We start from the raw sequence: 57,671 nt of genomic DNA on the forward strand, positions 1-57,671 counted from the left end.
GATCTCGAAGAGGAATTCAACGCCATGTCCATTCGCCTGGATCAATCCCTGCGGGAGATGTCCGAAGCGAGGAGCCGCGCCGAGACGGAGAAGCTGAACCTGCTGCAGGCGCAGATCAATCCGCACTTCCTCTATAACACGCTGGCGCTCGTCAAGAGCATGGCCATGGACGTCGGATCGTCCGAGATTAGCGGCACCGTGGATGCGTTGGCCAAATTTTTCAGGCTGGCCTTGAACCGCGGGGGCGATATCCTCCCCTTCAAAGAGGAATTGGAGCATGTCAAGGCGTATCTGGATATACATGAATCGCGGTATCCCGGCAGGCTTATCGTTGCCTTCGATGTGGAGGAAGCGACGTTAAGCTGCGATATCGTCAAAATCACGCTGCAGCCGATTGTCGAAAATGCCCTGCTTCATGCGTTCGTGCATACCGGAGGAAGGGGCCGTCTCTCGATCACCGCATCCATGCGGCAGGATACGCTGTGCATTACGATTGCCGATAACGGCTCCGGCATATCGCAGGAGCAGCTGGGGCACTTGCTTGAGAACGCTTACGGCGCCAGCGAACGCGGGGGGTTCGGGATGTATAACGTGAACGAGCGTTTGAAGCGTCATTATGGAGAATCGTATCAATTGCTCATTCGGAGCGCGCCGGGAGAAGGTACTACGGTTCAATTGTTCATCCCGCAAAAAAATGGGCTGATCGCAACGGCCGGTTGAGATGGGAGGCACCATGGAAATCAACGTATTCGTCGTGGATGACGAGGAGCGTCAGCGTCATTCCATCGTCAGGCATATTGCATGGGAGCGTTACCGCATGCGCGTGACCGGAGAATGGGAGGCTGCCGAGGAAGCGTTGGAAGGCGCCAAGCAAATGCCTCCCGACCTGTTGATCACGGATATTCGTCTGTTGGGAACGGATGGCCTGGAGCTGTCCGCTCGGATGAGAAGGATGAATCCCCGCATGCGCATCATTATGGTAACGGGGTACGAGGAGTTTCAATATGCCAAAACCGCGCTCGATATCGGGGTCGATGCTTTTCTGGTCAAACCGATTATTTTCGAAGAATTGAATGCCATATTGGAGCGGGTATATCAAGAGGAGCAGTCGAACCTGCTCAGAAGCCATGAAACGATGAGGATGCGGGAGCAGATTGACGTCTGCAAGCCGATCGCGCAGGAGCAATTGATGCAGGAGCTCATCCATGGCCTTATCGTCGGCGAAGAGGCCGTTCGGGCGCGTGCGGACGCACTGGACATGCTCAAGGGAACGGGAACGCGGCTTGTGCTGACGATCGTTTTCCAATCGGACCGTTCTCCTTCTCTTCCGACGGCCGAGCAAGCCCGTCTCGAAGGAAGCGGAATCGAAGAAGCGGCGGAAGCCGCGTGCGGCTCGCTGCTAGAAACCAAGATGACGTCTCAGCGCGGAAATATCGTGCTGATTCTCCAAGGCCGAATGGGGGTCGATTTCGAGGCGGAGACCGAACGGTGCGTCCGGCGTCTCTGCGCGGCGCTGGTGAACATGAACGACGGCAACGCGCGGATCGGCGTCGGGCCGCCTGTCGCCAAACTGAGCCAGCTCGGCGATAGCTTTCGCTTGGCGCAAAAGGCGGTCAATCAAGGACTGCTCGGCGGCGGCGAGCGGGTATACAGCTGGAAGATGCTGAGGGAGCAAGGCGTCGGGGCGGAGAAGAGCCTGGAAGAATTGACCGCCGATTTCTTCGCGGTGCTCGGGGCAGGAGACGGGCAGAACAGTTTAAGTCTGCTGGGCGAAATTCTTAACGGTTTCGCTGGAAATCGCCGCAAGCAAGGCGCCGAATTGCGAAGCTTATGCATGCACCTGATAAGCGGCGCCTACCGCTCCGCTTCGGAGATCGGCGACGCGAACCGGCAGTTCGGTTCGGAACAAAAGCTGTGGGAGCAGCTCCTCGAATGCCGGGAAGAGCCGGAGCTGCTGCAGGAGACCGTCCATATGATAAGCAGCCTGAGCCTTTTCATAGCGGAACGCAAAAAGAGTCACGCGCAGATCGTCGTTCAAAAGGCGCTTGCGTATATGGACGGACATTACAAAGACAATTTGTCGCTGCGCTCGGTGGCGGAGTCGGTCTATCTGAGCCCGAATTATTTGGGTGCGCTATTCCGTGCGGAGCTCGGCGTTTCCTTTACCGACCAGTTAATCCGGATCCGCATTCAGAAAGCCAAGGAACTGCTGCAGCATCCGGAGTTGAAGTTGTACGAGGTCGCGGAGAGCGTGGGGTACCAGAACATCGGTTATTTTACCGGGCTGTTCAAACGCGTGACAGGTTTGAGTCCCAAGGAGTTCCGGGACTTTCAAGGCGATTCCGATCGTTGATTTGCGATGAAGGGCGATGCGCATGCGGCATCGCTCTTTTTTGTTTCGAATGAAAGCATGATCATGCGAGAGCAGCATTAATCATGCCATGCGATAATTGTAAACGCTTTAGCCGTCGCTTATAGTCAAGTAAGCGTTGCATTTGGAAGAGAAAGGAGATTCGCGCATGAACCGCTTGCGGATGATCAAACAGAAAGGTTACCTGCAGTTGTACGGGTTTTTGCTGCCGGGCATCGCGTTGGTCGTCCTGTTCAACTACATCCCGATGTTGGGCTTGCAGATCGCTTTCCGGGATTACAATTTCAGCGACGGCATCTGGAAGAGTCCGTGGATCGGCCTGCAAAATTTCAAGGAATTCGCGGCAAGCCACGATTTTTGGAAAGCAACGGGCAATACGCTGCTGTTGACGTTCCTCCGGCTGTTATTCGTTTTTCCGACCACGATCGTCGTCGCCCTGCTCATCAATGAAATTCGAGCCTTCCGCTTCAAGCGTATCGTGCAATCGCTGAGCTACCTTCCGCATTTCGTATCCTGGATCGTGGTCGTCGGCTTCCTCGACGCGTTCTTGTCGATCGATGGAGGCGGCATGAACTCGCTGCTTCACAGTTTCGGCGTGCAGCCGATCGCCTTTATGGGGTCGGAGACGTGGTTTCGTCCGATTTTCGTCCTGAGCAGCATGTGGAAGGAAGTCGGTTGGGGTACCATCTTGTACTTGGCTGCCATCTCCGGCATCAATCCGGTGCTCTACGAGGCCGCGGTTATGGACGGGGCCGGACGTTTCGCGCAAATGCGCTACATCACGTTGCCCAGCATCGTGCCGATTATCTCGATCGTGCTCATTCTTACCGTTCCCGGACTGCTCAGCGTCGGTATCGATCAGATCTATACCATGATCAACCCGGCCAATATCGGCGTCGCCGAGGTCGTCGATACTTATGTGCTGCGGCTCGGCATCGGTCAAGCCCAATACTCGCAAACAACCGCGATCGGGCTTGTGATGAGCGTGATCGCGACGGTGCTGCTCGTGCTCAGCAATATGATTTCCAAGCGTATAGGCGGCGACAGCTTATGGTAAGGAGGAGGTGAGCGCATGGGACGTCTTACGCTCGGAGAACGGACCTTTACGGCAGGCAGCGCGATTCTGCTGACGATCTTTGCTTTTCTATGCTTTTATCCATTCTGGTATATCCTTATCCTCTCGCTCAACGAAGGGAGGGACGCGAGTCTTGGCGGCATCTATTGGTGGCCGCGGATGCTTACCTTCGACAATTATCGCGTCATGCTGTCCGATGATACGATTCTCAATGCCTTCTGGGTCACGGCGAAACGTACCGTCATCGGTACATTCGGCTCTCTGCTGGTTACTTCTCTCGTAGCCTTTGCCTTGTCCCGCAAAGAACTGCCCGGCAGGCAATCGTTTTTGTTCGTCTTTCTGTTCGTCATGCTGTTCAGCGGCGGGCTCATTCCCTTCTACATTCAGTTGATTCATCTGGGACTGATCAATAACTTCTGGGTGTACGTCGTTCCGTCCCTATTCAGCGTCTGGAACATGTTCGTCATGAAAACCTCTTTCCAGAACACCATCCCGGAAAGCGTGGTAGAGTCGGTAAAGCTGGATGGCGGCGGTTACCTGCGAATCTACGTTCATATCGTGCTGCCCTTCTCCATGCCGTTATTCGCGGCGCTTGGCTTGTTCACGGCGGTCGGCCAATGGAACGACTGGTTTACCGGCGCCTTCTTCGTCAACGATATTCATTTGCAGCCGCTGCCCACGTATCTGCAGCGCATGCTCAGCACGATCGAAGCGAGTCAAATGATCAGCTCGAGCCAGATGACGACGATGAATGCGGCCCGTCTCTACAATCCGGACGCGATTACGCCGAAGTCGGTGCGGATGGCGACCATCATGATTACCGTCCTGCCGATCCTGATCGTCTATCCGTTCGTGCAGCGATTCTTCGTGAAGGGCGTGCTAATCGGTTCGGTCAAAGAGTAACGATGCTCGCTTGCGTAGCCATGCGTTAGTTGACAGAGAGGTTAACGAATCACGCAATATATTCCGAATAGGGGGACATTCTTCATGAAACAAGGAATGAAGTTCAGCGCCAAATGGATCCTGGGCGCGACGCTGATCGCCACGATGCTGGCGGGCTGCGCGAACGATGGCGGAGCGAACCAAGGCGAAAACCAAAGCGGACAAGCAAGCCAGGACGGGAATGCGGAGACCTCGGCCGAGCAGACGAATTACAACCTGTACGCGCCGGCGATGACAACCCCGATCAATCTGGACGGCCCGATCACGCAGGAGGTCATGAAGCAATCGGGCATCCATTGGGATAAAGTCGAGATCGGCAATGGAGGGGATCTATCGCAACAGATCAATCTGAAGCTCGCTGCCGGCACATTCCCGGACGCCATTATTCTGCCTTCCGATAGTCTCGTATGGTCGCGCCTGATCAACGAAAAGAAACTGCTTCCTCTGGATGACTATTTTAATGATCCCGAGCATTATCCGAATCTGGCCAAAATCGACAAACGCATCATCGATTATTGGCGAGCAAGCGACGGACATATCTACTTCGTGCCTTCCGCATACGAGCCGGTCATCGAGAATCCGTCCGCATGGCAGGGCAACGCCCAGGGCTTATGGATTCAAAGTACGCTGCTGAAGAAAGCGGGGATGACGAACGAAGACCTGCGGACGATCGAAGGACTCGAGAAATACCTGAACGCCATCAAAGGCTACAAGGACGATCAAGGGCGCAGCATCATTCCGTTGTCGCTCGGCGGGGAGAATTTCGCCGGACTCGAGATCGTCATGTCCATGTTCGGCGTTCGAAGCACGGACAACGGCTTTAACGAGCAGCCGGACGGTACGGTCATACCGGACTACAAGCTTCCCGGCTTCAAGCAGGCGTTCCAATGGCTGAATCATCTCAATCTGGACGGCCTGCTCGACCCGGAGACCGCGTTTCAGAAGAAGGATTTGTTCAAGGAGAAGGTAAACAATTTGCGCTTTGGCGCGATGCTGTTCGGCGGATGGGACAATCCCAACGTAACGACGCTGAAGAATCATGGCATTCCCGAGGCGATCACCTATAACGAGCTCGAGAAGAAAGGGTTCCCCGACGGATGGTTCTACCCGACGGAACTCCCGACCGTGAAGGACGTGAAACCGGCCCAATACGCCAACTATAATCCGTTCGGTACCAATGGCGCCGGAATCAGCGCAAAGATCAAAAATCCAGATCGGATCATGAAAGGCATCGATTGGATGCAGACCGATGAAGCCTTCATCTTGATGGAGTACGGTCCGGAGAGCATGGGGGCTTACAAGATGGAGAACGGCGCCGCCGCCGAAACCTACGACGTTTTTCGGGGACCCAAGTTCTGGGGCGGAGACAACGGAGGCATGGCGAGCGTGACGCAGTACGGATTTTGGTGGTGGAAAAATCTGGCGAGCGTGGGCAGCTCGCATATCAAGACGGTGGAATCGCCTTGGCCGGCGTATAACGCCATGCTGTACGAGGCGGAAGAGATCAACCACAAACAAGGAACGTTCGGGCTGACGCCGAAAGAAGCGCGCATTAAACCGGTGATCGGCGGCACGGTGGAGAAATACGGTCCCGTACAGAGCGATATCCGACTGAAGTATTATGCAAAAATGCTGCTTGCCAAAAACGATAAAGACTTCGATACCGCCTATGATCAATTCTTGAACGAAATGAAAGTTCGCGGTCACGACGAAGAAACCATCGCCGAATTCAACAAAGAATACCAAGCGTACAGCGATACGCCGGCCGGAAAAATCACGGTCGATATCAAGAAGACGCTCCCCCGCAACGTCTATAGCGACAAGCCGGCCATTATCGGGGAATTAACGGATGGAGAGTGACGATATGAATCAAGCAGCAGCGGTCTATCCCAATCGAGTCAATATCATTAATTTCATCCGAGGCTTCGAGCCGCGGGAACCGATCGACTTGGTCGAGCCGGTCAAGGAACAGCTGGCGCTCGTGCGGAAGCACGGATTACCGGCGACGTGGCTGCTGCAGTACGATGCGCTGATCAACCCGGAATTCACGGAGCTGCTCCTTCGCGAAGCGGACGATTCGCAGGAAATCGGCGTTTGGTTGGAAGTCGTGCAGCCGCTGGCGGAAAAAGCCGGCATTCCGTGGCGGGGACGCTATGCCTGGGATTGGCACGCGCATATCGCCTTCACGGTAGGCTATTCGCCGCAGGAGCGGGAACGGCTTGCGGATGTATTGATGGAGGACTTCCGGGATCGGTTCGGCTATTACCCCAAATCGGTCGGATCGTGGTTCCTCGATGCGCATGTGCTGGGTTACCTATCCGACAAGTACGGCATTATCGCCTCCTGCAATTGCAAAGACCAGTGGGGGACCGACGGCTACACGCTGTGGGGCGGTTATTACAATCAAGCCTACTACCCGAGCCGTCTCAACGGCTTTATGCCGGCCCAGACCGAGGCCTGCCAAATCCCGGTTCCGGTGTTCCGCATGCTCGGAAGCGATCCGATCTATCAATACGATGCCAGGCTTGGCGGCAACGGGCAGAGCGTGATCACCTTGGAGCCGGTGTACGCGGGAGAAGAGGGCGGCGGCGGCATTCCGGCGTGGGTCAGATGGTTCTTCGACGTCAACTTTCGCCCGGAACAGGTTTCCTTCGGTTATACGCAGGTCGGACAGGAAAATTCCTTCGGGTGGGCGCTCATGAAGGATGGTTTGACCGATCAGGCGGAACTGCTCGCGGCCGGCCAAGCGGCAGGCCGATTGCGCGTCGAGACGCTGGCGGACTCCGGACGCTGGTTTAGACGGCAATATCCCGTCACGCCTGCTTCCTCGCTATGCGCACTTAGTGATTGGAGGGGGGAAGGCCGTCAGTCCGTCTGGTATTATAACCGGTACTATCGGTTTAACCTGTTGAATAACGATGGCGAGCTCTGGATTCGCGATATTCATCTGTTTGACGAGCGTTACGAGGAACGGTACTTGCGCGAGACGTGTCCGGACAAATACAGCCACTATGATACGCTGCCCGTCGTGGACAGCGCCCGCTGGAGCAAGGAGCACGCATCGGCCGGCCTGCGTCCAGTCGCGTATGACCAAGAAGGACGGCCCGAGCCGCTCGTCGTCTCTTCGCTGGAAGTGGATGAATCCGTGCCGGGCGAGCTTGAGATCCTGATTCGGCTGGAAGCGGGGGATACGCTTCGCATCCGCTGTTCGGAGCGGGAGATCGGCTTTATTGCAAGCCGTTCCGACTGGGGACTTCAGCTGTTATGGAACGAGGCGTCCGAGCTTCCGGAGATGCGGCTTGAATCGAATGCGATCAGCTATGTTTTTCACGGTCATCCGTATCAGGTTCAATGGAGCGACGCGCTGTCGCACACGCCAATCGCGCGCGATTCGTTCGCTTTGCCCTCCAATCGTGTTCGGGAGGGGCAGCCTGCGTTCGCGGGCGGCATCTCGATTCGGGCTGCCGAGCGCGAACTGAGCATGCGTTTCTGATGCAAGGCGTTCTATTTCATCATTCGCAAGCGGCTTAACGGTGCCCGATCGGGCACGTCCCCTTTCGGTATACAGTGCATACGTCCATGTCGGACGGATAAACACTGTAGACCGAGAGGTTTTTTTTGCGGTAAAAGATAGAACCGGGGGCAATAGTTGCGATAAGGTATAGTGGAAATAGGTTATCGTTCGGAGGGTTATATGAAGATAGCGGTTGTATCGCGTTTTTAATGAACGAACGAAGGAGCGCGATGTCCATGGAAATTCCAATTCAATTCGATAACGGAAGATTCAAACCGCTGACAGTCTACATGCAGGACGTGAAGAAGAGCTGCGGCGCATCGGATGTTGAACAAGTATGCGGACGATTACACGGCGGATCAATTCGCGTTCAATGGCTTGCTATTGGATTGTTTATCTCGATGAACGATCTAGAGGGATCCTAGCAATACCGTTCATGAAATCGCCAAAGACGGCAAACACGCGCTGCGGCTGTAATCGGTATAATAATCATGTAAAGCGTTACCTGTCTTCTAACCTGAAGAGGCGGTGAATGCGATGGGGTTTTGGTTCAGAAAGAACAAAGAACGGATCCGTTCGGAGGGCGTGCAAGCTTCGTCCGATCCAAGCGAGGCAATTCCCGGCAAGGTCGCGGAAGAGCAGGCGGCCAGCGACGCTGCCGTACCATCCAGGCAGTATTGGAACTCCGGCATGTCCGTGCAGGACTGGATGAGCGAGATGTTTCGGGAGCAGGAACGGAAAGGGGCTTTCGAGCATTTGGCGGGCAGAGGCAAGCCGCTCGATGTCCCGTCAGGCGACGTGACCGGCAGCATCCTAAAGGAGGCGAACTTCTTGCCGGCTTGGGTTACGCTGCAGCATGAAATCCGGGATCAATTGCAGCGGCTGCTCGAGACCGGTCCTTCCGTTCTCCCGGAGTCAGCGCTCGATGAGATCAACGCGAAGATTACCAAGTACAACGGCATGGTGCCGAGCCCGATGCTGCAGAAATGGAAGCTGACCCGGGAGAACATGCGGCTGCAATACGAGCGTTGGAAATAGGCAAAACGAAAGCGGCCGGTCGGTGGACCCGCCGTTTTTTTTGTTGACGACCCGCTTAATCCCCGTGCCGGAAACGATCGGCTGCACGCAACGCCGATAGGCGTAAGATCCGCGCGGAAGCTTAGAGCCGAGCGCTGGTGAGAATCACTTTAACGGCGAGGTATTCTATTATAAGGAGCGTCTCCGTTATGGTAAGATTAGAAGGAATCGTGATACAAATTTGGCTAAAATCGCTCAAAAAGATTGTGAGAACCGGAGTGTGTACATATGGACCCGCATGAAGCTTATCTAAGGCAGATTCAGCTCAAGAGACACGCGATCCCATCGTACGACGTCTATCCGTTTAATTTGGGGATCATCCAGAACCTCGACAAGCTCGATCTCCACCCGAAAGTCACTTATTTCGTCGGTGAAAACGGAATGGGAAAATCGACGCTGATGGAATCTATTGCGGCAGCGTGGGGATTTAATCCCGAAGGCGGGACGCTGAATTTCACGTTTTCGACGCGATCTACCCATTCCGACCTCTATGAATATATCCACTTGATACGGGGCTCGCTCCGACCCAAGGATGGTTTCTTTTTAGAGCGGAAAGCTTTTATAATCTGGCTACGAATATGGATGAACTGGATCGTTCGGAGCGAGGGCGTCCGATCAGAGACTCGTACGGCGGAAAATCCCTGCATGAACAATCGCATGGAGAGTCGTTCTTCGCGACGTTCGTCCACCGTTTCGGCGGCAAGGGATTATATATGTTGGATGAGCCCGAGGCTGCGTTGTCGCCGCTGCGGCAAATGTCGATGCTTGCAAGAATACACGACTTGGTACAACAAAACGCGCAATTCATTATCGCCACGCATTCTCCGATCCTGATGGCATACCCGGATTCGATCATTTATCATTTGAATCCGGATGGAATCGAGATCCAGGCTTTGGAGGATACGGATCATTACGTGATCATGAAGTCGTTTTTGAATAACAAAGAAAAAATGATGCAACGGTTATTCGATGAAAGCACGGACGACGAGTAAGAAATAGGGATGGGAGGAAACCAGGTTGGCAGATCAAGCTCTCGATTGGCGGCATTGGCGTCCCAAGAAATCGGTCACGAAGTGGTTGCTGGATGCAGATCCTTCGATCCGTTGGCAGGTCATGCGCGATATAACCCGCGAGCCGGAGGAGATCGTCGACGCGGAACGCGCGCGAGTCGGGGAGGAGGGCTGGGGCGCACGCCTCCTCTCCCTGCAGGCGCCGGATGGCCGCTGGGGGGCTGACCTTGATCCATGGCCGTTGAAGCATACGATCTTCTCGCTGGTCCTGCTGAGGGATTTTGGATTGAATCCGACGAGCAGGGAAGCCCGCGGCATGATCGATCTGGTGCGCGACCGCGTGACCTGGCAGCAGCTTGACGGCAGGCCTTTTTTCGACGGCGAAACCGAACCCTGCATCAATGGCAGGATCCTGGAAGTTGGCGCCTATTTCGGCGCACCGAGCGACCGGCTGGCCGATCGCCTGCTCGGCGAGCAGCTCGAGGACGGGGGTTGGAACTGCGAGGCTCCGCCAAGCCGGCGTTCCTCGTTCCACAGCACGATCTGCGTGCTGGAGGGACTGCTGGCATTCGAGAAAGCCAAAGGCGCCGACGCTGCCGTGAGCGAGGCCCGCAGCCGGGCCGAGGCGTATCTGATGGACCGAGGCATGTTCCGATCGCTGTCGACCGGCCAGTTGATCGACCGCAATTGGATGCGGTTCTCGTTCCCGCCTACTTGGCATTACGATATTCTCCGCGGCCTGGACTACTTGCGCAGCGCCGGCGTACATCCCGATGAACGGATCGCAGAAGCCGTTGCATGGGTGGCGAAGAAACGACATCAGAACGGACGGTGGCCGCTGCAGAATCCGCACGCCGATCGAATCGACTTCGACATGGAAGGCCGGGCAGGCACGGCTAGCCGTTGGAATACGCTCCGGGCGTTGCGGGTGCTGGATTGGTATTCGGCGGCAAAAGAAAATGATATCACGCGATCGACTGTTTAGGCATCTCGAGAAAATTATACCAACCAAAAACGGAGCGGCTGCCGAAGGCAGCCGCTCCGTTTTCGCGTGTTGCAAACGACGCGGATCGAGGATGCGACTCGCAACCCGTCGATTATTTCGGATTGGTGATATCGAAGATCTTCCCGATCATCCCGGCCGAGCCCAGCGCATTGACGGCTTCCGTCGGTATAAAGATCGTCGTTGCTTTGCCTTCCGCCATTTGACCGAGCGCTTCGAAGGATTTGTAAGCCAGTATTTGCGCATCCAGCCCGGCTAGCTTGATCGCTTCGATTCGCGCCCGTTCCGCGTTCGCGACATGCTTGATGCCTTCCGCCTTTCCGATCGCCTCCAGCTCCTGCGCTTTTTGCTTCGCTTCGGCATCGAGAATTTGCCGCTGCTTCTCGGCTTCGGCCGCCAGGACGACGGCTGCTTGCTGCGCCTCCGCGCGCAATACCGTCGATTGCTTCTCGCCTTCCGCCTGCAGGATGATGGCGCGCTTCTCGCGTTCGGCCCTCATCTGCTTCTCCATCGAATTCTGGATATCCGCGGGAATGGCCAATTGCAGCACTTCGACGCGGTCGATGCGGACGCCCCAATTCTCCGATGCCTGATCGAGCACCAGTCGGAGATCCGTCTGAATGCGGTCGCGGTTGGAGAGGATTTCGTCCAATTCCATCTTGCCGATCGTCGCCCGCAGCGCGGAGGCCACGATATTATGAATGCCGCCGACATAGTTGGCAATGCCGTACGTGGCGAGCTTGGGATCCACGACGCTGAAAAACGTCGCAAGCTCGATGCCGATCGCGACATTGTCCTTCGTGATGACGGATTGCGAAGGCACCGTCTCCTGATGAATGCGAAGATCGTGACGCAGCCGGATTTTGTCGATGACCGGTATGATCAGATTCACCCCGGCATGAAGCGTTTTATTGTATTTCCCCAGTCTTTCCACGATGGCTACGGTTTGCTGCGGGATGATCCGCACGCCTTTGATGACAATGGCTACGACCATGGCAAGAATAACGACAACGACGATAATGCCAATCACTCGGCCTCTACTCCTTCGTCACGAATAATTTGGTAACCCTTACCTCGGCAACGACGACCTTGGCGCCTTCCGCGATCTTTTCGCTCGCGACGGCCGACCATATCTCGCCATGCAGCTTGACGAGCCCGGCCTCGTCGGGTGAAATGGCCTGCACGACGTACGCTTCTTGTCCCACCAAATAATCCGCGATGCGCGGAATCGGCGTCTTCGAGGTCGAGGGGACGACTTTGCGAAGAAGCGGCAGCAAGAAGATATACAGGGCGGCGGTCGCGATGACAAACGTGAAGCATTGCGCCAATACCGGGAATCCGGCCAGCGCGGCGACGATGGAGATGACGGCTGCAGCGGACAGGAGCAGAAAATAGAACGTTCCCGTGAACAGCTCGATCAGCACGAGCACCGCAGCCAAGACCAGCCAGGCCAAAGCGAACATGAATCTCCCCCCTCATGAAGCGTCCATTTTAATACCTATGTGGCTCCGTCGCAATCAGACCTTCCTTGCGCGGGCGCGAATAAGAAAAAGCGCGCATCCGAACGGCTTGCGCTAGTCGCGACGGGAGATGAAGATCGTGGATAATCTCACAATAATTTCTAGCTTTGCATGGAATTCGCGCCCGCAGTCAGTTATGATATAGGGGTGTCTTAGAAGACTACTAGGCGTAGGTGATGATGATTGTTTCTATTTGATTACATCGTCAATCTCTCCATTTTCTCCCTCTTCGTTAGTACGCCTCTCGTGATCCGTTCGTTCATGAATCTGAAGCCGTTGAAGCAGCAGAACCTGTGGGTCGGTCTCTATGCGGGCAGCGTTTCCGTCATCCTCGTTTTGATGTCCGTGAAGCAACAAGGCTACGCGTACGACATCCGGTATGCGCCCGTCATTTTGATGTTTGCTTATCTAGGGCCTGTCGGCGGGCTGATCACCGGTTTTTTTGCCTTGTCCGTGCGGCTGCTCTCCAGCGGAAACTGGTTGCCGGCTATCGGCGGCTGGGTCTTGATCATGCTTGTGTTCTGCTTCCTGCATGTCGCGTTTTCCCGTCGGCAGCTTACCCCGCTTAGAAGAAGCATCGCGTTTTCCGGAGCTTATATGATCCTTTATTTCGCCACGGTCGTTGGTTTTCGTATTCTCGTGAACAAGCCCTTCTTCCACCTGCAATACCTCTTGTTCGTCATCCTGGGCGTGATCCTGGGAAGCTTGCTGATCGAATCGAACGAACGGCTCCGCAGAATCATTACGGACCGCAATTACATGGAGAAAACATTGGAAGCGCGCGAGTCTCAATACCGGCTCATTGCCGATCATACCTCCGATCTGATCCTGTTGATGGATAAAACGTATGCGATCCGTTATTTTTCCCCGTCCCATGGGTCCGTGCTGGGGTATCAGAGCTTGGCCCTGGACGATTGCACGGCGCTGTTCAAGATCATTTGCACGGACGATGCGGACAAATTCAAAAGGACGATAGCGCGCATCTTCGCAGATAAGCATTCGCACTCCATGGAGATCCGGTTCCGGCACAAGGAAGGACATCTGATCGCATTCGATACGTTGTGCAAGCCGGTCGAAGGAGACGATGGCGCCATCGAATACATCGTGATGATCAGCCGCGATATCTCGGAGCGGAAGAAAGCGGAAGGCATCTTGCTGCAGTCCGAGAAGCTGGCGGTCATCGGGGAATTGGCGGCGGGCGTCGCGCATGAAATCCGCAATCCGCTGACGACGATCAAAGGGTTTCTTCAGTTGTACAAAGCGGAGAACCCTTCGATCAAATACAGCGATTTGCTCATCGATGAGTTGGAACGCATCGAAATGATCACGTGCGAGCTGCTTACGATGGCCAAGCCGCAGGCCGTCATGCAAGTCCGCACGGACGTGAAGGATTTGATCGAACACACGCTAGAGTTTCTGACGCCTCAGACCTTGCTGCACAACATTGAATTTCGGCGCGATTATGCGGGAACCGCCTTTCCGATGACTTGCGTGAAAGATCAAATGAAGCAGGTCTTTCTCAATGTTCTCAAGAACGCGATCGAATCCATGCCGGGCGGAGGGGAAATTCGGATCGGCCTGCATCGGGAATCCGATCACGCGTGCCTAATCTCGATTCGGGATCAAGGCTGCGGGATTCCGGACGAGCTGATCGATCGCTTGGGACAGCCGTTTTACAGCTTGAAGGAAAAGGGAACGGGACTCGGTCTGATGATCAGCCATAAAATCATTAAACAATACCACGGCAGCATCGCGTACGAAAGCAAGCTGAATGAAGGCACCTTGGTCGAGATCAGACTGCCGCTGGCCGATTAATAAGAGCCTTTGCGATTCGTCGCAGCTGGGCAAGGCGGCGACCTCCTGATTTTATGCGCTTTCATAGCAGGGATTCGACATTTTTTTTAGAACCTAATTAGAGATGCCTTTGATTGCGTTCATATTATTTTTTTGAGGGACAGAAGAAGCTGCCGACATCCGGCTCCCTCGGAAGGAGTGCACGAATGAAACGTCCTAATTTGATCGTCATTTATTGCGATGACCTCGGGTACGGCGATCTGGGCTGTTACGGATCCGAGGAGATCCGAACCCCGCATCTGGACCGGTTGGCGAGCGATGGCGTCCGGTTCACGAATTGGTATTCGAACTCGCCGGTGTGTTCGCCTTCGCGGGCTTCGCTGCTCACCGGCAATTACCCGGCCCGCACGGGGGTCGAAAGCATCTTGGGCGGCAAGCGGGGAACGGCCGGATTGTCGAACGAGCAAAAGACGATCGCGACCGTCCTGAAGCCGGAGGGCTACCGCACCGGGCTGTTCGGCAAGTGGCATCTGGGCGTAACGCCGGAGCAAAGTCCCAACGCGCACGGCTTCGACGAGTTTTTCGGCTTTATGGCCGGCTGCGTCGATTATTATTCGCACATCTTCTATTGGCAGCAGTCGGGAGGGGTCGATCCGGTCCATGATTTATGGCATAACGGACGGGAGGTTTGGAGCAACGGCGACTACCTGACCGAGCTGATCACGTCGAAGACCGTCGCGTTCATCGAGGCAGAGCAAGATCAGGAACGGGAGCAGCCCTTCTTCGCGTACGTGGCCTATAACGCGCCGCATTATCCGATGCATGCGCCGCAGAAGTATCTGGATCGCTTCCCCGATCTGCCGCCGGATAAACGGATCATGGCCGCAATGATCTCGGCGGTGGACGACGGCGTCGGCGAGATCGTAGAGTCGCTCAGAAGGACCGGTCAATACGAGAATACGGTCCTTTTCTTCTCCAGCGACAATGGACCTTCGACCGAATCGCGCAATTATTTGGACGGTACGGAGGATCTCTATTACGGCGGCTCGGCGGGAATCTTCCGGGGGCATAAAGGAAGCCTGTTCGAGGGCGGCATTCGCGAGCCCGCGATCCTCGCCTATCCGTCGACGGTGGACGCCGGCCGCGTGGAGCATCGACCGCAGGCGATGATGGACTTGCTCCCGACGTTCCTGGAGTTGGCCGGCATCGCGCAGCCGTCGCACCCGCTCGACGGGCGAAGCGCCGCGCCGCTGCTTCTGCACGGAAGCAGCCGGGAAGAGGGGCGGCACGAGCGGCTGTTCTGGGCTTACGAAGGCCAACTCGCCGTCCGCGAAGGAAACTGGAAGCTCGTCCTGAACGGAAAGCTGGACTTCGGCCGGGCGGTGCCGGATGCCGTGCATTTGTCCGATCTGGAGTCGGACCCGGGCGAACGGATCAACGTGAGCGGACAATTCCCGGATAAAGCGCGCGAGCTTCAAGAAGCGGTCACCCGCTGGTACGCGCAATTTCGGCCGGAGATGCCTGTTCCCGGGGCGGACGGATTAGAAGAGTAATCCGTTATATATAAAAGTTATGGCGATTGATCGTATCCCCTCATGGATGACAGAGCAGAAAAGCCCATTGGTACTTGGACTTGAATGCGGTTATCCGGAGGGGATTTTTGCAGGGGAGGGGAAGGAGTTTTCCTCTAATCGTGTTATATTTACCTGTATCGGAGGTGGCACAATGCGACTGAAGGCGTGCCTATTGATCTTATTACTTCTCGTAATCGGATGTTCGTCGGGAACGCAAGCGACGGCGCCTGGCGGCAAGCCGAGACCTGCCCAGATGAAGCTGACGCCTATTGATCTATTCGAAGGGGACGCGGCGAAGTTTAAGCTCTTTCTCGGACCGATGACCGGCGCTTTTCAATTAGCGTATGAAGGCGATAAACCCAATGTCAGCTTGGATATCGACATCTGGAAGAACGGTCGGAAAGTTAGTGCCGCAGGCGCGATGGGAGATTTATTTTATTATCCGGGAGAACAGAAGGGGAGCCACGAAGTCGAGCTCGTGATCTCCATCGATGCGGTAACCATAGAGGGGAAGAACCGGTTCAGTACGATTAAAGTCGGCATCGTGGGTCAGGCGGGATCCAGTCTCTCTACGTTTACGATCCCATGGGATGAGAAACTGACAGCAAGAGGTTTGCTGCAGGATGCGGAACCGCGTTCCTTTACGGCCGATCGGCCTGTTCATGTGTTTGGCATGCAGGCCACAAGCTCCAATGGCATCCAGACGGCCGACTTTTCGCCGGAATCGTTAGGCCAAACGGAATGGGCGCTCGTGTTCACTTTACGGTTCGAGTAATAGAGCGTTGCTCGGTGATGAAAACTTATCTTTTTGACATGAGTTGGATGCTCCACGTTAATAACAAAACAAGGAGGCAAGGATGAAAAAGCCTTTTCTTCGATCTCTCGTAGTAGGACTTCTATTCGTTTTGGTTTATTATGCTTTTCAGATGATTCACGGGATGATGCTTACCATGAACTATGTTCCGGACATCGCGGAGAGTTATGAGTCCGTAGGTGCTTTACAACCTAAAGTGCACTAGGAGATGAAGCGAATGGCGTGTGGAGTAAGGCGCTAGAAGTAGCTGGTCTGATGCTGCTTGGTATCGTGGTTTATTATTCAAGTAGGTTATTGCGAAGTAGAAAGAATTGAAAACGTAAAAGCAGGCGGATTATCCATGAATCATCCGCAGTACTACAGAACATAGACGGCCTCAGTCCGATGGAATTCAGGACCAAGGCCGCCTAGCTGCGTGTACTATTTATACTTGCCGCTGTTTTATGAATTCAAACGGGCCCGCACGTTCAACGATTTTGCCGCGATAGCGGGTTCTTGCCAATCAATATCTTAAAGTCCACCGTGACTCGCGGCACATGCATGGCTCGAACTTTGTCCAAGCGCTCCCTTGATGTGCCCCAGGATAAAGGCGTCATGCCGAGCAAAGGCTCGATTAACGGTTCGCGCAGGTCTACTTGATAGCGAAGGCTTTCCACGTCCGCGATCTCAAAATGCGCGTTGAAATGGTCCAGCGTGCGCGCATTCGAATACGCCTGCTTGTTCGATCCCTCGTAAAGCACTTCTCTAAGTTCCTTCAGATACTCCCGTCCGGGAATGACCTTGATCACCATGCCGTCATCCGCGATCAGTCGCCGGAATTCCGAATAATTCGCCGGCGATAGAATGTTCAGCACGATTTCGAATTGCCGATCGGCAAACGGGCAGTTCGCAATATCCGCCACGCACCACGTCGCATTCGAATATTCGGCCGCGGCGAAACCGATGCCCTCCTTGGAAATATCGATTCCGACACTGCATGGAAGGGCGATGTTGTGCCGCATCATTTCTTCTTGAATGTTAACGAAGTGCGAGCCTTCTCCGCACCCTGCATCCAGCAAGCTTGCAGGCTCATGCGTTGGAAGGCGATCGATAACCACGCTGCTTATCGCTGCATGCAAGGGATCGAAAAAACCGCTCCTGCCGATCGCTCTTCTGCAGACGAAGATATTCTTATCATAGTTCGTATTATGGGCGCGAGACAATAAGTTTAGATAGCCCTGCCTTGCGATGTCGAAGCTATGCTCGTTGCTGCAGCATAGACGCTGCGAAGTTATCATTTGCATCTGCGCTTTGCAAATCGGGCATCGGAATATATGCTGGATTCGTTCGATAGCAGCCGCGCTCGTCAGCCGCTTACTTTGCTTAACCACAAAAAAGCACCCCGTTCATTCGTAATCGGTGAATGAATAAAGGCGCAGTCAAATAAACCCGGGCAGATGTCGAAAAAAAGCCGGGTTACGTGAGCTACGCCTTACATTACCTGTAACGAATGAATTGGATGATCATCGTAAAGCTCTCCCTCATCGGCAATACATCTAAAGCGATCTCATTATATCATATTCCGCCATCCCAACTTGCTGTTGCGGGACGGTCGCCAAGCGCCTCGACGGCGCGGTGAATCAAGACCGCTCGGAGGGAAGGCGCTGTCCTCGCCGACTGATCGCCTGCAGTTCTGCCGAATAACGCAATCTTGAAAACAAAATGTAAGCAAGCGCCGCAAGCGATTCGCACTACGATCAATAGAAACGTTTCGATTAAGCGCAAACAACCTCTTGAATACGCTTTATTTATCGGATATAATCAGATCGAAACGTTTCTCCAAATGATTACGACTGCTATAATGACCTAAAATGTGGATATTATACGCTAAATCGAAACGTTTCACCGAATTTATCGAGGTTCGGTAAACCGTAATAATGGTAAACATACAGGACATAATGAGGGGAGGAAAACGCTTCTAGGGCTGATTGTCCTCATGAAGTGAAAGCGCAAGCAAGGATCGAGTTCATTATAACTGATATTATCGAGAGGGGTTTTTCGATATGAAAAAAACAATGACATTGATAACGGCCGGCGTGCTGACCGTAGGCATGCTCGCAGGCTGCGGAGCGAAGAACGATACGAACGGTGGCAACGCGAGCGAGGGAGGCGGCGATTCGAACGAGAAAGTCACCTTGACCGTATGGGGCATGGGCGAAGAAGCGAAAACCTTGCCTAAGTTCGCGGACGAATTCACGAAAGAAAACCCGAATATCAAGGTGAACGTGCAGGCGCTGCCCTGGGATCAAGGCCACGACAAGCTGCTGACGGCGGTTGCGTCCAAGAAAGGTCCGGACGTCGTTCAAATGGGCTCGTCCTGGGTGGCGGAATTCGCGGATGCCGGCGTGCTGGCCGACCTGTCGCCATACGTTACGCAATATCCCGAATTGAATCCCGATAATTTCTACCCGGGCGCGGTCGCAGCCGGCAAGTATAACGACAAGTACGTCAGCTCGCCGTGGTATGTCGAGACGCGCGTGCTGTTCTACCGCACGGACATGCTGAAGAGCGTCGGCTTCGACAAGGCTCCCGCAACGTGGGACGAGCTGTCCGACGCCGCGCAGAAGCTCACGAAAGCCGGCGGCAGCGGCAAGTACGGCATGAGCATCGATCCGAAGGAGCAGTCCCTGGGCTTTATGTTCGCCCGTCAGAACGGCGCGAATTGGTTCACGGCGGACAACCAGCCGAATTTCAACGATCCGAAATTCGTCGAAGCGGTCTCGTACGTCAACAGCTTCTACCAGAACGGATCCGCGCCGAAGGATCTCGGCCTCGACATTGTGCCGGCTTTCAAAGAAGGCATCCTGCCGATGTTCATCAGCGGTCCGTGGATGATCAAACTGATCCAGGATCAAGCGCCGGAAATCAACGGCAAATGGGCGCTCGCCGTGCTGCCGAAGAAAGAAAACAACATGTCGGTGCTTGGCGGCTCGAACCTGTCCATATTCGAGTATTCGAAGAATAAGGATGCCGCGGCCAAATTCGTCGCCTACATGAGCAAAGCGGAAACGCAGCTGAAATGGATGGATTCCACGAGCTCGCTGCCGGCCGTCACGTCCGCATGGGACAACGACAAGCTGAAGAACGACCCGAACTATCAAGTGATCGGCGAACAATTGAAGACGGCGCAGCCGATGCCGGTCCTGAAATCCTGGGCGCAGATCGGCGACAGCTACCTGAAGCACTTCGAGGTCATTTACCGCAGCAACGCGGACGTGAAGAAGGAAATGGACAGCTTCAACGCCGACGCGGCCAAATTAATGAAGTAACGCGATAAGCTTTCCAGGTGCGGGAATCGTCTTCCCCTCCCAATGAAGCAGACCGGCCGCATGCGGCCGGCCTGCTCTATATATGCCCCAGGCATGAAAGAAGGAAGTGAGATTGCCGGATGAAAGGTTTCCTGAATAGACAAGCCCCTTATGTGTTCATTGCGCCGACTTTGATCCTGCTTACGTTGTTCTCTCTCGTCCCCATCGTGGTGGCCCTTGTGATCAGTCTCACCGACATGGACCTTGGAGGACTCGCGAATTTCGATTCGATCGGCTTCATCGGGTTTGACAATTATGTCGAGGTCTTGACCGATCCCGTTTTCATGAAGTCCATTCTCAACACGCTATTCTACGTCGTGATCGGCGTGCCGCTGGTCATCCTGTTCTCGCTTGCCGTCGCGCTGTTGATCAACCTGGGCACGTCCCGGATTTTCAAGGCTTTTCGCGTTGTCTATTATCTCCCGTCCGTGACGAACATCGTAGCTGTCGCGGTCGTCTGGAGTTATCTCTATAATCCTTCGCTCGGCCTGTTCAACTACCTGCTGAACGCAATCGGCCTGCCGGACGTACAGTGGCTCACGCAGCCGACGACCGCCAAGCTGTCGCTGATCCTGCTCGCGCTGTGGAAAGCGGTCGGCCTGAACATGATCATCTTCATCGCGGCGCTGCAGGGAATCCCCAAATCTTACTACGAAGCCGCTCAACTGGACGGCGCCAGCCTGTGGCAGCAGGTGACGAAGATCACGATTCCGATGCTGCGATTCGCCATCTTCTTCGTGTCCATCACGACGATGATCGGCTGGCTGCAGTTCTTCGAGGAACCGTTCGTCATGACGAACGGCGGGCCGCTGGACGGTACGCTGTCCGTGTCGCTGTTCATTTACCAGAACGGCTTCAAGTTCAACAACTTCGGGTATGCGGCGGCCGGTTCGTTCGTGCTGTTCGTCTTTATCATTGCCATTACGCTCATTCAGCTCAGGCTGCAAAAAAACGAGTCCGACATGACTTAAAGATGCGGGGAGATCATTATGAGTAAATCAGTTGCCATGAAGAAAGGGAGCCCGGACGCGCAGCAGGGCGGCCGGCTCTTCCAATGGATTTCCGTCGTCGTGCTTAGCATCGGCGGCCTCTTCTTCCTGCTGCCTTTCTTTTGGATGATCATGTCGTCGTTCAAGCCGGAGAGCGAGATCGTGCAGATTCCGCCTACGCTGTGGCCGTCCCACTTTACGATGAAGAGCTTCAAGGATTTGTTCGAAAACATGAATTTCGGAGTGTACCTGAAAAACACGCTGATCATCGTCCTGTTCTCGTTCGTCGGCCTGCTGCTGAACGCCGTGGCGGGCTTCGGCTTCGCCAAGTACGACTTCAAGGGCCGGAACGGACTGTTCCTCCTGGTGCTCGCGACGATGATGATCCCGAGCCAGGTCACGATGATTCCGGTCTACCTCATCCTGAATTCGATGGGATTGACGAATACGATGACGGGGATCGTGCTGCCGGGCTTCGTCGGCGCGTTCGCGATCTTCTTGTTCCGCCAGTTCATGTCGACGATTCCCACGGAGCTGCTGGAAGCGACGCGCCTGGACGGCGCGAGCGAATATCGGATCTTCCTGCAAATCGCGCTGCCGATCTCGAAGCCGATTCTCGCGGTTCAGGCGATCCTGACCTTCATCGCCGGCTGGAACAGCTTCCTCTGGCCGCTGATCATCGCGAACGACGAGAGCCTGTACACGCTGTCCGTCGGCTTGTCGCTGCTCAAGGGGCAGTACGCCTCGAACTTCGGCCTGCAGATGGCCGGCGCCACGTTCATGGTCGCTCCGGTCATCGTGCTGTTCACGTATTTCCAGAAGCATATTATCGAGAATTTCAGCATTTCCGGCATGAAATAAATACGAATCCGCAAAGGAAGCAGGTGCGAATGCGATGTCCTCGACAGTCCATAAGCGACCGAACATCCTGTTCATCATGTCGGACGACCATGCTTCGCATGCGATCGGAGCCTACGGCAGCCGTATCAACAAGACGCCTCATTTGGACCGGCTGGCGGACGAAGGAATGCGCTTCGACAATTGCTTTTGCACGAATTCGATCTGCGCGCCGAGCCGCGCGACGATTTTGACCGGGACGTATAATCACGTCAACGGGGTCAAGACGCTCGGCGACGACCTGGACGGCCGCCAAACGACGTTTCCGAAGCTGCTGCAGGCGAGCGGTTACCAGACGGCGATCGTCGGCAAATGGCATCTGGGCCACGGCGGGCATCACGACCCGACGGGCTTCGATTATTGGAGCGTGCTGCCGGATCAAGGCGAATACCGCGATCCCGATTTTATCGAGATGGGCAAGGCGAAGAAGTTCGAAGGCTATGTCACCGACATCATTACGGACAAGTCGCTGGACTGGATCGATCATCGCGATCCGGAGCGCCCGTTCATGCTGATGTGCCATCACAAAGCGCCGCATCGCCACTGGGAACCGGACGAGAAGCATAAGCATCTCTACGAGGATACGGAGATTCCGGAGCCGGAGACGTTCAACGACGATTATGCGACGCGCTCCCAGGCGACCGTGCGGGCGAAGATGCGCATCGACGATCTGAACGAGCTGGATACGAAAGGTCCGCCGCCGGAAGGGCTGACGCCGCAAGAAGTCCGCAAGTGGAAATACCAGCGGTACATCAAGGACTATCTTCGCTGCATCGCCTCCATCGACGATAACGTGGGCCGCATGCTCGATTACCTCGACGAGAAGGGGCTGGCGGAGGACACGATCGTCATCTACACGTCCGATCAGGGCTTCTTCCTCGGCGACCACGGCTGGTTCGACAAGCGGTTCATGTACGAAGAATCGCTGCGGATGCCGTTCCTGATCCGGTACCCGCGGGAGATCGAGGCCGGCAGCGCGAGCGATGCGATGATTTTGAACACGGACTTCGCGCCGACCTTCCTCGAGTACGCGGGTCTGCCGGTCCACGAACGGATGCAGGGCTACAGTATCCGGCCGCTCCTGCACGGCGTCGTGCCGGATGGCTGGCGGACGTCGATGGTCTACCGCTATTGGATGCACCTGGACGGCAGCCATGAAGTGTACGCGCATTACGGCATCCGGACGCATCGCTACAAGCTGATCTATTATTACGCCCAGGCGCTCGGCACCACGGATTCGCGGGACGAATCCAGGCCGCCGGAATGGGAATGCTTCGATCTGGAACAGGATCCGTGCGAGCTGAACAACGTCTACGGCCAGCCGGATTATGCCGATAGGATCGCGGCGCTGAAGCGGGAGCTGGAGAAGCTGATGGACGACGTGCAGGACGAATACTTGCACGATTAAGCGCGAAGACGCCGGCGTTCAACGCGGCGATCGTGGCATAGAGAAGAATAACGGATAGGAATCAAGAACATGGGAGGGAGCCCGGAGATGAATACTGAGCAGCGAACGACAACGTTTCCCGTGCAAACGGATGGGCTGGTTTTCACGTTCCTGGAGAGCGGCGACCTGCGGGACATGCAATACGAAGGAATCATGATTAACCAACTCATGTCGAACCCGCTGGACGGTTCGATGAACAATCTATATTTGCGCGTGCGCGAAGCGGGGCGGATCGTGTTTGCGCCGCTGCTTGGCGTGCGCTCGGACAGCCGGGTCAGCGCGTCGGACCGGCGCGTCGTATGGAGCGGGGAAGCGCTCGGCGTCGGGTATCGCGTGACGTTGACGCTCATGCCCGGCTTGATCTGGTTCTGGGACGTACGGCTGAACGGCGACGGCGCCCTGGCGGACGTCGTCTACGGCCAAGATCTCGGATTGGCCGACATCGGCGCGGTCCGCACGAACGAAGCCTACATGTCCCAGTATATCGGCCATGCGGTATTTCATGCGGAGGATACGGGGTACGCGGTGTGCTCGCGGCAAAACCAGCCGATGTCGTCCGGCTTTCCGTACATCCAGCAAGGATCGTTGACTCGTACCGCGGGATACTCGACCGACGGCTTCCAATTCTTCGGCCTCTCCTACAAGGAGACGAACGTACCGGAAGCGCTTGGCCGCGACAGCTTGGACAATGCGGTCTACCAATACGAATTCGCGTATACCGCGCTGCAGTCGGAGACGGTACGGCTCAGCGGCGAAGCCGCGTTCGTGTTCTACGGCTTGCTGCGGCCGAACCACGCGGAAGCGGTCGGAGCGCTTGAGTACCGGGACGAGGTGAGGGCCGCGTGGGTGCTGGCGCAAGCCGAATTCGGCGCGGACGCGGCGAAGGAACTTCGTCCGATCGGCCCCCGCGTGGCGTGGAGCGAAGCGATCGGCGAGCCGCTGCGAAGCGAGACGCTCTCGATGGAGGAGATCGACGCGCTCTTCCCGGTCCGTCTGCAGGAAGAGCGCGACGGGGAAGAGCTGCTCTCCTTCTTCACGGGGACGTACGAGCATATCGTGCTGAAGTCGAAAGAGCTGCGCATGGAGCGTCCGCACGGCCATATCCTGATGAGCGGCGACAATGCGCGGGTGAACGAGCAAGTCTTGTCCTCGACGAACTACATGTACGGCATTTTTCATTCGCAGGTGACGGTAGGCAACACGTCGTTCAATAAATTGATGACGAACGCGCGCAACGCGCTCAACGTGCCGAAGACGTCGGGACAGCGGATCTACGCGGAGACGGACGGCAAATACCGTTTGCTCGCGATGCCGTCCTTGTACGAGATCGGCTTTAACTACGCGCGCTGGCACTATAAGCTGGCCGACGATACGCTGATCGTGACGGCATGGACGAAGGCCGATTCGCCGGAGCTCGCGCTCGAAGCCGTCTCGAAGACAGGCAAGGCGTATCGCTTCCTCGTGACGAGCCAGATGACGATGAACGACAAGGAGTACGAGCTGCCCTGCCTGCTCGAGCGCGACGGAGACGAGCTCGTCTTCCGCGCCCATCCTGATTCGCTGAGCGCAAGCGCGTATCCGGAGCTGAATTTCCGTCTTCGCGTGACGGGATCGGACATGCGGGTTCTGGACGAACGCGCGCTCGCGCCGGAAGCGGCGGCAGGCTCCGCTTCGCTGACGGTGCTGGCGCTCGAGGCGACCCGGGGCTGGAGACTGACGATCGCGGGCAATCTGGAAGCGGCGTCTTCCAAGGCGGGAGCCGCGGACAATCGGCAGCCGGCGGAGACGGATATCGAGCAGTACCGTTCGTTCTTGTCGTCGGTCATGAACGAGTTCCGCTTGTCGCATGCATCGGAAGCGCAATCGCGGGAGCTGGAGAAGTTCAACGTGCTGGCGTGGTGGTACACGCATAACATGCTCGTCCATTACTCCGTCCCGCACGGCCTTGAACAATACAGCGGCGCCGCATGGGGCACGCGCGACGTCTGCCAAGGGCCGACGGAATATTTTATGGCGACGGGCAAGCACGAACAGGTCAAGGAAATCCTTAAGACGGTCTATGCGCACCAGTACAAGGAAGACGGCAATTGGCCGCAATGGTTCATGTTCGACCGGTATTACCGGATCCAGCAGGAAGAAAGCCACGGCGACATTATCGTCTGGCCGCTGAAGGTGCTGGGCGATTATTTGCGGGTTACGGGCGATTTCTCGATCTTGGAGGAGCGCGTGCCGTATTCCGCCCATACGGGCGAGCTGACGGAAGAGACCTTCACCGTTCTCGACCATGCGCGCAAGGAACTGCAGTATATCAAGGATCGCTTCCTGCACGGCACGCGCCTGTCCGCTTACGGGGACGGCGATTGGGACGATACGCTGCAGCCGGCGAACGCTAAGCTGAAGCAATACATGATCAGCAGCTGGACCGTGTCGCTGACGTTCCAGACGTTATCCCAGCTTTCCGGCGCGTTGTCGGGCCAAGGCGGAGCGCTTGCCGAGCTGGCGGCCGAGCTGGAGGAGCTGGCCGAAGGCATCAGGGCGGACTTTCACCGCTACTTGGTGAAGGACGGCATCATCTCCGGCTTCGCCTATATGGAAGAGCCGGGCCGCATCGAGCTGATGCTGCATCCGAGCGACGACAAGACCGGCATCGCGTACCGTCTGCTGCCGATGACGCGCAGCATGATCGGCGAGCTGCTGGACGCCGACGAGGCGGAATCGCATTACCGGCTCATCAAGCAAGAGCTGTACTGCCCGGACGGCGTGCGTCTGATGAACCGCCCCGCGGACTATGCGGGCGGCGTCAGCACGCGGTTCAAGCGCGCCGAGCAGGCCGCGAACTTCGGCCGCGAGATCGGCCTGCAATACGTGCACGCCCACATTCGCTTCGTCGAAGCGATGGCCAAGCTCGGCAAGCGCGACGAAGTGTGGAAGGGCCTCGCGATGATCAATCCGGTCGGATTGCGCGACGTCGTGCCGAATGCCGACTGGCGCCAGAGCAACGCTTACTTCAGCAGCTCGGACGGCAAGTTCCCGGACCGCTATGCGGCGCAGGAAGGCTTCGGCAAGCTGCGCACGGGCGAGGTGCAAGTGAAGGGCGGTTGGCGCATCTACTCGAGCGGCCCCGGCATCTACATGAACCAGCTGATCTCGAACGGCCTCGGCATCCGTCAAGAAGGCGGGGATTTGGTTCTGGATCCCGTGCTGCCGGCGGATATGGACGGGCTTCGCTTCCGTTTCCGGTGGAACGGCAGGCCGATCGCGTTCCGCTACGACATCGGCGGCGAGACGGTGACCGCCGTGACCGTGAACGGCAAGCCCGTGCACGCGGCCGAACGCGCGAACCGGTACCGTCACGGCGGCGTGCGGATCGGGCGCGAGGCGCTTGAAGCATTGCTTGTCGACGGCATGAACGAGGTCGTCATCCGGCTGTCATAAAATTATTCGGCGGCGATGGGGGGAGTTCGTTCCTCATCGCCGAATTTATTCCATGAAGCGATCGAGACATGAGAGCGAGCAGTGAAGATAGGAGCGATAGCTGTGGTCAGCATTAAGGACATTGCCAAGCAATTGGGGGTATCAATCTCGACCGTATCTTACGCGCTGAACGGAAATCCGAAGGTCACGGAAGAAACGAGGGAGAAGATCCTGACCGTGGCCAAGGAGCTGAATTACGTGCCGAACGCGGCCGCGAGGTCGTTGAAGAAGCGGGAGACGCGCATCATCGGCGCGTTCCTGACGACGTTCGAGGGGGCTTTCTACGGCCAGCTTCTTCAGGGCATGAAGGAAGAGATGAACAAGCGGGGGTACGACCTCGTCATCTGCAGCGGCGTGCAGTCGCACCGGATGCTGTCGGAAGGCACGGTGGACGGCGCGATCGTCCTGGACAGCCTGTTCACGGATCAGGAGCTGCTGCTTCACGCGGGGAGGAACCATAAGCTGGTCGTGCTGGACCGGGAGCTGAGCCATCCGAACATCGTGCAGGTGCTCCTGGACAACAAAGCGGGCGCCACGTTCGCGACGGAGTATCTGATTCGCAAGGGGCATAAGAAGCTGTATGCCGTGACCGGTCCCGAAGGCTCGTTCGACTCCGAGCAGCGGCTGGCGGCCGTCCGGCAAACGGTGGAGCGCAACGCCCCGCTGCAATATGCCGAGATTCCCGGCAACTTCGACAAGGAGAGCGGAGCGGCCGCGGCGGCGCGCATCCTCGGCGAATACGACGGACCGGCCGCCGTGTTCTGCCTGAACGACGAGATGGCGATCGGCGTATACCAAGCGCTGAAGGATTCGCCGTATCGCATCGGGGAGCATCTCCACGTGGTCGGCTTCGACCACATCGACATCTCCGACTACGTGCAGCCGCGGCTCGCGACCGTCGATTATTCGGAGCGCCGCTGGGGCGCTGTGGCCGCCGAGCAGCTCATCAAGCTGATCGCGGGGGAAGGCGCGGAGCATGAGCGCATCTACGTCTCGCTGATCGAAGGCGAGTCGGTGCGGCAGGTATAAGTTCGATAAGCGGGAAGCGCTCAGGACCATGGGTCTTGCGCGCTTTTTTGGTTCAATGATCTGGGTCTGCGCCCCTTGGCTGGTTGCCTTGCCGTGCCGAAGCGAAGGGCGCTGGGCTGGGTGTCTTAAGTAGACTGCGATGAAAAGTTATTTGACTCACGCCAGTAGCGTAGAACTAAGCCGAGGGACGGGCAGTTTAATACATCATATCACCGCGTCTGATATACTTTTTAATAAAGCGATTAAGGTGGTCGGATGATGTTCAATAATGATTTGGATAAAACATTAGAAGAACTTGAAGGAGAGATTTGGGGCCAGCCACAGTTTTGCTCAAACCTTGTTATTCGCTGTCATGAATTACGAAGGAAACCATTAATGAGCTTCTCTATTGAAGATTTAAGAATAATGATTGGGCAAGGGTTCAGTTTGAAATATCTTGTTCCAGTTGCTCTTAGGTAATTGGCAGACAACCCGTTTGTCGGAAGGGATGTTTATAAAGGAGACCTGTTGGTATGTGTAATGAACGTTGAACAGACTTTTTGGGATGTAAACCCTGAAGTGCAAGTCGAGTTGGAATTAATATTAACCGATGTTAAATGCACAATTGAAAAATTGCTTCCTTTGGTGGCCACTCATAAGTCTCCAAATCGCTGAACTAGCGGGTTTAGAAGTACGGGATCTCCCTTATACCCTTTAGTGTACTTGTTGTTGATAGAACAATAGTTTATTTATATAGGACTAAAGTTTTACTTCATAACAGTCGATACTATTGTTTATATTTGTAAATTCGAAGAAGCAAACAGTAGTTGAGGGGGAAATTGTCATGTCACGAAAGAAAAAGAAACAGCAGCGGGAAAGGGAACGACTTATTGAAGACTTATTAAAATTCCTTGTGGTAGGGGCATTCCTTGGTATCTATTATCTGACGAAATCGCTCCCAGCCTCCGCGATCGCCGCGGGAACAGTGCTGGGGCTATTCATTGTCACTCGAGTATATGGGAACCAGAAACGAGTAGAGCGCCTAAAGCGTTCCGGCATAAACGAAATTGACGAGATGGATGGTCGACAGTTCGAACATTATCTGGGTCATCTACTAAGGTTTCAAGGATATTCGGTGGAAGTCACCCGTTCTGCAGGGGACTACGGCGCCGATCTAGTCATTAAACGTAATAACAAGAAAATCGTAGTTCAAGCAAAGCGGTATAGCAGAAATGTGGGGCTTAAAGCCGTGCAAGAAGTGCAGGCCGCCATCGCGCATTATGGTGCATCTGAAGGCTGGGTTATTGCAAATCGCGAGTATACAGATGAAGCATACTCGTTAGCCAGGTCTAATGGGATCAGGCTTGTCAATCGCGGGCAGTTAATAGAAATGACGCTGAAGATGAATCCCCAGCAGGGCGCATCACAGGTGGTCAAAGCCATAAAGGAGCAGTTGCCTGAGGAGCAACGAATGTGCAGCCGCTGCGGAGAGAAAATGGTCCGTCGGAAAGGGCCGAAGGGCGAATTTTTTGGATGTAATGCATATCCAAAATGTAGAAATATAACATCCGTATAGGTTCAGAAGATTAATGGATGAAAAAGCGTTTTGACGAATGAATTTTCCGAAATATATCTATTTGGCACCAGGCGCAGCGAGGCGCCTGGTTTTATTATGTTCAGAGAAAAAAGTGCTAGGCAGGATGACCATACACATTTAGCTCGCGGCACTAATGGAGCGTTAAGCCATAACTAGCTGTTCCACTTGCGATAGCGGGTCGGATTCGTCCCGATCATCCGCTTGAACGTCCGGTTGAAATGCGCGAATTGCTCGAAGCCGACCTTCTCGGAAATATCCGCGACCTTCAGGCTCGACTTGGCGAGCAAGGCCTGCGCCTCGCGAATGCGGGCCAGATTCAGGTAGCCGATGACGGTGAAGCCCGTCACGCTCCGGAACATCCGGCTGAAGTACGAGGGACTCATCCCGAATCGGTCGGCGAGCGAAGGCAGCGACAGCTTCTCCCGGTAATGGGCGTTCATGAACTTCACGACCTCGGCCATCAGCCGATGCGACGGGCTCAGCGGATCGTCGGTCGCCGGCACCTCGGCATCCTTCAGGCGCGAGGCGAATAACAATAATTGAGACAAGAGAAGGCGGAGCGATAATTCGAATCCGTCTTCTTGCTGTTTGATCTCGTCCGTCATCTTGCGGAAGAGCTCTTCCGCATGCCACTGCTCCTGCGGCTTCAACCGGTACTGATGCCGATCCCGCTCGAACAGCCGCAGCAGCTCGGGACGAAACATCGGATGACCGTCGCCGAGAAAGGCATCGCTGAAGTTGATGACGATCCGCTCGTGCTGCGGGGAACCGAGCACCGAGGTTTTATGGACGTCATGCTTGTTAATGAAGATCAGATCGCCCGCGGCCACGGAATACATGCTGTCCTTGATGAAATATTGGCGTCGTCCGGACAGCAGATAGTAGACCTCGTACGTGCTGTGATAATGGTTGTAGGCTTCGAAGGGCGACGTGCGGTTGACCTGCTGCAGAAAAAAATCCCCTTCTTCCTCGCCGAAATGGACGGTAACCGTTTCTTTGGGCTGCATGGCGTCACCTCGTGGCAAAAAAGATCATATTACCTGCGATTATAACAAAAAAGGACAATACATAAAACTTATATTGTCCTATCATAAAGGTGTAGGTTGAACAAGCGAGGGAGGAATTGCGTTGAAAGCCTTTATGGACGAACGGTTTCTGCTCGGCAGCGAAACGGCGTGCCGGCTTTATTACGATTATGCGGCCGAGATGCCGATCATCGACTATCATTGCCACCTGGATCCCCGCGAGATCGCCGAGAACAGACGGTTCGGCAACCTGACGGAAGCGTGGCTGCACGGCGATCACTACAAATGGCGGGCCATGCGGGCGAACGGCGTGACGGAGCCTTACGTGACCGGCGGCGAGGGAATATCCGATTATGACCGATTCCTGGCTTACGCGCGCACGGTTCCGCAGGCGATCGGCAACCCGCTCTACCATTGGTCGCATCTGGAGCTTCGCCGGACGTTCGGCGTCGACGACATCATCCACGAGGGCAATGCGGCAGCGATCTGGAACAAGGCGCAGGCCGTCTTCGACGGAAAGGGCGTCACCGTCCGCGATTTGATCCAAGCGAGCGACGTGCGGGTTATCTGCACGACGGACGATCCGGCGGATTCGTTCGAGCATCATGCCTTCATCCGCCAAGACCCGACGATCGATACGCAGGTGCTGCCTTCGTTCCGCCCGGATAAAGCGTTGAATATCCGCGCCGCCGCCTTCCTGCCTTGGATCGGACGGTTGGAAGCGGCATGCGGAACGCGGGTCGCCGATTACGCCGCTTTCTTGGAAGCGCTTAAGTCGAGAATCGACTATTTCGACCGGATGGGCTGCCGGTTGTCGGATCATGCCCTCGACGAGGTGCCGTTCGCGCCGTGCTCGGAAGCGGAAGCAAGCGCGATATTCGCCAAAGCGATCCGGGGCGAAGCGGTCGGCGAGCAAGAGGAGCAGCGCTACAAAACCTTCACGCTGCTGCAGCTTGGCAGATGGTATGCCGAGAAAAACTGGGCGATGCAGCTGCATCTTCATGCCCACCGCAACAACAACGGCCGCATGCTCTCCCGGCTCGGCCCGGATACCGGCTACGATTCGATCGGCGACGGCCGGCTGGCCGGCGCGCTCGTCGGACTGCTCGACGCGTGGGAAAACGAAGGCGCGCTGCCGCGCACGATCTTGTATTCCTTGAATCCGAAGGACAACGACGTGCTCGCTTCGATCATCGGCTCTTTCCAAGGAGGGGGCATCCCCGGCAAGATCCAGTTCGGCTCCGCGTGGTGGTTCAACGATACGAAGGACGGCATGCTCGCGCAGCTGTCGGCGCTCTCGAACATGGGGCTGCTCGGCCGGTTCGTCGGCATGCTGACCGATTCGCGCAGTTTCCTGTCCTTTACGCGGCACGAGTATTTCCGCCGGATCGTATGCGATATGATCGGCAAATGGGTAGAACGGGGCGAAGCCCCGCATGACATGGCCTGGCTAGGCGGCATCGTGCAGGATATCAGCTTCCGCAACGCGGAGCGCTATTTCCGGTTCGGATCGCCGGCGGGGGCGGAAAGCGAGGGGTTGAACCATGTCCAGGCTTGATCCGGCAAGCTCCGGTCCGCGGCGGATCGGGCAGGCCGCGCTGGCTGCGGCCGAGCGGGAAGAGTGGCAGCGCCAGCGGGAACTGCCGATTAAAGTGCTGCAGATCGGGGAAGGCAATTTTCTGCGCGGGTTCGCCGATTGGATGCTGCAGGCGTGCAATCGCCGCGGGCTGTTGAACGGAAGCGTCGCGGTTACGCAGCCGCGTCCGACGGGCAAGCCGCATCTGGATAAGCTGAAGGAGCAGCAAGGCGCCTATACGCTGCTCGTGCGGGGGCTGCGCGACGGCAGGCCTGTCGAGGAGAAGGAGACGATCACGGTCTTCTCCCGCATGATCGACCCGTACGAGGAGTGGGAAGCCTTCCTGGAGCTGGCCGAGCTTCCGGAGCTGGAATTCGTCATCTCCAATACGACGGAAGCGGGACTGACCTATCAGCCGTCCGAGTGGTCCGGCAGCGAACCCGTGCTTTCGTTTCCCGGGAAGCTGACCGCGTTCCTGTACCGGCGGTTTACCCGGTTCGGCGGCGATCCGGCGCGCGGGCTGATCCATCTGCCGTGCGAGCTGTTGGACCGCAACGGCGAACGGTTGTCGGCCGCCGTGCTGCGCCATGCCGAGGACTGGGGCTTGCCCGAAGCGTTCCGGGCTTGGGTCCGGGATGCCAACCGGTTCCTGAACACGCTGGTCGACCGCATCGTCACCGGTTATCCGGAGGACGCGGAGGCGTTATTCGGCCGATGGGGGTACGCGGATCCGCTGCTAACGACCGCCGAGCCTTATTATTTCTGGGCGATTCAAGGGGAACGCGAACTGGAAGCGAGGCTGCCGCTCGCGCAAGCCGGCTTGAACGTGAAGTGGGTCGAGGACTTGACGCCCTATCAGCTGCGCAAAGTGCGCCTGCTGAACGGAGCGCATACGATCTTGGCCACGATCGGACTCGTGAAAGGGCTTCATGAGGTCCGCGAAGCGCTGGAGCATGCGGAGCTGGGACCGCGATTGACGCAGGGTTTGTTCGAGGAGATCGTGCCGGCGGTGCCGATCGATGGCGGCGAATTGACGGCCTACGCAAACGAGACGCTGGACCGGTTCCGCAATCCGTATATGAAACACCGGCTGGCCGATATCGCCTTGAACAGCCTGTCGAAGTGGAAGACAAGACTGCTGCCTACTTTGAAAGCGCATTGGCAGCGAACGGGGGGAATCCCGGACGTGATCGCGGAGTCGCTTGCCGCCCTGCTTCGGCTATATCGTCCCGCGAACGCGGAAGGTCCGTATAGCTCGCTGCTGCCGGACGGGTCCAGCTTTACGGTCCGCGACGATCAAGCCTTGCTCGAATTGATCCGCGCGGCATGGGAGCCTTATCGTGCCGGCGGGGGATCTGCCGGCGGCTTGGCGGACAGCGTCCATGAACTGCTCGCGTTGACTGCCCTGTGGGACGAGGATTTGAATCGTTATCCCGGTCTTGCGGACGAGGTTGCGCGGCATCTGGCAAGCTGGGAGGCGGATGCCCGATGAGCGCCGCCGTAAGCCTGCATCCGGATGACGACGTCGTCGTCGCGCTCCGGGATTTGAAGGACGGGGAGACGATCGGGCAGCCGGACGCGGACGGCGGCTGGACCGTGAAGGTCGTCGGCGAGGTGCCGAGAGGGCATAAGCTGGCGATTCGTCCGATTCCGGCCGGACGGCATGTCCGCAAATTCGGGTATTCGATCGGGCTTGCCCAATCGGATATTCCGGCCGGCGGCTGGGTGCATACGCATAACGTCCGCACTGGGCTGGGCGCGCTGCTCGATTACCGTTACGAGCCCATCGCGCAGGACGATCCCGCAAGCGCGCGCGGGGCTTCGTTTCTCGGCTACGAGCGGGAGAACGGCGACGTGGGCATCCGCAACGAGCTATGGATTATCAATACGGTCGGCTGCATCAACAAAACATGCGAGCTGCTGGCGAGTACGGGAACGCAGCGCTTCGCGGGGCGGGGCATCGACGGGGTGTTTCATTTCGCGCATCCGTTCGGCTGCTCGCAGCTGGGCGATGACCTCACCTACACCCGCCGGCTGCTCGCGGCGCTTGCCGATCACGGCAATGCGGCGGGCGTGCTGATCGTCGGCCTCGGCTGCGAGAACAATCAGATCGACGGGATGAAGGAGCTGCTCGGCGAGCAAGGGGGGCGCATCCGGTATCTCCGCGCGCAGGATGAGGAAGACGAGCTGGCGGCCGGCATGCGGCTGCTGGAGGAGCTGGTCGAGTTCGCGGAGCGGTTCGAACGCAAGCCCGTTCCGCTCGCCAAGCTGAAGCTGGGTCTGAAATGCGGCGGCTCGGACGGCTTCTCCGGCCTGACGGCCAATCCGCTTGTCGGCCGTCTCGCGGATATCGTGACCGCGGAGGGCGGGACGGCTCTGCTGACGGAAGTGCCCGAGATGTTCGGGGCGGAGACGATCCTGATGAACCGCGCGGCCGACGAAGCGGTATTCGACAAGATCGTGGACCTGGTCAACGATTTCAAGCACTATTTTATCCGGCACGACCAAGAGATTTACGAGAACCCGTCTCCCGGCAACAAAGCCGGCGGCATCACGACGCTCGAGGAGAAATCGCTCGGCTGCACGCAGAAGGGCGGCACGGCCCGCGTGACGGACGTGCTGCCGTACGGCGTCCGCGCGGCAAAGCAAGGGCTGAATCTGATTCAAGGCCCCGGCAACGATCTGGTGTCCGTGACGGCGCTGGCGGCGGCGGGCGCGCATATCGTCCTGTTCACGACGGGGCGTGGCACGCCGTTCGGCGGTCCGGTGCCGACGGTGAAACTCTCCACCAACAGCGAGCTCGCGATGAAGAAGCGGAACTGGATCGACTTCGACGCGGGGCGCCTCCTCGGCGGATCGACCATGCAGGCGCTGACGGAAGAGCTGTTCGAGTACGTGCTCGGGCTCGCTTCGGGCGAGATCCGCACGAACGGGGAGCGGAACGGCTACAAGGAGATCGCGATTTTCAAAGACGGCGTCATTTTATAATCAGGGAGGAAGTTCGACATGGACAAAAAAAGATACGTGCTCGTCGGCACGGGAGGCAGGGCCGAGTTTTTCTACGGCGCGATCGCCTCGCAATACAAGGAGACCTCCGAGCTTGCCGCTTTCTGCGACACCAACCAGACGCGGATGAATTACGCGAATAAATTGCTGCAGGAAAGCTACGCTTATCCGCCGGTGGCGACGTACAAGACGCAGGATTTCGACCGCATGATCGAGGAACAGAAGCCGGACGCCGTGATCGTGACCAGCGTCGACCGCACGCACCATACGTATATCATCCGCGCCATGGAGCTCGGCTGCGACGTCATCACCGAGAAGCCGATGACGGTGGACGAGCGCAAATGTCAGGAGATACTGGACGCCGTCGAGCGTACGGGCCGCAACGTGCGCGTCACGTTCAATTACCGGTATGCCCCGCATCATACCAAAGCCAGGGAATTGATCATGGACGGCGCGATCGGCCAAGTCACGTCGGTTCATTTCGAGTGGCTGCTGAACACGATGCACGGAGCGGATTATTTCCGCAGATGGCATCGGGACAAGCGCAACAGCGGCGGCCTGCTCGTGCATAAGTCGACCCATCATTTCGATCTGGTCAACTTCTGGATCGGCTCGCAGCCGGAGGAAGTGTTCGCTTACGGCGACCTGCTCTATTACGGCAAGGAAAATGCCGAACGGCGCGGCGTCACGGATTTCTATGAGCGAGCGACGGGCAATCCGAACGCGAAGGGGGATCCGTTCGCCCTCCATCTCGACGAGAACGCGCATCTGAAGGGGATGTACCTGGACGCCGAGCACGAGGACGGTTACCGCCGCGATCAGAGCGTCTTCGGCGACGGCATCAGCATCGAGGATACGATGGGCGTCATGGTCCGCTACAAGAATAACGCGATTCTCACCTATTCGCTGAATGCCTACATGCCTTGGGAAGGTTACCGGATCGCGTTCAACGGCACGAAGGGCCGCCTGGAGATGACGATCGTCGAGCAATCGTACGTCAATTCCGGCGGCGACAAATCGCTCGAGGGCGCTTTGAAAGACAAGCGCATCATTCTGTTCCCGATGTGGGAACCTCCCGTCGAGATCGAATTGGAGGAAGAAAGCGAAGGCGGACACGGCGGCGGCGATCCGGTGCTGCTCAACGACATCTTCGGCACGCCGGCGGAAGACCGGTTCCATCGCGCGGCCAACCATGTCGACGGCGCGCGCTCGATCTTGACCGGCATCGCGGCGAATAAATCGATCCGGACCGGTCAGCCGGTGAAGGTGTCCGAGCTCGTGAAATTCCGCGGCTAGCCTCGGCGGGAGCGGAGCGGATCGCATGGATGTCATTTAGATGGTCGAAGAGACGCGCAGTTATTCCGTATAGGCGGAGTAGCTGCGTGTCTTTGAATTTATCGCGGGAAGGGGGGACATTCGCGGAAGGAATCGTTATGATAACGGTATGGCGCGGCAGGCTGGGCAAACGAAGTGAAGGGCTGCATTTTAAGCGGGGCAAGAGGAGAAGCCATGAGAATCAACCTAGCATAGGAGGCAAATCAGGTGTCCGAAGCACGGAGCGATACGGTCGAGTACCCGATGGCGAACATTCCCGCCGGCGTAATTCAATTGCGGGACGATCGCATCCATAAGAGCTGGACGGTCGAAGTGGATGCTTTCCTGCTTGCTCCCGTTCCGGTCACGCAGGCGTCATACGCCTCGCTCGCGCACGGCACGAACAGGCGGGGAGAGCAGCCGCAAGCGCCGGTCGCGGACGTCTCGTGGCGGGACGCGGTCATATATTGCAACATGCTCTCCCGGCAATCCGGCCTGGAAGACTATTACTCGATTGACGATGGCGGCGAGCATGTCGTACGCAATATGGGAGCGAACGGGTACCGCCTGCCTACGGAAGCCGAATGGCAGTACGCGTGCAAAGCCGGAACGGCGGGGTACCGGTACGGGGGGCTGGACGAGGTCGCGTGGTACCGCGGGAACGCCGAAGGCAGGGTACGGGACGTGGGCGGCAAGGCCCCGAACGCGTGGGGCTTATACGATATGCTGGGAAATGTATGGGAGTGGTGCTGGGATCAATACGACGCGGACGTTTACGGACCCTACCGGGTCTTCCGCGGCGGAAGCTGGGCGGAAGAAGCGAGGGGCTGCGGCGCGACTTGCCGTCGGCGCAGCCACCCGGCGTTTCGCATCGACGATCTCGGCTTCCGGCTGGCGAGGTCGCTGCGATAGACGAACCGAATACGCAACCGCGCGGGGCGGCCGGCGTCATGAACGGGCTGCCTCTTTCGCCTATACCGAAACGCTAAATCGGGACGTTTGCAAGACATTAAATCATTCGCGCCCGCGAATTGTGTTAAAATCCATAATACAGTTCGGGCGGCGAGGCGCCGACGCGGCATTAGGACGCGGCAGGCGTCGACTCCGCTCTATAATCCGACGAGTCAAGCATCAAATGAGAGCGCTTACTAAGGCGCTTCCGACTCGGTAACGAGGCGTAGCGGCAGCGGCCGGCGATCATCCTAAGCGCCTTAACCGGTACATCGCCCCGCTGCTTTCATATACGAACGGCAACGGCTGGCCAAGGCCCATTTGCGGACCGGCTGCCTTGCGGAAAGGAGAGCGTCCATGTTCTATTCCTTGCGAAATCGCCTGATCGTGGCTTTCGTGCTGCTGTTCGTGCTGGCGTTCGGCGCGCTGTCGATTCTGCTGTTCAATCAATCCCGCTCCATAATCCGCTCCTATATCGAATCGTCGGCGCTGGAGAAAATGGACGAATACGGGTCCTATATCGACATGGTCCAGACGCAAACCTACGACCTGGCCTCGTTGGTGTTCAACAGCTCCACGACGGACGAATGGGACGATGCCGTGTCCGATCCGGCGCTCACGGACGGCGAGAAGATGCTGGCCCATCTGAAAATGAGCAAGTTCCTGACGCAGACGACGACCAGCTACTCCAGCGTCTCCTCCGTCTCGCTGTACCGGCGGGAGGGCATGTGGGTCAGCATGAACAACCAGGTCGTCAAGGACGGAGCCTTCCTCGGGCAGGAATGGTACAAGAACTTCACGACGCAGAGCGTTCGCTGGCTCGCCGCCCATACCGACGACGTCGAGATCCGGGTCAACAACAACACTCACCCGGTGGTCAGCATGCTGATGCCGATCGGGACGTTCGAGCCCGCGCAGGCCAAAGTTTCGCTGAAGGTCAACGTAAGCGCGGATTATTTCCTCGAGCCGCTGAACCGGATTCATCTCGGGGGCAGCGGAACGATCTATCTGCTGGACCAGAACGGCAGCCCGTTATTATCCCAGGCCGATTACGATACCCGCATGGAGACGCAGAGCGAGGTGAAGGCCGTCCAGGACGGCTGGCGCAAGCAGGGCGTCATTTATTTCACCAACGCCAAAGGGCAGGATCAGATCATGGTCTACAAAAAGCTGTCGTTGAACGGCTGGATGCTGGTCGGCTTCGTCTCCGAGCGCGATCTGTACGCGCAGCTCTTCAATTTGCGAGACAGCATCGTCCTGTTGGCGGCGCTGCTGCTGCTGCTGTCCTTGTTCATCGCCTTCTGGCTGTCCCACGGCATCACGAAGCCGCTCTCGCGGCTCGTCTCTTCCATGCGCCACGTCCAGCGCGGCGACTTCGACAGCGCCGAGAGCCGGCTGCCTCCCGCGGGGGACGTGCGCAACGAAGTCGGGTTCGCGACCGCGACGTTCCGCAACATGGTCGGGCGGCTCCGGCATCACATCCGCAACGAATTCGAGCTGAAGCTGCTGCGGCAGCAGGCCGAGTACAAGGCTTTGCTCATGCAGATCAATCCGCATTTCATGTTCAACACGCTGGAGCTGCTCAGCAGCCTCGCGATGCAGAAGCGCACCGACGACACGGTCGCGGTCATCGAATCGCTGGGCAAGATGCTCCGGTTCTCGCTCAAGATCAACGACGACTTGATCGGCTTGCGCGAAGAGCTCAAGTACGTGCGCGATTACGCGATGATTCTGCAAATCCGCTTCGGCGACCGGCTGCGGCTGACGATCGAGGAGGACGGGAATCTGGAACACGTGACGGTCGTCAAGTTCATCCTGCAGCCGCTGATCGAGAATGCCGTCAAATTCGCCTATGCGCATCAGGCGGAAGCGCGCGTGGCCGTAGAGGCTCGGCGCGCGGACGGGCGCATCGCGCTCATCGTGGCCGACAACGGACCGGGGATGGACGAGCTGCAGCGGCGGAGACTGCTGGAGCTGGCCGACGCCGCGCGTCCCGAGCAGGCGTTGAACGGCGGCGACCGCCAGATCGGCCTCGGCAACGTGCTTGCCCGCTGCCGGTTGTATTACGGCTCGCTGTTCGAGGTCCGTATCGCTTCCTCCGAAGGCGAAGGGACCCGGATCGAGCTGATTTTGCCCGTACAGGAGGCGTTAAGGCATGTACCGATTGCTGATCGTGGATGACGAGCCGGAAATTCGACTGGGCTTGAAATTGAAAATCGATGCGGACCGGCTCGGTCTCGAGCTGGCCGGCGAGGCGGCGAACGGGCTCGAAGCGCTCGAGCTGCTGGAGAACGAAGAGGTCGACATCGTGCTGACCGACATGAATATGCCCCTCATGGACGGCGTGTCGTTCCTCGAGGCCTGCCGGGAGCGGCATCCGGACGCGCGGCTTGTCGTCATTACCGGCTACGAGGATTTCAACTACGCGCGGGCGGCCCATCGGCACCATGCGAGCGATTATCTGCTCAAGCCGGTCGCCCGGGACGAGCTGGACGCGGTGCTGGCGAAGATCACGGCGGAGCTCGACGGGGAGCGGGACGAGCTGAAGCGGGAGGAGCTTGCGCGCTGGGAGTTGTCCCAATACTACAAGGAAATGAGAGAGCATTTCATCGTGCGGCTGGTCAAAGGCGAATCGGACCGCGAGAGCGCCGTGCTGGACCGGGCTGCCAGATTCGGCCTCGAATCGTGGGCGCGGCGGGAAGCCCGTTTCCTGACCGTGGGCCTTCGCCATCGGGATACGGCGGCGGCCGAGCCTGCCCTCGAACGAACGCCGGACCGATTCCTGCTGCCGCTCGAGTTGATCTGCCGGGAGAAGGAGGAGACCTCGGGCGCTTCGTGCGCGGCTTTCCGGGATGCCAACTATCCGGGGCTGGTTCATTTCGTCACGGTGGAAAGCGAAGACTGGCTGCGGGCGTTCGCCGCGGAGCTGGACGCGCTGGTGCGCGAGCTGCTCGGCTTCGAGCTGGCGGCCGGGATCGGACAGAACGCCGCCGGCTTCGGCCAGTGGAAGGAAGGCTATCTCTCCGCGCTGCTGGCCTGGAATCTGTCGGACGGCGGAACGGATAACGGCGGGGACGTCTCCGGGGAACAAGCGGCGCTGTCCGGGGAAGAAATCAACGTGATCGAACGCTACCTGGAGCGAGGCGAGCTCGCGGCGCTGGAGCGGGCGGTGAGCCAATCGCTCCGCAAGGCGATGGCGTCCTCCCGGTCGCGCTTCGTCAAGGCGATCTTCCAGCTCTACCTCGTGCTGGAACCGCATGCGCACGAGGCGCGCGTGCGGCTGGACAGCTCGGAGCAGCTGTGGATTCGGCCCGAGCTGGCGCTCGCGCTCGATACGGTCGACCGCGCCGTCCGCTTCCTCGCCGGGATCGCGGAGAAAATCGACCGACGGCGCCGAAGCGAGGCGGGCGAAGGGGAAGCTTCGCTCATGGATGCCGTGCTCCGGTACATCGGCGAGAATTACATGTCGGAGCTGAACCTGACCCAGATCGCCGAACGATTCAATTACAACCCGTCCTACTTCTCGGAGATGTTCAAGAACAAGATCGGCAAGACGTTCATCCAATACCTGACCGATGCGCGCATGGCCCAGGCGGTCCGGCTGCTCGAGGGAACGGAGCTCGGCTTATGGGACATCGCCGAGCTGACGGGGTTCTCCAACGCCAGTTATTTCAGCTCCAAATTCAAGCGGATGTTCGGCATGTCTCCCTCGGATTACCGGCAGCAGGCGTCCGGGAAGAAGGGGCGGGGCGGCTCGTAACGCGCCTGAAGGTCGGCGCCTCCTCGCCGGAAGGTCGGCGCCTCCTCGCCGGAAGGTCGCCGCCTCCTCGCCGGAAGGTCGCCGCCTCCTCGCCGGAAGGTCGCCGCCTCCTCGCCGGAAGGTCGGCGCCGCCCCGGGCCGCAACTGAAAAAATCGCAAGCCAACTGCCGAAGAAATAGAATTCAGCGGATGCGGCGGTCCGCTTATCATGGGAGTATATCCACACATGATAAGAGGAGGACTCCCCATGCGAACCGTCCGCAAGCCGCTTGCCCGCACCCATAACCGCACGGCTTATCTGTTTCTGCTGCCGTGGCTTGTCGGTTTTTTTTGCCTTACGCTGGGCCCGATGATCGGCTCGCTGTATCTGTCGTTCACGAAGTACAACCTGTTGGATTCCCCCCGTTGGACCGGGTGGACCAATTATAAGGAGATCTTCTCGAACGATCCCACGTTCTCCAATTCGCTCGTGCTGACCTTCAAGTACGTCCTGCTCTCCGTGCCGCTGCGCCTCGTCTTCGCGCTGCTCGTCGCCATGGCGCTGAACAAAGGCATTCGGGCGCTCGGCATCTATCGGACCGTCTATTACGTTCCTTCGCTGCTCGGAGGCAGCGTCGCCATCTCGATCGTGTGGCGGCAGATCTTCGACAGCGAGGGCGTCGTCAATACGTTTCTCGGCTGGTTCGGCATATCGGGGCCATCCTGGATCGCCCATCCCGATTACCTGATCTACCCGATCGTCGCGCTGTCCGTGTGGCAGTTCGGCTCGGCGATGGTCATCTTCCTGGCGGGACTCAAGCAGATCCCCGCCGACCTGTACGAGGCGTCCCAGGTGGACGGCGCGGGCAAGGCCCGCCAGTTCTTCAGCATATCGCTGCCGATGCTGACGCCGGTGCTCTTCTTCAACTTGATCATGAGCATCATCAATTCCTTCCAGGCGTTCACGCCCGCTTACGTCATCGGCGACGGGCGAGGCGGTCCGCTCGACGCGTCGATGTTTTACACGCTGTATCTCTACCTGAAGGGCTTCGCGTATTTCGACATGGGCTATGCTTCGGCGCTCGCTTGGATCATGCTGCTCATCATCGCCGCGTTCACCGGGATCGTCTTCGCGACGTCGAGATACTGGGTCTTCTACGGCGACGGCAAGGAGGGGAGATAAACGAATATGGCAACTACGAAATCAACGTCTTCGGCGTTCGTCCGCCACGGGCTCATCATCCTGCTGGGGCTGGCGATGCTGTACCCGGTGCTGTGGCTGCTCGCGAGCTCCTTCAAGCCGAACGCGGACATTTTCTCGGGCAGCGGCGGCTTATGGCCCCATAAGTTCACGCTCGACAACTATCGTCACGGCTGGAAAGGCTTCCAAGGGATCACCTTCGCGCGTTTCTTCGGCAACTCCGCGCTGATCTCGGTGCTCAGCGTGCTCGGCAACGTCCTGACCTGTTCGCTTGCCGCCTTCGCCTTCGCCCGCCTGGAGTTCAAGATGAAGAAGCTCTGGTTCGCGCTGATGCTCGTCACGATCATGCTACCGTACCACGTGACGCTCGTGCCGCAATACATCATCTACAGCCAGCTCCACTGGATCAATACGTACCTGCCGCTGTTCCTGCCGAAATGGCTCGCGCATGATTCGTTCTTCATCCTGCTGATGGTGCAGTTCATCCGCGGCATTCCGCGGGAGCTCGACGAAAGCGCGACGATCGACGGCTGCAGCCAGCCGATGCTGTACGCCCGCATCATCTGGCCGCTCCTGCTTCCGGCGCTCATCACGACGGCGATCTTCACGTTCATCTGGTCATGGGACGATTTCTTCAGCCAAATGATCTACATCAGCGACATCAAACTGTTCACGGTCCAGCTCGGCATCCGCGCGCTGTTCGATCCGTCGGGTTCGTCGGACTGGGGGGCGCTGCTCGCGATCTCGGTGCTGTCGCTGCTGCCGATCACCTTGATATTCTTGATTTTCCAGCGCTATTTCCTGGATGGCATCGCCACGACGGGCTTGAAATAATCGCGTTCTTCGGCTAGGGTTCCGAAAAAAGTGATGACGAACAGCCGAAGGAATCACATTCAAGCCGGAGGCGATTCCAAGTAGGATGGGACTTGTAAGCGCTCTGCAAATTAACGGTTAAGGGGAGAAAGCAACATGAAGAAAAAAATGCTCATGCTCGGATTGGCGGCATTGACGGCCGTATCGCTAACCGCTTGCGGCAACTCGGGCGGCAATAGCGCGAACGGCGGGAACGGCGCGAATAGCGGAACGGGCAACGCGCCTGCCGCAACGAACGCGAATAACGGCGGGGAGCAGCAGCAAGTCGAGCTGCGGATGATGTGGTGGGGCGACCAGAGCCGGGCGGACCTGACGAACAAGGCGATCGACCTGTTCGAACAGAAGAACCCGAACATCAAGATTACCGGGGAATTCGGCCCGTCGGACGGCTACTTCGACAAGCTGAACACGCAGCTCGCGTCGGGCACGGCGCCGGATATCTTCTTCCTCGGCGGCAACGTCGTCGACTACGCGAACAAGGGCGTGCTGCTCGACCTCGGACCGTACGTCGGCAAGGAACTGAAGCTCGACGACATGGATCCGTCGATGAAGGAATACGGCACGCTGGACGGCAAGCTCGTCCATATCTCGGCCGGGGCGAACGCCCGCGGCATCGTCGTGAACAAGACGATGTTTGACAAAGCCGGCATCCCGGTGCCGCAGGACGGCTGGAACTGGGACGATTACGCCCGCATCAGCAAGGAAATCTCCGACAAGCTGGGCAAGGGCTACTACGGCACGTACAATTTCACGACGGACGGCCACGACATCTACCTGAAGCAGAACGGCAAGCAGCTGTACGACATGGCGAACGGCAAGCTGGGCTTCGAGGAAGCGGACATCCTGCCGTGGTTCCAATATTGGGATAAGACGGCCAAGGCAGGAGGCGTCGTAACGCCTGAGCTGCAGGTCTCCAACCCGCCGGCGGACGCGAGCAAATCGCTGATCGTCACGGGCAAGGCGGCGATGACGCTGCTGCCGTCCAATCTGCTCGGCTCGTTCCAAAGCGCGACGCAGGACGAACTGATCATGCTGCAGGTGCCGCGCGGCTCCAAGGGCACGGGCGTCGTGTTCGAATCGAGCCAAGGTCTCTCCGGCTACGCGAAGACCAAGTACCCGAACGAAGTCGCCAAGCTGATGGACTTCTGGATCAACGATCCGGACGCGGCGCAGATACTCGGCAACAACCGCGGCGTGCCCGTAACGTCGGCCAACCGCGAAGTGCTCGAAGCCAGCGCCAGCCCGACGGACAAGATCGTCTACGACTTCACGAGCCGCGTCTCCGAAGCGACGACGAAGGAGCCGTTCGCGGTCAGCTACAACCCTCCGGGCAACGCGGAATTCATCAAGCTCTCGGACAATACGGTTCAGCAGATCGGATTCGGCAAGGAAAGCGTGGATAAAGCGGCCGCCGATTTCTATGCCGGCACGGTGAAGATATTCGAGAGCAACAATCAATAATCGCAGATCGATAATCGAGATCAAGCCGTGGAAACGAACAAATCGACATGGCTGGAAAGCGGGGCGTCGCAGGTGAAGGAACACGGATTGCTGAACAGGCTCAGAGAGCTTCGGACCGAGGAGCGAGTCGGGGAGCTCGGGAAAAGCTCCGACCGGGCCGTGCTGGACGAGTGGCTCGGCTTCGGCGTCCGGTTCGCGGCTTCCGAAGGCAGGCTCGAAGCGGTTTACTATCAGGCGCTGCGCCGGCTGCTGGATTGCATCGTGCCGACTCGCGGGGAAGAGCCGATCCTGCAGGAGGGCGGCGTCTACCACGGCTGCTGGCTGGAAAGCACGGGCACGATCAACGCGGAGCTGCTGTCGCGCTTCCTGCCCGGCGTCTCGGAGGCGACCTACCGTTCGTTCGCGGCTCATCAGCGCGAGGACGGCATGCTCCCGTACAAGATCACCGCGCAGGGCGCGGCGTTCCGGCAAATCCAGCTGGTGACGCCGCTTGCCCGCAGCGTGTGGCGGCATTACGCGCTGCACGGGCGCAACCGCGCGTTCCTTGAACCGATGTACCGGGCGATGGCGCGGTACGATCAATGGCTCGCCGACAACCGCGATACGCGCGGCACCGGCTGCGTCGAAGCGTTCGGCGCCTTCGACACCGGGCACGACCTGTCGCCCCGCTTCTGGCATGTGCCCGACGCGCCGTATCTGGGCGATGCGTCCCGGTTCGATCCGGACTCGCCGGTGCTGCCGTTCCTGGCTCCCGACCTGACGGCCAACGTCTACTGCCAGCGTCTCTATCTGGCCAAGATGGCGGACGAATTGGGCGAGAACGGCGACGTCTGGCGCGGCAGGGCGAGGCAATCTCTGGACAGCCTGATGCGCCACTGCTTCGACGAAACGGATCAATTCTTCTACGACCGCGATCGGCACGACAGGTTCGTGCGCATTCAGTCCGACGTCCTGCTGCGCGTGATGGCGTGCGAGGTCGGCGACGGCGAACTATTCGATACGGCGCTGTGCAAGTACCTGCTTCACACGCGGAAGTTTTTCGCGAAGTATCCGTTCACGTCGATCGCCATGGACGATCCCAGGTATGATCCGCATTCCACTTACAACAGCTGGGCGGGACCGTCGAATTTTCTCAGCTTGATCCGCGCGCCGCACGCGTTCGAGCATCATCACCGCCATGTCGAGCTGACGTGGGCGATGCAGCCGATCCTCGCGTCGTTCGCCAAGGCGGAGCGCTTCGCGCAGACGGTCAGCCCGTGGACCGGGGACGAAGGCTACACGGAGGCGTATTCGCCATCGATCCTATGCCTGCTCGACTTCGTGGAGCGGCTCTGCGGCATCCTGCCGACGGCGGACGGCGAGCTATGGTTCACCGGACTCGTTCCGGACGCGCGGGATCACGGCGAAGAGGTTGCGGGAGAGACGGCCTACGGCCGAACGGTGGACGGCGTTCATTTCGAATTGCTCAACCGGCGCGGCGTCTCCGAGCTGTATCGCGCTGGCAAGCTTCATATGACGTTCCCGTCCGGCATCCGTATTATTGCCGACCGGCAAGGAGAGCTGCGCGGGTTGCTCGGCATGAGCGCCCGGACGGTGGAAGGGTCGCTGAGCTGGGAAGGGCGAGAGCTGCCGTTCGCAGTGAAGGGCAATCAACTGCTGCGCTATGCGGGCGGCCAGTGGGAGAGCGAACGCGATATCGGGTTGATCTATCCGACTTACGAGTAAAGGAGCGTATCCGTCTTGAAGAGCGAGGACATTCAAATCCGGGATCCGTTCGTGCTGCCGATCCCGGAAGAAGGAAAGTATTACCTGTTCGGCAGCACGGACCGCAACATCTGGGGACCGGGCACGGGGTTCGACGCTTACGTCAGCGCGGATCTCGCCGAGTGGGCAGGGCCGTTCCCCGTATTCCGGCCGCCGGCGGATTTCTTCGCGGACACCAACTTCTGGGCGCCGGAAGTCTACGCCAGGGGCGGACGGTATTATATGTTTGCGACGTTCCGGCGCAAGGACAACGACCTGCTCGGCACGGCGGTGCTGGCCGCGGATCAACCGCTCGGCCCGTTCCTGCCGCACAGCGGCGGGCCGGTCACGCCGGAGAGCTGGAGCTCGCTCGACGGCAGCCTGTTCGAGGACGAGGCGGGCGAGCCGTGGATGGCATTCTGCCACGAGTGGCAGCAGATCGGGGACGGCGAAGTATGCGCGGTTCGGCTCGGCGCCGACCTGCGGGAGGCAACGGGCGAGCCCGTCACGCTGTTCCGAGCGTCGGAAGCGCCGTGGGCGACGCCTTACGTCTCCCCGCGTTATCCGGACACGGCGAACTATGTCACGGACGGCCCGTATTTGTTCCGGGGCGATTCCGGCGCCTTGTACATGCTGTGGGCAAGCTTCATCGACAATACGTACGCGCTGGGCGTCGCCCGGTCGGCTTCGGGCGGCATCGCCGGTCCCTGGCATCATCAGCCGGAGGCGCTGTACCGCAACGACGGCGGGCACGGCATGGTGTTCCGCGCGTTCGACGGACGGCTGCTGCTGACCATTCACGCGCCGAACCGGACGCCGGACGAGCGCCCGCTGTTTCTGGAGATCGAAGAACGCGACGGACGAATCGCGCTCGCCGGGCGGACGTCGGAGTAAATAGCCGCAGCTTACTGCAAGTCGGTGTCTGCATGGTTTCATTATTAGGTTGACCGGAACGGTTTGCCCTGTCATGCACCACGAACGGGATTGTTCCCGAGCATCCGTCATCGGATCGCTCGGGGACAATCCCGTTTTTTGCATGCGGGCTCGAATTGATTGCATGGCCGCTTCGAAGTCGGCTGCGTCAATCAGCGGAGCTCGTCCTCGCCGCCCGAGGCAGGAAGGAGATCACTTTTCCTTTGCCGAAAACGTACAATGGAATCCATAAGGCGGGAACGGGACGCAGGCCATAGATGAAGGAAGGGGATAGTGAATGACCACGAGCAGCTTGAATCCGCAGGTCGATGCCTTCGTAAGCAAATCGAAAAAGTGGAAAAACGAATACGAGAGGCTGAGAGCGATCGTGCTCGATTGCGGCCTGATTGAAGAATTCAAGTGGATGCACCCTTGTTATACGTATCAGGACAAGAACGTCGTGCTGATCCATGGGTTCAAAGAATACGTCGCGCTGCTGTTCCACAAAGGCGCCTTGCTGAAGGACGCGCACGGCATCCTCGTCCAACAAACGGAGAACGTGCAGTCGGCGCGGCAGATCCGGTTCACGGACGTTCAGGAAATCGTCGACATGGAGGCGACCTTGCGCGCCTATATTTACGAAGCCATCGACGTGGAGAAGGCCGGGTTGGAAGTGGTGATGAAAACGAGCGCCGAATACGCCGTTCCCGATGAATTTCGGACGAAGCTCGATGAGCTGCCTGCCTTGAAAGCGGCCTTCGAAGCTTTGACGCCCGGTCGGCAACGTGCCTATCTGCTGCATTTCTCCGAAGCCAAGCAATCCAAAACCCGGGCAGCGCGGGTAGAAAAATGGCTGCCGCATATTCTTGACGGAAAGGGCATTAACGATTAATCCATACGGCGCCATGCGAATAAGGCAACCGGGCATCCGGTTGCCTTTATTGCTTCTGCCTCGTCCGTTCCTCGCGCTCACGGAACCCGGGGGGAGATGCGCGGCGACAAGGAAGCCGTGGAGCTTCGCTCGACCAACGTAACCGGAACGACGACGCGGCCGGCGGGCTTCGTCCCCTTTTCCAGCCATTCCAAGATCAGCTCGGCCGCCTTCCGGCCGATTTCGTAAAAATTCTGGTCGATCGTGGAGATCGGCGTGCCCAGATGCTGCGTGATGGGATTATTGTCGAATCCAAAGATCGAAAGGTCTTCCGGAACGCGAATCCCAAGCTCCAGTGCGTACTTGAGCATGGAGGCGGCGATCAAGTCGTTCTCGACCTGGACGGCCGTGACTTCGGAAGCCCGGTAGAATGCGAGCAAGTTATGGAAAAACGGCTCGGAGCCGATCGCCAGCGAATCCGTCCTCGCTCCAAGCTTCACCAGACCGTCCTGAAGCGGCCTGCCGTGATCCTTCAAGGCCCGGCAGTACCCGAAGTACCGCTCCCGTACCGTAGAAGCGGATTCGATGCTGACCCCGGACAAAAAGGCGATATTCCGATGCCCCGATTCAATCAGCCTGGAGACCGAACGGTAAACGCCTCCGAAATTATCCGAGACGACGCCGCAGATCGGCATGCCCTCGATGTATTTGTCGATCGTGACGATCGGGTATTCGCTCAAGCAAAACTGGTTCAGGATCTCGAAGTTGGAGCGGTCGTCGAAGGGATAGAGGATGATCGCCGAGCTTCCCCGGTCTCTGATCGATTCCATCAGCGTCCGTTCGTGATGAACGTCATACCCGCTATGGTGAATGCTCAGATAATAACCGTGATCGTTAAGCAGATCGGACGCTCCGCGGATATAACGAATCATGCCGCTTTCTTCGTCGTGGGGCAGAATCATCGAAACCACCTTGCCGGATTCCACCGTACGGGCTTCGTTCGAATCCCGGTGATAACCTCTGACGAAGGTGCCTCTGCCTTGAATGCGGTAGATGTCCCCGGCGCGTTCCAATTCTTCCAGCGCTCTTCGCGTCGTAATGCGGCTTACGCCGTGCAAGGTCGAGAGCTCGTATTCGGTCGGTATCTGATCGTCGGGCTTATAATCGCCGCGTTCGATTTTCTTTTTCAGCTCGTCCATGATGACGGAATAGAGCGGTTTTTGCTGCTTGGACAATCCACATCACATCCCATTTCAGTAAACCTGGCCGGGGTCGCAGGCCGTATTTTCCATGCCGCGTTCATTATACGTTGTTTATAGTTTACCTCAAATCGGTTTAACGCACAGCATAAATACGTTCGCGCGCGGCATAAACGCGTTCAGGACAAGCGCGAGGACTTGTCCTGAACGAACGTGCGTTTAGTTTGCGTTGCTATAGCGGTCGTATTGCTTCCTCTTGATCTCCAGGTACTTCTGCGCGCCCATCTTGTCGAGCGTCTTCACGTACGTCTCCCAGTCGCCGTCGAAATTCGCTTGACCGGTCACGAACTTCACGCGCATTTCTTTGATGTATTTATTAATGTCCGTGAGGATGGCGGCCTGGTCCTTGCTTTCCTCCGTCGTCGGAATAAAGTCCGGCCAAATGTCCTGCGGCAGAAACGCGGCCAATTCCTTGGTATCCGTTTTGAAATCGTCCTCCACGGTTTTGCCCTTCACTTCGGAACGGAGCTCGGCCGACGGTTCCACGTACGGATAACCGCCCCCGTACACGTTGTCGACGTATTGGAACGCGCCCAGCTGAATGCCGCCCTTGTAGTCGAGGATCTCGTCGATATACTGCGGCTTGCCGTTCACGGTCTTGTACGTCTCGCCTTCGAGCCCCAGATAACCGAATTTCGAGCCTTCTTCCCCGTAGAAGTAATCGACCCATTCCAGCGTTTCCTCCGGATGCTTGTTGGATTTCGTGATGGTGAACGAAGAAGTGCCGCGCGTCATCGGGTCCATCCAGTTAACGACCTTATCCCCGCCCGGCCCTTCCAATACGTTGATGCCGATAAAGTTCTTCGGGCCTTCCGAGCCGATGTAAGCCGGATCCGCCCAAGAGAAGGCGCCCACCTTATCCTTCGCCGCGTCGGCCGCCCATTGCGCGTATTCGTAGCCGGAATAATTGAGCTTCGGCAGTATTCCTTCATTATATAGCTTATTCATGTATTTCCAGACTTCCTTGTATTTCGGATCGTTGAACACGAGCTTCAATTGATCGTCTTTGTCCTTGTAGATCCAGCTTTGCGCGGCCTTCAAGCCCCCGTTGCCCAGACCGAAGCTGCCGAGAAGCTGGCGTTCGAACATGGAATTGACGAAGTTGGACGGCATGACCCAGCCCATTTCGTCGGTTGCGTCTCCGTTGCCGTTCGCGTCCTGGTCGATGAACGCCTTCAGCACGTCGTTCAGTTCGTCCGTCGTCTTCGGTACTTGAAGACCGAGGCGGTCGAGCCAGGTTTGATTGATATAGAGCCGAATCGACCGATAGGGGAGCGCTTCGTCGATGTACGGGAGCGAATAGATGTGCCCGTCGGGCATGGTCAGCGTTTTTTTGATGTCGGGGTGCTCGTCGAACAGCTTCTTCAGGTTCGGCGCATGGGTCTCGATCATATCCTCGAGCGGAACGAACAGGCCTTGCCCGCCGTACTTGATCAATTCGTCGTTGCTGAAGCCGGTTTGATAGAAAGCGTCCGGCAGCTTGCCCGAACCGAGGATAATATTTTTGCGCTCGGCCGCGCTTTCGCCGGGAAGCTCCTCCCATTCGACGTGAATGCCCGTCTTTTCCTCGTACTTCTTCCACATCCATAAATCCTTGGAGGCCGGGTGGACATCGGTAAAGCTGTCGCGCACCATGGCAAGCGTAATCTTGCCCGATGCCTCGGCGTTCTCCCCGGTATTGGCGGGCGCCTCGTTCTTGCTGCACGCGGATAGGCAGGTCGCTGCAATTAGGCAGCCGGCAGTCGCGATCTTCAGACGGTTGTTCATGGGTGGAACCATCCTCTCATATCGATTGGTAAGATCTATGTGGACCAGGGGCCGAAGGAATCAGCCTTTAATGGCGCCGACCATAATGCCTTTCTCGAAAAACTTGGACAGCATCGGATAGAATACGAGCAGCGGAAGCGAGGAGACCACGACAATGGCGTATTTGATGCCTTCCCGGGCGATCATGCGATCTCCGTATTGGTCGTCGACCGCGACCGTCAGCATCTCCTTGAGGCTGTTTTGGATCAGAATCTCCCGCAAAATCAGCTGCAGCGGATACTTCTCGCGATCGGATATGTAAATGAGGGCATCGAAATAGGAGTTCCAATGCCCGACCCCGTAAAACAGGATCATCACGGCGATGATCGGCGTGGACAGCGGCAGCACGATCTTATAGAGGAGACGCAGGTCGCCGCAGCCGTCCGCATAAGCGCTCTCTTCCAGCTCGTGCGGAATCTGCGTCTGGAAGTAGGTCCGCATGATGATCAGGTTGAACGCGCTGATCGCCCCGGGCAGGACCAAGGCCCAGATGGTATTCACGATACCGAGCGACTGGTTGACCAGATAGCCGGGAATAAGCCCACCGCTGAAAAACATGGTGAACGTGAACAGGAAGGTGAACGCGTGCTTGCCGAAAAATCGGCGGCGGGACAGCGGATAAGCGCCGAGTATGGTCATGATCACGTTGATGCTCGTCCCCACGCAGGTGTACAGGATCGTGTTCCTGTAGCCGACCCAGATATCGCGGTTCTCGAAGATCGCGGAATAGCTTTGCAGCGTAAACCCTTTCGGCCACAGCAGGAGCGGGTTGTCGAACATTTGCCTCGGGTCCGACATGGACGCGAACAGCACGAACAAGAGCGGATACAGGATAAGGACGGATATGCCCAGCACGAGAAGCAGATTGACGGCATCGAACAGCTTCTCGCCCGGCGTTCGTTTAATGTTGCTCAGCATGGGCTTGCGCCTCCTTTACCATAGACTTGTCTGACCGGCCCGCTTGGCGATGGCGTTAAACGTCAGAAGCAGGATGAAATTGATGACATTGTTGAACAGCCCGACGGCCGCGGAGAAGCTGTACTGGGCATCGAGAATACCGCTCTTGTACATGTAGGTCGAGATCACCTCCGACGTGCTCAAGTTCAAATCGGTTTGCATCAGCAGCACCTTCTCGAAGCCGACGTTCATGATCCCGCCGATGCTGAGTATCGAGAGAATGACGATGGTCGGAAGAATGCCGGGCAGCGTCACATGCCAGATGCGCCGGAATTTATTCGCCCCGTCGATGTAAGCCGCTTCGTATTGATCGGGCGAGATGCCGGACATGGCTGCCGTATAGAGCAAGGACGACCAGCCGATGCCCTGCCACAGGCCGGACCAGACGAACAAGGGCCAGAAGTAACCGGGCTCGGCCAGAAAATCGATCTTGCTGCCGTTGATCGATCCGAGCAAGGCATTGATGACGCCGTTGGTGGGAGAGATGAAGAAGAACAGGATGCCTACCGCAACGATGACCGAGATGAAGTGCGGCGCATAGGAAATGGTTTGTACGAGGGTTTGAAAACGTTTATTGCGGAATTCGTTGAACATAAGGGCGAGAACGATCGGCGCGGGGATGCCGACGAGCAGACCGTACAAGCTGATGCCGAGCGTGTTTTTGAGGATGGTCCAGAAATAGTAAGCGTTGAAGAAGCGATTGAAATGCTCGAGCCCGACCCAGGGGCTGCCCCCGATTCCGAGCGCCGGCATATAATCCTTGAACGCAATCTGAATACCGTACAACGGCCAATAATGCCAAATCACGAAATAAAAGAAGGCGGGCGAAATGATGAGATAGAGTCCGAGATTGCGTTTCAATCGTTTGGATACATCATTCAGCTTGGCCTTGCGCGCCAGCGGTCGTCGCACGGACAGTTCATGATTCGCTTCCATATGTCAGGTTATCTCCCATCTTTTAAATGTTATGACAATAATAGCATCGGAATATTCAGTTGTATATAACAAATTAGTCACGGTCGAACGCTACTAAAGTGCCATATCGGATCGCGAAAACCCGGCATGTCGGTTTGCGATCGACCGGATCCGCCTGGCGCGGCGACCCGTTCACGCAGCAAACGCAAGGGCCGCGCTTGCGCGAATCCTATATCCGGCCGTATTTCTATCGGCTGCAAGAACAGGATGAACGACCGGAAGCGGCGAGCGATTTCTAGTTTGGAAGAACCGATTTGCGATCTCCTGGCAAGACAAATTTCCTGATTTTATGATTTGATAGGTCAAACATCCTGTATGGATTTGTTGAAAAAACTTGTTTTTTGTCTTATTTGTTAATACTTGACAGTATTTTAATCTAGCATTAAGATATGGCATATGATTAGGGGAATGGCAACGGAAGTTTAATGTTCTATTATCTATTGAGTGAATGTTAGGTTTGCGTCATTGCAATCGTGTCGTTATCACGCTATGCCGTCAGGGGGATTCCAGTGAACGAGGAATTAGTGCGCATTGAACATCTGACAACGTCCTTCCGCATCGGGGACGATTACTATGCGGCAGTGGACGACGTATCGCTGACGGTAAGAAAAAACGAAATTCTGGCGATCGTAGGCGAGTCCGGTTCGGGCAAGAGCGCGCTGGCCTTTTCGATCATGGGCCTGCATACGAGGGCGAGGATCGAGGGGAGCATTTTTTACGGCGGACAAGATATCGCCCATCTTCCGCCGTCCAAGCTGAACCGGCTGCGCGGCAATGAACTGGGCATGATCTTCCAGGATCCCTTGTCGGCCTTGAATCCGCTTATGGTCGTCGGCTCCCAGATCGACGAGGTCATATTGCTCCATCATCCGAAGCGATCGGCGAAGGAAAGGAAACGGAGCGTCATCGACCTGCTGGAGAAAGTCGGCATTCCTCGCCCGGAGCATACCTACGGGCTGTTTCCCCACGAGCTGTCCGGCGGGATGCGGCAGCGGATCGTCATCGCCATCGCCATCGCGAACGAACCGAAGCTGCTGATCGCCGACGAGCCGACGACGGCGCTCGACGTCACCATCCAATTGCAAATCCTTGAGCTCATCAAACGGTTAAAGGAGGACAGCGGGGCGGGCGTGGTTCTGATTACCCATGATTTGGGCGTGGTCGCCGAGATGGCGGACCGCGTCGCGGTCATGTATGCCGGACAAATCGTCGAAATCGCCGACATCTACACCTTGCTCTCCGATGCCCGGCATCCGTATACCAGATCGCTGCTGCAGTCCATACCGTCCGCGGGAGCAGCGAAATCGAAGCTCCACGTGATTCAAGGGATCGTTCCGTCCCTGCAGCATCTTCCCCGTCAAGGCTGCCGCTTTCGCGGGCGCATACCCTGGATCGACGAGGCCGCGCACGAGGAGCAGCCGACCATGCACGAGATCGCGCCCGGCCACTTCGTCAGATGCACCTGCCATAAGAACTTCCGCTTCCCCAATCGCAAAGAGGAGGGTGCTCGTCTTGCCATTACTTGAGGTCCAGGATTTAAAGGTCCATTTTCCGGTACGCGGGGGGATATTCAATCGGAAGCTCCGCTCGATCAAGGCGGTGGACGGCATCCGGCTGGCCATCGAGCAGGGCAGAACCTACGGCCTCGTGGGCGAGTCCGGCTCCGGGAAAACAACGACCGGCCGCGCGATTATCGGGTTGCATCCCATCACCTCGGGCACGGTCCTTTTCGAAGGGCAGCCGATCTTCGGCGACGGGCTGCGCGGCCATGCCGGCTTCCGCAAAGACATTCAAATGATTTTCCAAGATCCGTACTCTTCGCTGAACCCCAAGAAGCGCGTCCTCGACATCGTGGCCGAGCCGCTGCGCAATTTCGAGAAGCTGTCCGCGCGGGAAGAGAAGCGCCGGGTGGAGCAGTTGCTGGAGCAGGTCGGCCTGAGCCCGGAAACGATTCATAAATATCCGCATCAATTTTCGGGCGGCCAGCGGCAGCGGATCGGCATCGCGCGGGCGATCGCGCTGAAGCCGAAGCTTATCATCGCCGATGAGCCTGTCTCGGCGCTGGACGTATCCGTACAAGCCCAAGTATTGAACTTCCTGCAAGAGATTCAGGAACGGCTGCAGCTTACCTATCTCTTCATCAGCCATGACCTCGGGATCATCCGGCATATGTGCGATCATATCGGCATCATGTACAAGGGCCGTTACGTCGAGCAGGGCACCACGGCGGATATTTTCGAGAATCCGCAGCACATCTATACGAAGCGGCTTATCACGGCCATACCGGACATGGATCCCTCGAAGCGGGAGCGGCTGCGGCAGTTCCGCCTGGCCGTGAAGACGGAGTATGAACAGGCGTATGACCGGTATTTCGATGCTGACGGCTTGGCGTACCCGCTGCGCCCCGTGTCAGCAACGCATCTTGCGGCTTTGCCCGAGGAGAGGGGGTGACGGCGATGTGGAAGACTACGGCGCGAAGAATGACCATCATGGTACCTCAAATCGTATTGTTGAGCATCCTCGTCTTCCTGCTTGCCAAGGCGATGCCGGGAGACGCCTTGACCGGTCTGCTCGATCCGAGCATCGATCCGGCGGCGCTGGATGAGCAGCGGGAGCGGCTTGGCCTCAACAACCCCTGGTACGTGCAGTATTGGGACTGGGCGGTGAAGGCGCTGCATGGCGATTTCGGCCAGTCCTTCCGCTTTAAAATGCCGGTCTCCGATTTGATCGGGCAGCGGATGACGAACACGGTTTGGTTATCGCTCCTCACCCTTGCGCTTACCTATCTGATCGCGATTCCGCTTGGCATTATCAGCGGGCGGTATCATGATACCTGGGCCGACCGCGCGATTACGGGCTACACCTATTTGGGCTTCGCGGCGCCGCTGTTTATATTTGCGCTGATCCTGCTGTGGGTGTTCGGTTTCCATCTCGGCTGGTTCCCGACCGAAGGAAGCGTCGCCCCGGGCACGGCTTCGGGCTCCTTGGCTTACGTCATGAGCAAAATCTATCATATCCTGCTGCCCGCCTTATCCATGGCGCTCATCACGACGGTGACGACCGTGCAGTATTTGCGAAGCGAAATCATCGATACGAAACAGAAGGATTTCATTATTACGGCGAGAGCGAAAGGGGCTTCGGAGTCCCGCGTCTACAACCGGCATATTTTACGCAACTCGTTATTGCCGATCGCCGCTTTTTTCGGCTACGAAATAACCGGCCTGATCGGAGGGACGGTGTTCATCGAGAGCATTTTCAGCTATCCGGGCATGGGGCAGCTGTTCCTAAGCTCGATTTCCCTGCGGGATTTCAGCGTCGTCACGGCGCTGGTGCTCTTATACGGCGCGGCATCCATTCTCGGCGCCTTGCTTTCGGACACGATCTTGAGTTTCGTCGATCCGCGGATTCGAATCAAATAAGAACTCGGGACCATGAGGTGAAATGGAATGGAACAGGCATATGCGAACAACCCGGCGCCGCCCGCGGCGCCCGTGACGCCGCCGCAGGACGCGGAGAAAAGCCCGTCCGGCTGGAAAATTCTTTGGCGGGAGATCGTTCGGGATAAGCTCGCGCTGGCTTCGTTGATTTTTCTGGGCGCCGTCATCTTGAGCGTCTATGGGGTATCGCTCGTATTGGATCAAGAGCAAATCGTGACCGTGGACCTATTCGCGCTGAATAAACCGCCTTCCGCGAAATTCTGGTTGGGCACCGATTACGGCGGACGGGACGTCTTCGGCCAACTCATTATCGGGACTCGCAATTCCTTGTCGATCGGCATCCTCGTCACGCTGCTTACCGGATTGATCGGCATTCTGATCGGCTTGGTATCCGGCTATTTCGGAGGGCTGATCGATAACGTGTTCATGCGCTTCGTCGATTTCTTCATGATCCTGCCCACCTTGATGGTGGTCATTGCCTTCGTGACGGCGGTTCCGAATTACGGCATCGTCTCGTTCTCCCTGATCATGACCGCTTTCCTCTGGATGGGGATCGCGAGGTTAATCCGTTCCAAAGCGCTTCAGGAAAGGGAGCTGGAGTACGTGCAGGCTTCGCGAACGGTGGGTTCCTCGCATCTGAAGATCATGTTCGCGCAGGTGCTGCCGAACCTGAGCTCGATCATCATCGTGACGATGACCTTGAATTTGGCGGCGAATATCGGCTTGGAGTCCGGCTTGTCCTTCCTCGGGTTCGGCTTCCCCGAAAGCACGCCGAGCCTGGGCACGTTGGTCAGCTATGCCACGAACCCGCAAACGCTGGAATTCAGATGGTGGATATGGTTACCCGCATCGATATTGATTCTGATATTGATGTTGTGCATAAATAACGTCGGTCAAGCGTTAAAACGCGCGACGGACGCCAGACAGCGAAAAGGGTAAAGAGGCAACCAATCGGTTAGGAGGAGTTTTGATTGATGATGAAACCAGGATGGACAAGGTCGTTTTTCATGCCGCTGCTGCTTGTATTTACGCTCATGCTCGCGGCGTGCTCCAACGACGGGAACACGAACGTGACGAATGCTCCGGCGGAGACGGAGGAGGAGGCCGGCACG

Annotated in this window: 45 protein-coding genes and 2 pseudogenes (2 of these 47 cut by a window edge); 39 read left to right on the forward strand and 8 right to left on the reverse strand. The window is 57.5% G+C overall.

All coding sequences use genetic code 11. The features are described 5' to 3' along the window. The 10 genes and pseudogenes from GT019_RS26245 to GT019_RS26290 all read left to right on the forward strand — a co-directional run. Nucleotides 1–720: the end of a sensor histidine kinase gene (locus GT019_RS26245; protein ID WP_161746411.1), read on the forward strand. It extends 1,056 nt beyond the left edge of the window; only the last 720 of its 1,776 coding nucleotides appear in the window; its start codon lies beyond the left edge, outside the window; the stop codon is at nucleotides 718–720. A 13-nt stretch (nucleotides 721–733) separates the two neighbouring features. Further along, nucleotides 734–2,353, forward strand: a complete 1,620-nt coding sequence (locus GT019_RS26250) for a response regulator (protein ID WP_161746412.1) — start codon at nucleotides 734–736, stop codon at nucleotides 2,351–2,353. Between the two features lie 166 nt (nucleotides 2,354–2,519). Then, nucleotides 2,520–3,428, forward strand: a complete 909-nt coding sequence (locus GT019_RS26255; protein ID WP_161746413.1) for an ABC transporter permease — start codon at nucleotides 2,520–2,522, stop codon at nucleotides 3,426–3,428. 15 nt (nucleotides 3,429–3,443) lie between these two features. Then, entirely contained in the window at nucleotides 3,444–4,349 is a 906-nt protein-coding gene (locus GT019_RS26260; protein WP_161746414.1) for a carbohydrate ABC transporter permease, read from the forward strand. Between the two features lie 84 nt (nucleotides 4,350–4,433). Next, nucleotides 4,434–6,248 carry a type 2 periplasmic-binding domain-containing protein gene (locus GT019_RS26265; protein WP_161746415.1) on the forward strand — a complete coding sequence of 605 codons (1,815 nt, stop codon included), beginning with the start codon at nucleotides 4,434–4,436 and terminating at the stop codon, nucleotides 6,246–6,248. Between the two features lie 4 nt (nucleotides 6,249–6,252). Then, nucleotides 6,253–7,881: a hypothetical protein gene (locus GT019_RS26270; protein ID WP_235949420.1), complete on the forward strand. Its 1,629-nt coding sequence runs from the start codon at nucleotides 6,253–6,255 to the stop codon at nucleotides 7,879–7,881. A gap of 257 nt (nucleotides 7,882–8,138) precedes the next feature. Further along, nucleotides 8,139–8,327: a hypothetical protein gene (locus GT019_RS26275; protein ID WP_161746417.1), complete on the forward strand. Its 189-nt coding sequence runs from the start codon at nucleotides 8,139–8,141 to the stop codon at nucleotides 8,325–8,327. A 112-nt stretch (nucleotides 8,328–8,439) separates the two neighbouring features. After that, nucleotides 8,440–8,940, forward strand: a complete 501-nt coding sequence (locus tag GT019_RS26280) for a DnaJ family domain-containing protein (RefSeq protein WP_161746418.1) — start codon at nucleotides 8,440–8,442, stop codon at nucleotides 8,938–8,940. A 267-nt stretch (nucleotides 8,941–9,207) separates the two neighbouring features. Beyond that, nucleotides 9,208–9,971: pseudogene (locus GT019_RS26285) on the forward strand (AAA family ATPase). 25 nt (nucleotides 9,972–9,996) lie between these two features. Beyond that, the gene (locus GT019_RS26290) at nucleotides 9,997–10,974 is read left to right on the forward strand and encodes a prenyltransferase/squalene oxidase repeat-containing protein (protein WP_161746419.1); all 978 of its coding nucleotides are present in this window, start codon (nucleotides 9,997–9,999) and stop codon (nucleotides 10,972–10,974) included. 112 nt (nucleotides 10,975–11,086) lie between these two features. Here GT019_RS26290 and GT019_RS26295 read toward each other — a convergent pair whose 3' ends face one another. Further along, nucleotides 11,087–12,022 (reverse strand): SPFH domain-containing protein, encoded by a 936-nt coding sequence (locus GT019_RS26295; protein ID WP_161746420.1) that lies wholly within the window; start codon nucleotides 12,020–12,022, stop codon nucleotides 11,087–11,089. 7 nt (nucleotides 12,023–12,029) lie between these two features. After that, nucleotides 12,030–12,455, reverse strand: a complete 426-nt coding sequence (locus tag GT019_RS26300) for an NfeD family protein (RefSeq protein ID WP_161746421.1) — start codon at nucleotides 12,453–12,455, stop codon at nucleotides 12,030–12,032. Between the two features lie 240 nt (nucleotides 12,456–12,695). On the opposite strand from GT019_RS26300, the gene GT019_RS26305 reads away from it, so the two are divergent. From GT019_RS26305 to GT019_RS26315, 3 genes are all read left to right on the forward strand, one after another. Continuing rightward, complete coding sequence (locus GT019_RS26305) at nucleotides 12,696–14,327, forward strand: ATP-binding protein (RefSeq protein WP_161746422.1); 1,632 nt, start codon at nucleotides 12,696–12,698, stop codon at nucleotides 14,325–14,327. Nucleotides 14,328–14,512: 185 nt separating this feature from the next. Beyond that, nucleotides 14,513–15,859, forward strand: a complete 1,347-nt coding sequence (locus GT019_RS26310; protein WP_161746423.1) for a sulfatase-like hydrolase/transferase — start codon at nucleotides 14,513–14,515, stop codon at nucleotides 15,857–15,859. A gap of 172 nt (nucleotides 15,860–16,031) precedes the next feature. Continuing rightward, nucleotides 16,032–16,655, forward strand: a complete 624-nt coding sequence (locus tag GT019_RS26315) for a hypothetical protein (protein ID WP_161746424.1) — start codon at nucleotides 16,032–16,034, stop codon at nucleotides 16,653–16,655. Between the two features lie 506 nt (nucleotides 16,656–17,161). Here GT019_RS26315 and GT019_RS26320 read toward each other — a convergent pair. Further along, nucleotides 17,162–18,064: a putative RNA methyltransferase gene (locus GT019_RS26320; RefSeq protein ID WP_161746425.1), complete on the reverse strand. Its 903-nt coding sequence runs from the start codon at nucleotides 18,062–18,064 to the stop codon at nucleotides 17,162–17,164. A 672-nt stretch (nucleotides 18,065–18,736) separates the two neighbouring features. On the opposite strand from GT019_RS26320, the gene GT019_RS26325 reads away from it, so the two are divergent. The 8 genes and pseudogenes from GT019_RS26325 (at nucleotide 18,737) to GT019_RS26360 (ending at nucleotide 29,432) form a co-directional block, all read left to right on the forward strand. Then, nucleotides 18,737–20,002, forward strand: a complete 1,266-nt coding sequence (locus GT019_RS26325; protein WP_161746426.1) for a sugar ABC transporter substrate-binding protein — start codon at nucleotides 18,737–18,739, stop codon at nucleotides 20,000–20,002. 119 nt (nucleotides 20,003–20,121) lie between these two features. After that, complete coding sequence (locus tag GT019_RS26330) at nucleotides 20,122–21,012, forward strand: carbohydrate ABC transporter permease (protein ID WP_161746427.1); 891 nt, start codon at nucleotides 20,122–20,124, stop codon at nucleotides 21,010–21,012. Between the two features lie 18 nt (nucleotides 21,013–21,030). Next, on the forward strand, nucleotides 21,031–21,891 hold the full coding sequence (locus GT019_RS26335; protein ID WP_161746428.1) for a carbohydrate ABC transporter permease: 861 nt from the start codon (nucleotides 21,031–21,033) through the stop codon (nucleotides 21,889–21,891). A gap of 34 nt (nucleotides 21,892–21,925) precedes the next feature. Then, entirely contained in the window at nucleotides 21,926–23,335 is a 1,410-nt protein-coding gene (locus tag GT019_RS26340) for a sulfatase family protein (RefSeq protein WP_161746429.1), read from the forward strand. 87 nt (nucleotides 23,336–23,422) lie between these two features. Then, a complete protein-coding gene (locus tag GT019_RS26345; protein ID WP_161746430.1) occupies nucleotides 23,423–26,809 on the forward strand; it encodes a GH36-type glycosyl hydrolase domain-containing protein in 3,387 nt (1,128 codons plus the stop codon). A gap of 102 nt (nucleotides 26,810–26,911) precedes the next feature. Then, nucleotides 26,912–27,877: a LacI family DNA-binding transcriptional regulator gene (locus tag GT019_RS26350; RefSeq protein WP_161746431.1), complete on the forward strand. Its 966-nt coding sequence runs from the start codon at nucleotides 26,912–26,914 to the stop codon at nucleotides 27,875–27,877. Nucleotides 27,878–28,135: 258 nt separating this feature from the next. After that, nucleotides 28,136–28,531 (forward strand): annotated as a pseudogene (locus GT019_RS32560) (contact-dependent growth inhibition system immunity protein). Between the two features lie 169 nt (nucleotides 28,532–28,700). Then, nucleotides 28,701–29,432 carry a restriction endonuclease gene (locus GT019_RS26360; RefSeq protein ID WP_161746433.1) on the forward strand — a complete coding sequence of 244 codons (732 nt, stop codon included), beginning with the start codon at nucleotides 28,701–28,703 and terminating at the stop codon, nucleotides 29,430–29,432. A 173-nt stretch (nucleotides 29,433–29,605) separates the two neighbouring features. Here GT019_RS26360 and GT019_RS26365 read toward each other — a convergent pair whose 3' ends face one another. After that, on the reverse strand, nucleotides 29,606–30,460 hold the full coding sequence (locus GT019_RS26365; protein WP_161746434.1) for an AraC family transcriptional regulator: 855 nt from the start codon (nucleotides 30,458–30,460) through the stop codon (nucleotides 29,606–29,608). Nucleotides 30,461–30,581: 121 nt separating this feature from the next. Here GT019_RS26365 and uxaC point away from each other — a divergent pair, with 121 nt between their 5' ends. The 13 genes from uxaC (at nucleotide 30,582) to GT019_RS26430 (ending at nucleotide 48,146) form a co-directional block, all read left to right on the forward strand. Further along, nucleotides 30,582–32,036 carry a glucuronate isomerase gene (gene uxaC, locus GT019_RS26370; protein WP_161746435.1) on the forward strand — a complete coding sequence of 485 codons (1,455 nt, stop codon included), beginning with the start codon at nucleotides 30,582–30,584 and terminating at the stop codon, nucleotides 32,034–32,036. Then, nucleotides 32,023–33,546 (forward strand): tagaturonate reductase, encoded by a 1,524-nt coding sequence (locus tag GT019_RS26375; RefSeq protein WP_161746436.1) that lies wholly within the window; start codon nucleotides 32,023–32,025, stop codon nucleotides 33,544–33,546. Before uxaC ends, GT019_RS26375 begins: the two co-directional genes overlap by 14 nt. Continuing rightward, complete coding sequence (locus GT019_RS26380; RefSeq protein ID WP_161746437.1) at nucleotides 33,543–35,042, forward strand: UxaA family hydrolase; 1,500 nt, start codon at nucleotides 33,543–33,545, stop codon at nucleotides 35,040–35,042. Before GT019_RS26375 ends, GT019_RS26380 begins: the two co-directional genes overlap by 4 nt. Before the next feature lie 18 nt (nucleotides 35,043–35,060). Then, nucleotides 35,061–36,356: a Gfo/Idh/MocA family protein gene (locus GT019_RS26385; RefSeq protein WP_161746438.1), complete on the forward strand. Its 1,296-nt coding sequence runs from the start codon at nucleotides 35,061–35,063 to the stop codon at nucleotides 36,354–36,356. Nucleotides 36,357–36,638: 282 nt separating this feature from the next. Continuing rightward, nucleotides 36,639–37,286: a formylglycine-generating enzyme family protein gene (locus GT019_RS26390; protein ID WP_161746503.1), complete on the forward strand. Its 648-nt coding sequence runs from the start codon at nucleotides 36,639–36,641 to the stop codon at nucleotides 37,284–37,286. A gap of 396 nt (nucleotides 37,287–37,682) precedes the next feature. Continuing rightward, nucleotides 37,683–39,506: a cache domain-containing sensor histidine kinase gene (locus tag GT019_RS26395; protein ID WP_161746439.1), complete on the forward strand. Its 1,824-nt coding sequence runs from the start codon at nucleotides 37,683–37,685 to the stop codon at nucleotides 39,504–39,506. Next, nucleotides 39,481–41,085, forward strand: a complete 1,605-nt coding sequence (locus GT019_RS26400) for a response regulator (RefSeq protein WP_161746440.1) — start codon at nucleotides 39,481–39,483, stop codon at nucleotides 41,083–41,085. Before GT019_RS26395 ends, GT019_RS26400 begins: the two co-directional genes overlap by 26 nt. 247 nt (nucleotides 41,086–41,332) lie before the next feature. Then, nucleotides 41,333–42,247, forward strand: coding sequence for a carbohydrate ABC transporter permease (locus GT019_RS26405; protein WP_161746441.1), 915 nt, complete (start codon nucleotides 41,333–41,335; stop codon nucleotides 42,245–42,247). Between the two features lie 6 nt (nucleotides 42,248–42,253). Continuing rightward, the gene (locus GT019_RS26410) at nucleotides 42,254–43,099 is read left to right on the forward strand and encodes a carbohydrate ABC transporter permease (RefSeq protein ID WP_161746442.1); all 846 of its coding nucleotides are present in this window, start codon (nucleotides 42,254–42,256) and stop codon (nucleotides 43,097–43,099) included. A 135-nt stretch (nucleotides 43,100–43,234) separates the two neighbouring features. Then, nucleotides 43,235–44,599 (forward strand): ABC transporter substrate-binding protein, encoded by a 1,365-nt coding sequence (locus GT019_RS26415; protein WP_161746443.1) that lies wholly within the window; start codon nucleotides 43,235–43,237, stop codon nucleotides 44,597–44,599. Between the two features lie 27 nt (nucleotides 44,600–44,626). Further along, on the forward strand, nucleotides 44,627–46,324 hold the full coding sequence (locus tag GT019_RS26420; RefSeq protein ID WP_328804037.1) for an MGH1-like glycoside hydrolase domain-containing protein: 1,698 nt from the start codon (nucleotides 44,627–44,629) through the stop codon (nucleotides 46,322–46,324). 15 nt (nucleotides 46,325–46,339) lie between these two features. Continuing rightward, complete coding sequence (locus GT019_RS26425) at nucleotides 46,340–47,236, forward strand: glycoside hydrolase family 43 protein (RefSeq protein WP_161746444.1); 897 nt, start codon at nucleotides 46,340–46,342, stop codon at nucleotides 47,234–47,236. A gap of 316 nt (nucleotides 47,237–47,552) precedes the next feature. After that, nucleotides 47,553–48,146: a YdeI/OmpD-associated family protein gene (locus GT019_RS26430; protein WP_161746445.1), complete on the forward strand. Its 594-nt coding sequence runs from the start codon at nucleotides 47,553–47,555 to the stop codon at nucleotides 48,144–48,146. A 77-nt stretch (nucleotides 48,147–48,223) separates the two neighbouring features. Here GT019_RS26430 and GT019_RS26435 read toward each other — a convergent pair whose 3' ends face one another. From GT019_RS26435 to GT019_RS26450, 4 genes are all read right to left on the reverse strand, one after another. Next, a complete protein-coding gene (locus GT019_RS26435) occupies nucleotides 48,224–49,360 on the reverse strand; it encodes a GntR family transcriptional regulator (protein WP_161746446.1) in 1,137 nt (378 codons plus the stop codon). A 183-nt stretch (nucleotides 49,361–49,543) separates the two neighbouring features. Further along, on the reverse strand, nucleotides 49,544–51,151 hold the full coding sequence (locus GT019_RS26440; RefSeq protein WP_161746447.1) for an extracellular solute-binding protein: 1,608 nt from the start codon (nucleotides 51,149–51,151) through the stop codon (nucleotides 49,544–49,546). 60 nt (nucleotides 51,152–51,211) lie between these two features. Beyond that, a complete protein-coding gene (locus GT019_RS26445) occupies nucleotides 51,212–52,108 on the reverse strand; it encodes a carbohydrate ABC transporter permease (protein ID WP_161746448.1) in 897 nt (298 codons plus the stop codon). A 15-nt stretch (nucleotides 52,109–52,123) separates the two neighbouring features. Then, on the reverse strand, nucleotides 52,124–53,083 hold the full coding sequence (locus GT019_RS26450) for an ABC transporter permease (RefSeq protein ID WP_161746449.1): 960 nt from the start codon (nucleotides 53,081–53,083) through the stop codon (nucleotides 52,124–52,126). A 548-nt stretch (nucleotides 53,084–53,631) separates the two neighbouring features. Between GT019_RS26450 and GT019_RS26455 the strand changes: the two genes are divergently transcribed. The 5 genes in view from GT019_RS26455 to GT019_RS26475 are tightly spaced (at most 35 nt apart) and all read left to right on the forward strand, a layout consistent with a single transcriptional unit that may run on beyond the window. Further along, nucleotides 53,632–54,648, forward strand: coding sequence for an ABC transporter ATP-binding protein (locus GT019_RS26455; protein WP_161746450.1), 1,017 nt, complete (start codon nucleotides 53,632–53,634; stop codon nucleotides 54,646–54,648). Beyond that, entirely contained in the window at nucleotides 54,635–55,573 is a 939-nt protein-coding gene (locus GT019_RS26460; RefSeq protein ID WP_161746451.1) for an ABC transporter ATP-binding protein, read from the forward strand. Before GT019_RS26455 ends, GT019_RS26460 begins: the two co-directional genes overlap by 14 nt. 5 nt (nucleotides 55,574–55,578) lie before the next feature. Then, nucleotides 55,579–56,541 (forward strand): oligopeptide ABC transporter permease, encoded by a 963-nt coding sequence (gene opp4B / locus GT019_RS26465; RefSeq protein ID WP_161746452.1) that lies wholly within the window; start codon nucleotides 55,579–55,581, stop codon nucleotides 56,539–56,541. Nucleotides 56,542–56,568: 27 nt separating this feature from the next. Beyond that, nucleotides 56,569–57,498 carry an ABC transporter permease gene (locus tag GT019_RS26470; protein WP_161746453.1) on the forward strand — a complete coding sequence of 310 codons (930 nt, stop codon included), beginning with the start codon at nucleotides 56,569–56,571 and terminating at the stop codon, nucleotides 57,496–57,498. A gap of 35 nt (nucleotides 57,499–57,533) precedes the next feature. Then, a protein-coding gene (locus GT019_RS26475; RefSeq protein WP_407945106.1) for an oligopeptide ABC transporter substrate-binding protein crosses the window boundary here: on the forward strand, nucleotides 57,534–57,671 show its beginning. It continues 1,737 nt past the right edge of the window; only the first 138 of its 1,875 coding nucleotides appear in the window; it begins with the start codon at nucleotides 57,534–57,536; its stop codon lies beyond the right edge, outside the window.

The sequence above is a fragment of the Paenibacillus glycinis genome (assembly GCF_009909185.1).
GTDB lineage: Bacteria > Bacillota > Bacilli > Paenibacillales > Paenibacillaceae > Paenibacillus_Z > Paenibacillus_Z glycinis.

Excerpts from the sequence above, each read along its gene's own strand:
- GT019_RS26250 (WP_161746412.1), top strand. The coding sequence starts at position 734 with ATGGAAATCAACGTATTCGTCGTGGATGACGAGGAGCGTCAGCGTCAT.
- GT019_RS26255 (WP_161746413.1), top strand. The coding sequence starts at position 2,520 with ATGAACCGCTTGCGGATGATCAAACAGAAAGGTTACCTGCAGTTGTAC.
- GT019_RS26260 (WP_161746414.1), top strand. The coding sequence starts at position 3,444 with ATGGGACGTCTTACGCTCGGAGAACGGACCTTTACGGCAGGCAGCGCG.
- GT019_RS26265 (WP_161746415.1), top strand. The coding sequence starts at position 4,434 with ATGAAACAAGGAATGAAGTTCAGCGCCAAATGGATCCTGGGCGCGACG.
- GT019_RS26270 (WP_235949420.1), top strand. The coding sequence starts at position 6,253 with ATGAATCAAGCAGCAGCGGTCTATCCCAATCGAGTCAATATCATTAAT.
- GT019_RS26275 (WP_161746417.1), top strand. The coding sequence starts at position 8,139 with ATGGAAATTCCAATTCAATTCGATAACGGAAGATTCAAACCGCTGACA.
- GT019_RS26280 (WP_161746418.1), top strand. The coding sequence starts at position 8,440 with ATGGGGTTTTGGTTCAGAAAGAACAAAGAACGGATCCGTTCGGAGGGC.
- GT019_RS26300 (WP_161746421.1), bottom strand. The coding sequence starts at position 12,455 with ATGTTCGCTTTGGCCTGGCTGGTCTTGGCTGCGGTGCTCGTGCTGATC.
- GT019_RS26310 (WP_161746423.1), top strand. The coding sequence starts at position 14,513 with ATGAAACGTCCTAATTTGATCGTCATTTATTGCGATGACCTCGGGTAC.
- GT019_RS26315 (WP_161746424.1), top strand. The coding sequence starts at position 16,032 with ATGCGACTGAAGGCGTGCCTATTGATCTTATTACTTCTCGTAATCGGA.
- GT019_RS26325 (WP_161746426.1), top strand. The coding sequence starts at position 18,737 with ATGAAAAAAACAATGACATTGATAACGGCCGGCGTGCTGACCGTAGGC.
- GT019_RS26330 (WP_161746427.1), top strand. The coding sequence starts at position 20,122 with ATGAAAGGTTTCCTGAATAGACAAGCCCCTTATGTGTTCATTGCGCCG.
- GT019_RS26335 (WP_161746428.1), top strand. The coding sequence starts at position 21,031 with ATGAGTAAATCAGTTGCCATGAAGAAAGGGAGCCCGGACGCGCAGCAG.
- GT019_RS26340 (WP_161746429.1), top strand. The coding sequence starts at position 21,926 with ATGTCCTCGACAGTCCATAAGCGACCGAACATCCTGTTCATCATGTCG.
- GT019_RS26345 (WP_161746430.1), top strand. The coding sequence starts at position 23,423 with ATGAATACTGAGCAGCGAACGACAACGTTTCCCGTGCAAACGGATGGG.
- GT019_RS26360 (WP_161746433.1), top strand. The coding sequence starts at position 28,701 with ATGTCACGAAAGAAAAAGAAACAGCAGCGGGAAAGGGAACGACTTATT.
- GT019_RS26365 (WP_161746434.1), bottom strand. The coding sequence starts at position 30,460 with ATGCAGCCCAAAGAAACGGTTACCGTCCATTTCGGCGAGGAAGAAGGG.
- GT019_RS26375 (WP_161746436.1), top strand. The coding sequence starts at position 32,023 with ATGTCCAGGCTTGATCCGGCAAGCTCCGGTCCGCGGCGGATCGGGCAG.
- GT019_RS26380 (WP_161746437.1), top strand. The coding sequence starts at position 33,543 with ATGAGCGCCGCCGTAAGCCTGCATCCGGATGACGACGTCGTCGTCGCG.
- GT019_RS26385 (WP_161746438.1), top strand. The coding sequence starts at position 35,061 with ATGGACAAAAAAAGATACGTGCTCGTCGGCACGGGAGGCAGGGCCGAG.
- GT019_RS26390 (WP_161746503.1), top strand. The coding sequence starts at position 36,639 with ATGGCGAACATTCCCGCCGGCGTAATTCAATTGCGGGACGATCGCATC.
- GT019_RS26395 (WP_161746439.1), top strand. The coding sequence starts at position 37,683 with ATGTTCTATTCCTTGCGAAATCGCCTGATCGTGGCTTTCGTGCTGCTG.
- GT019_RS26400 (WP_161746440.1), top strand. The coding sequence starts at position 39,481 with ATGTACCGATTGCTGATCGTGGATGACGAGCCGGAAATTCGACTGGGC.
- GT019_RS26405 (WP_161746441.1), top strand. The coding sequence starts at position 41,333 with ATGCGAACCGTCCGCAAGCCGCTTGCCCGCACCCATAACCGCACGGCT.
- GT019_RS26410 (WP_161746442.1), top strand. The coding sequence starts at position 42,254 with ATGGCAACTACGAAATCAACGTCTTCGGCGTTCGTCCGCCACGGGCTC.
- GT019_RS26415 (WP_161746443.1), top strand. The coding sequence starts at position 43,235 with ATGAAGAAAAAAATGCTCATGCTCGGATTGGCGGCATTGACGGCCGTA.
- GT019_RS26430 (WP_161746445.1), top strand. The coding sequence starts at position 47,553 with ATGACCACGAGCAGCTTGAATCCGCAGGTCGATGCCTTCGTAAGCAAA.
- GT019_RS26440 (WP_161746447.1), bottom strand. The coding sequence starts at position 51,151 with ATGAACAACCGTCTGAAGATCGCGACTGCCGGCTGCCTAATTGCAGCG.
- GT019_RS26445 (WP_161746448.1), bottom strand. The coding sequence starts at position 52,108 with ATGCTGAGCAACATTAAACGAACGCCGGGCGAGAAGCTGTTCGATGCC.
- GT019_RS26450 (WP_161746449.1), bottom strand. The coding sequence starts at position 53,083 with ATGGAAGCGAATCATGAACTGTCCGTGCGACGACCGCTGGCGCGCAAG.
- opp4B (WP_161746452.1), top strand. The coding sequence starts at position 55,579 with ATGTGGAAGACTACGGCGCGAAGAATGACCATCATGGTACCTCAAATC.
- GT019_RS26470 (WP_161746453.1), top strand. The coding sequence starts at position 56,569 with ATGGAACAGGCATATGCGAACAACCCGGCGCCGCCCGCGGCGCCCGTG.